Raw genomic sequence first — 57671 nt, forward strand, 5'->3', positions numbered from 1 at the left:
ACGCGATCAGCGGTCCGAGCCACATATCGAGGCGGACGGGATGAAGATACGGGCGCGCCTTATGAGTCAGCGGCTTGCTTGGCCTTGACCCGTTCCGCCGGACGCCGAACGCCTGCCACGATCTTTTCTACCGCCTTGGTGGCTGCGACCATGCCGAAGGTCGCCGTGACCATCATGACCGCGCCGAAACCGCCGGCGCAGTCGAGTTTCACCCCATCACCGACAAAGCTTTTCTGCAGGCAGATGCTGCCATCCGGCTTGGGGTAGCGCAGTTGCTCGGTGGAGAACACGCAAGGCACGCTGTAGTGACGGGTCACGGTGCGTGAGAATCCGTAGTCGCGGCGCAGGGTCGAGCGCACTTTTGAAGCCAAGGGGTCGTTGAAGGTGCGGTTCAGGTCGCAGACCTGGATCAGCGTCGGGTCGATCTGCCCGCCCGCGCCGCCGGTGGTGATGATCTGGATCTTGCGCCGCTTGCACCAGGCAATCAGCGCCGCCTTGGCGTTGACGCTGTCGATGCAGTCCAGCACGCAGTCGATCGTCGGCGTGATGTACTCGGCCATGGTTTCGCGGGTCACGAAATCGGCCACGGCATGCACCACGCAGTCAGGATTGATCTCCCGCAAACGTTCGGCCATGACCTCGACTTTCGCGCGGCCGACGGTGCTGGTCAGGGCATGCAGCTGGCGGTTGCTGTTGCTGACGCAGACATCGTCCAGGTCGAACAGGGAAATTTCTCCCACCCCGCAACGCGCCATGGCTTCGGCCGCCCATGAGCCCACGCCACCGATGCCGACCACCGCCACATGGGCCGCACGCAGGCGTTCCAGGCCCTCGATGCCATACAGACGGGCGACGCCGGCAAACCGTGGATCTTCTGTGCTCATGACCAATACCCCAAAAAACCGGCGCGCATTATAGGCCGTGCTTGAGATTGGGACAGCTGTCTGTTGCGGGTGTTTGGTCCGAAAAACCACTTCAGCATGGGTACTCGGCGAGCGCCGCACATTGGTCTCGGGGTCTGCATGCCTTATCGACAGCAATAGTTTTCAGCAACGCCACCGCCGACACGTTGGCTGACACGGATCCTGAAACTGGATCGCAAACCTACAAGTATCCGCGAGACGGACTACATTTTTTTCAGAACAGAACTTCAACCTTTGGCAGATGCCAAAGCTCGTGCAGGCTGATGTCCATCAGTTCCCCCTGTTCCCGCCTAGGAACCTGAAGTCGCTATGCCATCGCGTAAATTTGGTCTTAATCTGGTTGTCGTCGTGGCGATTGCCGCGCTGTTCACGGGGTTCTGGGCGTTGATCAACCGCCCGGTGGCCTCCCCCAATTGGCCCGAACACATCTCTGGATTCTCCTACTCTCCCTTCCGCCTAGGCCAAAACCCGCAGAAAGGCGTGTATCCGTCTGACGATGAAATACGTCAGGACCTGGAATTAATGAGCAAGTCCACTGACAACATCCGCATCTATTCGGTGGATGGCAGCCAGCAGGACATTCCGAAACTGGCCGAGGAATTCGGCCTGCGCGTCACCCTTGGTATCTGGATTAGCCCCGACCAAGCGCGTAACGAGCGGGAGATCAATACGGCTATCGAACTGGCCAATACAACGCGCAGCGTGGTGCGTGTGGTGGTGGGCAACGAAGCGCTCTATCGGGAAGAAGTCACGCCCAAGGAACTGATGGCCATCCTCGACCGCGTGCGTGCGGCGGTAAAGGTGCCGGTGACCACCTCCGAGCAATGGCACATCTGGGAGAAATACCCGGAGCTGGCCAAGCATGTGGACCTGATCGCGGCGCACATTCTGCCGTACTGGGAATACATCCCTGTGGACAAAGCCGGGCAGTACGTTTTCGACCGTGCCCGGGAACTTAAGCACCTGTTCCCGAAAAAACCTTTGCTGCTGTCTGAAGTCGGTTGGCCGAGCAATGGCCACATGCGTGGCGGCGCCGATGCGACCCAGGCCGATCAGGCCATTTACCTGCGCACTCTGGTCAACAAGCTCAACCGTCAGGGCTTTAACTACTTTGTGATCGAGGCATTCGACCAGCCCTGGAAAGCCAGTGACGAAGGCTCGGTCGGCGCGTATTGGGGTGTCTACAACGCCGCGCGCCAGCAGAAATTCAACTTCGACGGCCCCGTTGTTGCCATCCCGCAGTGGCGCGTATTGGCCATCGGCTCGGCCGTCCTGGCGATGCTTTCCCTGGCACTGCTGTTGATCGACGGCTCGGCCCTGCGTCAGCGTGGTCGGACCTTCCTGACCTTCATCGCATTCCTGTGTGGTTCGGTACTGGTGTGGATCGGCTACGACTACAGCCAGCAATACAGCACCTGGTTCAGCCTGCTTGTAGGATTTTTGCTGGCGCTCGGCGCACTCGGGGTATTTATCGTATTGCTGACCGAAGCGCATGAGCTGGCCGAGGCGGTCTGGACGCACAAACGTCGCCGCGAATTCCTGCCTGTGGATACGGATACCGCCTACAGACCGAAGGTCTCGGTGCATGTGCCCTGCTACAACGAACCGCCTGAGATGGTGAAGCAAACCCTCAATGCGCTGGCGGCGCTGGACTACCCGGACTTCGAAGTGTTGCTGATCGACAACAACACCAAGGACCCGGCCGTGTGGGAACCTGTCAAAGCCCACTGCGAGATGCTCGGCGAGCGCTTCAAGTTCTTCCACGTGGCTCCGCTGGCGGGTTTCAAGGGTGGCGCGCTGAACTACCTGATTCCGCATACGGCAAAGGATGCCGAAGTCATCGCGGTAATCGATTCGGATTACTGCGTCGATCGCAACTGGCTCAAGCACATGGTTCCGCATTTCGCTGACCCGAAAATTGCCGTGGTGCAGTCGCCGCAGGATTATCGCGACCAGCACGAAAGCGCGTTCAAGAAGCTCTGCTACTCGGAATACAAAGGCTTCTTCTACATCGGCATGGTCACCCGCAACGACCGTGACGCGATCATTCAGCACGGCACCATGACCATGACCCGCCGCTCGGTGCTCGAAGAACTGGGCTGGGCCGACTGGTGTATCTGTGAGGATGCGGAGCTGGGCCTGCGAGTCTTCGAGAAAGGCTATTCGGCCGCCTACGCCCACAACAGCTACGGCAAGGGCCTGATGCCGGACACCTTCATCGACTTCAAAAAACAACGCTTCCGCTGGGCGTATGGCGCAATCCAGATCATCAAGCGACACACCGCGAGCCTGCTGCGTGGTAAAGACACGGAGCTGACGCGCGGCCAGCGCTATCACTTCCTGGCGGGCTGGCTGCCGTGGGTCGCCGATGGCATGAACATTTTCTTCACCGTCGGCGCTCTATTGTGGTCGGCGGCGATGATCATCGTGCCCAACCGGGTCGATCCGCCGTTGCTGATCTTCGCAATTCCGCCTCTGGCGCTGTTCTTCTTTAAGGTGGGCAAGATCATTTTCCTCTACCGCCGCGCAGTGGGCGTGAACCTCAAGGACGCCTTTTACGCGGCGCTGGCCGGGCTGGCGCTCTCGCACACCATCGCCAAAGCCGTGCTGTATGGTTTCTTCACTACCAGCATTCCGTTCTTCCGTACGCCGAAAAATGCCGACAGCCACGGGCTGCTGGTCGCCATTTCCGAAGCACGCGAGGAGCTGTTCATCATGCTGCTGCTGTGGGGCGCGGCGCTGGGGATCTGCTTGGTGCAAGGCCTGCCGAGCAACGATATGCGCCTTTGGGTCGCCATGCTGCTGGTGCAGTCGCTGCCGTATCTGGCGGCGCTGATCATGGCGTTTCTCTCCTCGCTGCCCAAGCCCAAGGCACAGACCGAACCGGCCACGGCTTGAAACAATGATGCGCTGTACCAAACGGCGGCCTTCGGGTCGCCGTTTTGCTTTAAGATGTCTGCCGTTTTCCGGCCCTACACTCAACTGCGCGGACCTTTCATGACAGCCCCAGCCGACCTCTCGCCTACTCTGCAACTCGCGTGCGACCTGATCCGTCGTCCATCGGTCACGCCGCTCGACGCCGACTGTCAGGCGCTGATGATGAAACGCCTGGGCGATGCCGGGTTCGCGCTGGAACCCCTGCGTATCGAAGACGTCGACAACTTCTGGGCCACCCACGGCACCGAGGATGGTCCGGTGCTGTGCTTTGCCGGGCACACCGATGTGGTGCCGACCGGTCCCGTACAGGCTTGGCAGAATGATCCGTTCGACGCCCTGATCGATGAAGACGGCATGCTCTGTGGCCGTGGTGCAGCGGACATGAAAGGCAGTCTGGCGTCGATGATCATCGCCACCGAGCGTTTCGTCGCTGATTACCCGAACCACAAGGGCAAGGTCGCGTACCTGATCACCAGCGACGAAGAAGGCCCGGCGCACCACGGCACCAAAGCGGTGGTCGAGCGTCTGGCGGCGCGCAAGGAGCGTCTGGACTGGTGCATCGTTGGCGAACCCTCGAGCACTGCGCTGGTGGGCGATGTGGTCAAGAATGGTCGTCGCGGCTCCCTCGGCGCTACCCTGACGGTCAAGGGAAAACAGGGCCACGTCGCGTATCCGCATCTGGCGAAGAACCCGATCCATCTGGCGGCGCCCGCGCTGGCCGAACTCGCCGCCGAGCATTGGGACGCAGGCAATGCTTTTTTCCCACCGACCAGTTTCCAGATCTCTAACCTGAACTCCGGGACCGGCGCGACCAACGTGATTCCCGGCGACCTGACGGCAGTCTTCAACTTCCGCTTTTCCACCGAATCCACCGTCGAAGGCCTGCAGAAACGCGTCGCCGATATTCTCGACAAGCACGGTCTGGACTGGCACGTGGAATGGGCCCTGTCGGGCCTGCCGTTCCTGACCGAACCGGGTGCGTTGCTCGATGCGGTGTCGGCCAGCATCAAAAGCGTTACCGGGCGCGAAACCAAGGCGTCCACCAGCGGCGGCACATCGGACGGCCGCTTCATTGCCACCCTCGGCACACAGGTGGTCGAGCTGGGGCCGGTCAACGCGACGATTCATCAGGTCAACGAGCGCATTCTGGCCAGCGATCTCGATGTGCTGGCCGAGATCTACTATCAGACTCTGGTCAGGTTGCTCGCCTGATGCTGACCTGCCCCATTTGCTCAGCCGCGCTTGATTCAGCCGACAACGGCGTGGTGTGCCCGGCGGGCCATCGCTTCGACCGCGCCCGTCAGGGTTACCTGAACCTGCTGCCTGTGCAGCACAAGAACAGCCGAGACCCTGGCGATAATCAGGCGATGGTCGAGGCGCGGCGAGACTTTCTTAACGCCGGGCATTACGCACCGGTGGCCAAACGTCTGGCTGAGTTGGCCGCCGAACGCGCGCCCGCCCACTGGCTGGACATCGGTTGTGGCGAAGGCTACTACACCACGCAGATCGCCGATGCGCTGCCGGGTGCCGATGGCTACGCGCTGGATATCTCCCGCGAAGCGGTCAAGCGCGCGTGTAAACGCAATACTCAACTAACCTGGTTGATCGCCAGCATGGCCCGCGTGCCGCTGCCGGGCGCCAGCATTCAGTTCATCGCCAGCGTGTTCAGTCCGCTGGATTGGGACGAAGCCAAGCGGTTGCTGTCGCCCGGTGGTGGCCTGATGCGTGTAGGACCCACCAACGAGCATCTGATGGAACTGCGCCAGCGCCTTTACGACGAGGTCCGCGACTACGCCGATGACAAGCATCTGGCTCTGGTCCCCGAAGGCATGAGCCTGCAACACAGCGAAACCCTGCGATTCAAGCTGACACTGGTGGAGGGCCAGGCCCGCGCCAACCTGCTGGCCATGACACCCCACGGCTGGCGCGCCAGTGCCGAGCGGCGGGCCAGCGTTATCGAACAGGCGGAGCCTTTCGAGGTGACCGTGTCCATGCGCTACGATTATTTCGTTTTGCAGTGAATGCTCGACTACCTAGAACGAATGAATCCGCGAATGGATTTTCCAGAACACACCCAGAGGCATCCATGCGCCAACCCGATATCGAGATTTACCTGAAAGACGCTGACGTTGATCACAAGGCCATCACCGCTTGGCTCACCGTGGACGTCGGCCCGTGCAGCGAATGGGTGCAGAAGGGCCAGACCTGGAAGTGCAAAGCCGGCGACATCCCGGTGACCTGGATTCCCAAGGCCGTCGGCAAATGGAACAGCCTGTGCCTGGACAGCGACAAGACGCCGTGGGACGACGATATCGCCTGCGCCCGTGCTGCCTTTGCCGCGCTCAACGTGGAAGTGCGCTGCGCACCGGGAACGTGGGTCGAGGAAGAGAGCGACGAAGACGCTGATCGCTGGATTCGTATCAGTGCCGACGGTGAGCAAGAGATTACCTGGCGTACGTCGTGAGCCCCAGGCCCCCCGGATGACATACGTTTGGGGGGCGTCCCACGCACAGCGCTTCTGCCCGCGGGGCGTAGGAGCGTGGCTTGCCCGCGATCTGGCGCGAAGCAGCAGCAAAACCATCCGGCTTCGTTCGGTCAGGTGTACCGAGAGTGCAGTATCTACTGCCGGTTCCCGGCAGATCGCGGGCAAGCCTCGCTCCTATAGCCTCCGGCCAGAATCAAAAGCGATCCCCGCGTACATCTTGGCCAGAACCAAACAGCGCTTCTGCCCGCAGGGCGTAGGAGCGTGGCTTGCCCGCGATCTGGCGCGAAGCGGCAGCAAACCATCCGGCTTCGTTCAGTCAGGTGTACCGAGAGTGCAGGACCTACTGCCGGTTCCCGGCAGATCGCGGGCAAGCCTCGCTCCTACGGCCTCCGGCCAGAATCAATAGCGATCCCCCGTGCATCTCCGGTCCAAGTCAAAAGCAATCCCGTGTGCATCTTTGGCGAGAATCAAAAGCAATCCCGTATACATCTGTGGCCAGAATCAAAACGATCCCCGCACGCATCTCGGGCCAGGATCAAAAGCCCCCCCCTCCACGTCCGCCGCCTTATCATCGCCCGGTAATCCCCGCCACTTTGCCCATCCCCGCCATATCCGGCAAACTGGCCGCCTCGTGGGCATTGCCCCTTTGCGCAGAATTCGTATGACCCGTTCCCCGTTTCGCCGTCTCGTCTTTGGCACCGTGCGTCGCCTGCTGTATTTATGGGTGCGCTCAGAGACGATCAATCAGTCGTCCTTCACCCTTAATCTCGACCGCAGCCGCCCGGTGTTTTATGCGCTACAAAGCCCGTCGCTGAGCGATCTGGCGGTGCTTGATACCGAGTGTCGCAAAGCCGGTCTGCCGCGACCTGTGCTGTCCGTGGCAGTGGGCAACCTGACAGAGCCTGCCGCATTCTTTTACCTGACGCCGGAACCCGACTGGCTGGGCCGCCAGGACAAACGCGGTGCGCCGCCTACCCTGGAAAGGCTGGTGGGCGCGGTGACGCAGAACGCCGCCGAGGATGCGCAGATCATCCCGGTCAGCGTCTTCTGGGGGCAGTCGCCGGACAAGGAGGACAGCCCGTGGAAACTGCTGTTCGCCGACAGTTGGGCCGTTACCGGGCGTTTGCGGCGCTTGATCACGATTCTGATTCTCGGGCGCAAGACCCGCGTGCAATTCTCTGCGCCAATCCATCTGCGTGAGCTGGTGGACCAGAACAAAGGTTACGAACGTACGGTGCGCATGGCGCAACGCCTGCTGCGCGTGCATTTCCGCAATCTGAAAACCGCCACGATAGGCCCGGACCTGTCGCACCGACGTAACCTGGTCAAAGGCCTGCTCGCCGATCCCCTGGTCAAACAGGCGATCCTCGACGAAGCCGCGCGGGAGAAAATTCCAGAGTCCAAGGCGCGGGAAAAGGCGCTGCATTACGGTAACGAAATCGCCTCGGACTACACCTACACCGCCATCCGCTTTTTGGAAGTGGTGTTGAGCTGGTTCTGGAACAAGATCTACGACGGCATTAAGGTCAGTCACCTGGAGGGCGTGCAGAACGTCGCCCAGGGCAACGAGATCATTTACGTACCGTGCCATCGCAGCCACATCGATTACCTATTGCTGTCGTACCTGCTTTTCCGCAATGGCCTGACGCCGCCGCACATCGCTGCCGGCATCAACCTCAATATGCCGGTGATCGGCAGCCTGCTGCGCCGTGGTGGCGCATTTTTCATGCGCCGCACGTTCAAGGGTAACCCGCTGTACACCGCTGTTTTCAACGAATACCTGCATACCCTGTTCACCAAGGGCTTCCCGGTGGAGTACTTCGTCGAGGGCGGACGTTCACGTACCGGGCGCATGTTGCAGCCCAAGACTGGCATGCTCGCCATTACGATGCGCAGCTATCTGCGCAACTCGCGCACGCCGATCGTTTTCGTCCCGGTGTACATCGGTTACGAGCGTGTGCTGGAAGGCCGCACTTACCTGGGTGAATTGCGCGGAGCGACGAAAAAGAAAGAATCGATTTTCGACATCTTCAAGGTCATCGGCGCGCTCAAGCAGCGTTTCGGTCAGGTCTCGGTCAACTTTGGCGAGCCGATCAAGCTCGCCGAATTTCTTGACCACGAGCAGCCGGACTGGCGCACCCAGACGCTTGGCCCGGTGTTCAAGCCTGACTGGCTTAACGAGACCACTCACCGGCTGGGCGAGCGTGTGGCTCGTCATCTGAACGAAGCCGCCGCGGTCAATCCGGTGAATCTGGTGGCGCTGGCGCTGTTGTCGACCAACAAGCATGCACTGGATGATCAAGCCCTGGCCCGTGTGCTGGACCTCTACCTGAGCTTGCTGCGCAGCGTGCCCTATTCGCCGCATACCACGCTGCCGGACGGTGATGGCCGGGCGCTGATCGAGCATGTCAAAGGCATGGATCTGCTCTCCGAGCTCAAAGACACGCTGGGCAAGATCCTCTATCTGGACGAGCCGAACGCTGTCCTGATGACCTATTACCGCAACAACGTGCTGCACATCTTTGCGTTGCCGTCGCTGTTAGCGAGTTTCTTCCAGAGTTCGTCACGCATGAGCCGCGAGCAGGTGCTGCGTTATGTCCGCGCGCTGTACCCGTACCTGCAGTCGGAGCTGTTCATTCGATGGTCGCTGGAGGAGCTCGACACGGTAGTCGATCAATGGCTGGCAGCGTTCGTCGAACAAGGGCTGTTGCGCCAGGAGAATGACGTCTACCTGCGCCCCGTTCCAAGCTCGCGGCACTTCGTGCTGCTGACGCTGTTGTCGCGGGCCATCGCGCAGACGCTGCAACGCTTCTACATGGCGATTTCGCTGCTGCTCAACAGCGGCCAGCACACACTGACCGCCGAAGAGCTGGAGGATCTGAGCACGATCATGGCTCAGCGCTTGTCCATACTGCACGGCTTGAATGCTCCGGAATTCTTCGACAAGAGCCTGTTCCGCCACTTCATCCAAACGCTGCTGGAGCAGGACGTGTTGCGCAAGGATGACAGCGGCAAACTGGGCTATCACGCGTTGCTGGGCGAGCTGGCCGAAGGCGCGGCCAAACGGGTATTGCCCGCCGAGATTCGCTTGTCGATTCGCCAGGTCGCGCTGCATCGCAACGAAGAAGTGCTGGATGCAGGCCCGAGTGTCTGATTAACACGCCTCAATGCATCAAGGAGATTCGCACAATGAAGCACCTGTTACTGACCCTGATGACCACCGTTCTGGCGGCCTGTGCCCACACCCCGGACAATCTGCCCGGCACGCTCGACGGTGAGGTCTTTTATCTGCAGCGTATGGCGCTGCCGCCTACCGCGACGTTGAAGGTCACGCTGCAGGATGTGTCGCTGGCCGACGCCCCGGCCCAGACCCTGGCCAGCGAGAGCGGGCCGATCAAGGGCCAGGTCCCGCTGCCGTTCCATCTGACCTATGACCAGAAACAGGTCAAGCAAGGCCACACCTACACCGTCAGTGCGCGCATCGAAGTCGACGGCAAGCTGCTGCTGATCAGCACCGAACGCTACACCGTGGACCTGACGCTGGAGGAAACGCCGCCCGTCAAGATTCGTCTGAACCCGGCCAGTTAAAGCACCTGCACCCGATCTTCTTTAGCTTTGAAAAGGACGTAACCCATGCTGCTTCGCTCCCTCTCGCTCACCGGCTTCTGTGCCGGCCTGCTGCTCTCGGCCAGCGCCTTCGCCTTGTCTCTGGGTGACCTGTCGCAATCGGACGCCACCGGTGGCCTCAAGGATGCGCTGACCCAGGGCGCGCAGATCGCCGTCAAGCAACTGGGCGTGCCTGGCGGTTTCAGCAATAACAAGGACGTGCGCATCGAGCTGCCAGGCAAGCTCGGTAAAGTCGCGAGCAAGATGAAGCAGTTCGGCATGGGCGCGCAGGTGGATCAGCTGGAGGCCAGCATGAACCAGGCCGCAGAAGCGGCGGTGCCTCAGGCTCAGGCCCTGCTGGTGGATGCCGTGAAGAAGATGAGCGTGTCTGATGCCAAGGGCATTCTCAGCGGCGGCAAGGATTCGGCGACCCAGTATCTGGACAAGACCAGCCGCGAGCAGATCCGCGCCAAATTCCTGCCAGTCGTCAAACAGGCCACCGACAAGGTCGGCCTGGCGCAGAAGTACAACGCCTTCGCCGGACAGGCTGCAAGCCTGGGTGTGGTCGATGCCAAAGACGCGAACGTCGAAGGTTATGTGACCGAAAAAGCCCTCGACGGCTTGTTCGAAATGATCGCCAAACAGGAAGAAGGCATCCGCGCGAACCCGGCAGCGGCGGCCACCAGCCTGGCGAAAAAGGTGTTTGGCGCGCTGTAAACCAAGCGCTCGACCCGAAACGAAAAAAGCCCCGGCGCCCAACAACGCCGGGGCTTTTCGTTGCAGGCGATCAAAGATTGAACCATGCCATCACGCCTAGCAAAACACTGACCCCGCCCGCGCCGATGGACACCTTTTGCAGCCATTCCTTTCGGGTAAGCAAGGTGATCGCGGCCAGGGAAATCGCCATCTGAATGGCCATCATCGCTTGCGCCCAGCGGTGATGGGAATGCAGCACCTGCTCGGACTTTTCATCCCACGCCTGCGCCTGAACCTCAAGCGCCTCAGCCTTGGCCCGGGCGGCTTCCTTGTCCACGTTGTAACGCTGCACCTGAGCGGCGTAATGCGCCGCGTCCAGACCGGGAATGTGGCTGGCCAGGTCCGCAAGGTTCTCGCGACTTGACTTGGCCTGATAGTAATTCCATTGATTGGACGCTTCGGTCTTCTTGATCGCTGCGTTGTTCTTGTCCATCGCCGCCTCACTCTCGGTGGACCCGGCCTGATAGCTGAGCAAGGCACCGACAGTGGCCATGATGGCCGTCATGACCGCGATCCTTCCGGCAAATCGGTCGCCGGGGGTGTGCGCGTGTTCGACATGGTGTTCGTGAGGGCTGGGAACTTCGAAAGATTCGGACATGGGCTTATATCGCCTGAAACGACCTTGACACGGATAGTGCTTGAGCAGCGGGAGCTGGCGGGCGGGACTATAGGAGAAATCCTCGAGGCAGAGAAGCCAGACCGTGAATCCGTTCAGTGAGTAGAAAGGCGGCGCCGCTCGATCGGTCTATAGCCAGATGAACGAGCATCGCTCCCTGCAGCTGCGCGGCTTGCCAGCGCCGAGGTTATTGGAATTGCCAACGCAGGCAAGCGCTGCTGCTGGAGGATTGCCTGCGACCTGCGAATCTAGGTTTTCAAGGCCTTCTTCGGATAGATGTCATAGCGGCTGGACTTGCCATCCAGCGCATACCCCGGCTTCACGCCTTCGATGCTCGGCGCCTTGCGCGGGCGTTTGACCACCACGCGGTGGGTGGCAAGCGCCAACGCCGCTTCGAGCAGCGCAGGGGCGTCCATGTCATCGCCCACCAAGGGCCGAAACAGGCGCATTTCCTTCTTGACCAGCGCGGTTTTCTCGCGGTGGGGAAACATCGGGTCGAGATAGATCACCTGCGGCGGCTCGCCTTCCCACGTGCGCAGCAGTTCGATTGAATTGCCGGTCAGCAGGCGCATCTGGCTAATGATCGCGCCCACGTCCAAATCCTGCGCGCCGCGCGCCAGGCCATCTTCAAGCAGGGCGGCGATGATGGGCTGACGTTCGATCAGGCTCATCTCGCAACCCAGGCTCGCCAGCACGAACGCGTCCTTGCCCAGGCCCGCCGTCGCATCCAGTACCCGCGGACGAACCCCGGGCTGAACGCCGACCGCCTTGGCGATCATCTGCCCGCTGCCGCCGCCGAACAGCCGCCGATGGGCCGCCTTGCCTTCAACGAAATCCACCCGCACCGGGCCGGGCACATCATCGCCCAGTTGCTGCAATTGCAGACCGCCGTCGCTCACTTGCAAGGCAAAATCAGCCTCGGCATCCTCCAGCGGCAGGCCCAGACGCTCGGCCCAGCGCGCGGCTGCGTGCTGGCCTTCAGGGCTCAGGGTTTCGACCCGAATGCGGCTGGCCGCTTGCTGCTCACTCATTGTGTCCACGCTTTTAAATTCTTTAATGATTGGCAACATCTGCCGATAACGAAAGTATCCGGCATTTTGCCAGACCCACGGCTTGTACTGAGCGCTTATGTCAGACATTCAGCAAACATCCTCGATAGGCTATTTGACGTACGCAGGTGATTACAGCGTACGCAATACCCAAACCCTGAGCGGCGTCACGCAGCTCTGGCAGGATGCGTTTGCCCGTGCCATGGCTCTGCAGACAGACGATAACGCTGGCACCGCTGCTAAATACAGCGCCGCTATCACGACAGACAGCGTGACCGGTGAGCCTGTCGCCGGTGCCAATACCCTGGGCAAGATCGTCGAACAGCGCGAATGCCCGGTCGCCGATAAGGAAATCGCGCCGCCAGAGCCACTGTTTTTGCCAATCGCCGAGTTCGAATGGGATCTGGCCGATAAACCTGCGGTGCCCTTCAGCGCCAGCGAACTGATCGCCCAGCAACGCAATCTGGAATTCGACAGCAGCTGGGTCCGCCCGACGGTGCTCAACCCTTACGACGACAGCATCGATCCTGGCCCCGGCCCACAGCCGCGGCCGTTGTTCCTGCCAATCGCCGAGTTCGAATGGGACCTGGCCGACAAACCCGCCACGCCTTACAGCGCTGATGAAATGACCGAACAGCAGCGCAATCTGGAATTCGACAATGGCTGGGCGCGGCCAATCGTGTTGCAGAACCTGCGTATCGCCGCCTGATACATGCTGGGCATTAGGCACATCGCATCTGCGGCAAGCGCGCCTGCAGAGTGCGTTACTGCCCCTACCTACACACCCGCCAACGGCCCATGTCCACATGGAAATGATTGCGATGCGCCGCGTTGTAATCAGGGCCGAGCACGGTATGAAATTGCTGACAGGCGCCCTCCCTGACCAGCCTCAGAAATTTCCCGTTATCCCCTCCATCTTTCCAATCCTTGATTACGGAAATCCTGCGTCCGTCTGCCAGGCGAAACCCTGCGATATCCAGCGCGTTGGCCGTCGCATGCTGACTCAGGCGTCCCTCGCTGCGGTTGTAAACATTGCGGCAGGCAAAGCTGCCCAGGTGGTCGATCTGCGTGACGTTCTGCCCGAACACCGCTTGGGCCGCCGGTTGCAGCCCGTGAATATCGAACAGCGCGTAGGCCACCGCTAACGGGCAGGTGGACAGAAAGCTGCTGCTGAGCGCGACATCGCCGCCCTGGATGCGTACCGTGTCAGCCAAGGGACATTTGGCTTGCCCGATGCTATCGGCCTGATGGGCATAGCGCAGCGTTGAGGTTTGCAATGCCCGGTCGCACAGTACGGGATCATCCTGCAGGCGCCAGAGCTTGAACGGGGTCAGCAGGTTTGGCTGTTCACGGACATCCAACGGTGCCCACGGATTCCAGCGACCGGGCACTGGCAGCCAGCCCTGCCGTACCGAGACGGCAAGGCCGGCGCAAACCGAAAGGGACAGCAGCAAGCAGGTCGAACCGCGCATAGGGGCTGGGTTTCCGTACTGAGGAGACAGGCTTGCAGCTAATCAACCTCACAGCAGCCCGAGTTGCTCAACCTCTGGCCCACGTTCAGGGGTTGGCAACTCAGGCAGGCCTGGCAGCAGAGTCATCAACTGGCGGTGGAAACGTCGTGCAAGTTCAGGGGCCAGCACGTTATCCGGCGTGTGCAGAAAAACGTAAGGGGTACGCCCTTCCTCGATCCAGACGGCGACTTTCTGCGCCCATTGCTCGATGAAGCCGTCGTTGGCCTCCAGCTCCGGGCGCCCGATGAACCGCACTTGAGGGAATTGCGTGAGCGCTGCAGGGCGAACCGGGACTTTTGGTTTTTTCGATTGCGCGAGCAGCACCGCAGGGTCGCTGGACACGCAACTGAACAGCGGCCTCGAATCCAGGCAGATACGCTCGACACCCCGATCCAGCAGCAGGCGATTAAGCATCCGCTCGCCCTCGCCTTTATCGAAGAAGCCCATGTTGCGCACTTCCACCGCCAGGACGCGTCCTTCCAGTGCCTGCCCCTCCAGCGCGTCGATAAAGCAGGCCAACTCGCCAATCCGGCGCGGGGTAAAGCTTGCAGGCAATTGCAGCCACAGCGGCTGCAGGCGGGCGCCCAAAGGGGCAAGCAGTTGCACGAAGTCCTGGGCTGCGCTCAGATGCTCGCGCAGATCGCCTGCGTGACTGATGTCGCCAGGAAACTTGGCAGTGAAACGAAAATGCTCGGGCATGACCTGCGCCCAGCGCAGGACGGTGGTGTCCTTGGGGCGAGCATAGAACGTGGTATTGCCCTCAACGGCGTTGAACACCTGGGCATACAGTTCAAGCATATCGCTGGGACGGGCATCCTGCGGGTACAGCGAATCACGCCAGGCGTTTTCACTCCAGGATGGGCAACCGATGTAGTAAGGGGGATTGGTGATATTCAAACGTGCAGGTCAAGACCCGAGACTTCGAGATCCCAATCGACAAAGGTGGACGTCGTCAGATAGCTGCTCAGGGCATGCGCAACACGAGTGCTCATGGCACGGGGGAAAATGATGTCTTGCTGGCGGGCCGGCACATTAGCGGTGCTGCCGGTGGGACGACGAGCCGTTTGCGCGACGACTTCGACCACGTCGTCGATCACCTCTTCGGAGGCGTTGTCTATCGTCGCGGGGCCTTTGCGTGGCTTGCGCTTGATCGGGTACGAACGTTGTGAAGGACCGTTGATCCGCATCGATACTTACTCGGCGTCTTATAATGGCAATCTAGTTTCACCCTTGCACTAAAGCAATATAGCGAACGATAACTAGACCACACTTATTGCCAATTGTTTAAAGCCCTCGGCATAAAAATGCATATTTGTCGCCGAACGGTAGCGAACGCTGTGACCCGGGTCGCAAATTGCGGGTCCAGAAGGGCTGGATTTTACCGCCCTGCAGCACGGTGTGCCGGCGCCGGCTCACTGCTGGCAAGCCATATATCGCGCACCGATCAACGCGCTTTCGGGGTGGCCACCTTGTCTCGCAGATAAACGGGCTGGGCATCGTCCGCGACAATCGCCTCGCCTCGGTGCCAGGCGAAGGCGCCGAGGGTCAGCAGATCCTGGGCGTGGGGCAACATGGCGGCATCCTGACCGGACGGCTTTACCGCGATGCGATCCGCATAACCCCAACCCGTACCGGCGCCAAACCACTGCCCCGATGCGTCAACCGGCAATGCAGCATTCTGCGGGGGCAATACCACCTCTGCGCCCACCAGTCGCATTTCCCCGGCGCTCTCGCGATAGCAGCCCCAGTACACCTCATCCATGCGCGCATCGATGGCAGCAGCCACCTGACTGACACCGTTCTCGCGCAGGGCGCGTTGCGCCAAGACCGCCAGGTTCGACACCGGCAGCACCGGCCGGTCAAGACCGAACGCCAGGCCCTGCACCACCCCGATGGCAATGCGCACGCCGGTAAACGCACCCGGGCCGCGACCAAAGGCGATGGCGTCCAGGGCCGACAAGCCGATACCCGCCTCGGCCAGCAAATCCTTGATCATAGGCAACAGTTTCTGCGCATGCAGACGCGGGATCACCTCATAGTGAGTCAGCACCTTGCCGTCGTGCAGCAGGGCGACTGAGCAGGCTTCGGTGGCAGTATCCAGGGCCAGCAAGGTTGTCATCGGGGTTTCCACGGTTGAGCGAAGAGGAATGGCTGAGTGAGGCTGCGTTAAAAGGCCGCGCATTATAAACAACAACGACCCGCAAGCGGGCCGTTGTTCACTGCGCCGCGAGGATCAGGCCAGTGCTGCGTTAACCTTGGCTGTGATGTCCTCGACGGAGCCGACACCTTCGATGCTTCGGAACTTCGGCGTGCCGTCTTTGCTTTGCAGCTGCTGGTAGAACGTGACCAGCGGCTTGGTCTGCGCGTGATAGACCGACAGGCGATGGCGCACGGTTTCTTCGACGTCATCCTTGCGCTGAACCAGCGGTTCCCCTGTCACATCGTCCACACCTTCGACTTTCGGCGGGTTGAAGACAGTGTGATAAACGCGCCCCGAACCTTCATGCACGCGACGGCCGGAAATACGCTTGACGATCTCTTCGTCGTCGACCTTGATCTCGATCACGTAATCGATCGCTAGGCCCGCATTTTTCAAGGCTTCAGCCTGAGGGATGGTGCGTGGAAAACCGTCGAACAGGCAACCATTGGCGCAGTCAGGTTGCGACAGGCGATCCTTGATCAGACCGATAATCAGGTCATCGGAAACCAGACCGCCACTGTCCATGACGCTCTTGGCTTTCAAGCCCAGCTCGGTGCCGGCCTTGACCGCTGCGCGCAGCATGTCGCCGGTGGAGATTTGCGGAATGTCGAACTTCTTGGTGATGAACGTAGCCTGAGTACCTTTACCGGCCCCGGGAGCTCCCAGCAGAATCACGCGCATTGTTGTGCTCCTCAATTTTTATAGAGATTTCGTCGGATTCGCCTGAATGGGGCCAATCGCGTAAAAAATGAACTGACCCAACGGCCAAAGGCTGATCAAGATACACAGCCGATTCATGCCGCACAAGACGCCAAAAGTCGCAGCAACCCGCTAAAAACCAGTCGCTTGCTATCGATCAATACTTCCGTCGAACGCGGCGCAACACCGGGCAGCGATGGCGCCGCCGACGAGCCCCGCGTTGCGAGGCAAAGACCATGGTCCTTACCCGCATCGCAAAACCCGCATCAACCCGTGTTACGCAAACCCGCGGCAATGCCTGCGACAGACACCAGCAGTGCCTGTACCAAAGGACTGTCCAGACTCGTCTCCTGCCTGCGTGAACGTGCCAGCAACTCGGCCTGCAATAGATGAAGAGGATCAAGGTAGGTATTGCGCAGGCTAATGAACTCCAGCGTCTCGGGGCTATGGGCCAGCAACTGCGATTGGCCGGTCAGGCCGAGCACCACGTTGCAAGCCTGCGACAATAGGTCGCGCAAATGTGCACCCAAATGCAGCAGCCCAGGCTCGACCAGACGCTCGTCGTAGAGCTGCGCGATGTCGCTGTCCGCCTTGGCCAGCACCATTTCGAGCATGTCGATGCGCGTGCGGAAGAATGGCCACTGCTCGCGCATCTGCCCGAGCAGCTCACCCTGGCCTCGCTCCAGCGCCTTGTTCAGAGCACGTTCCCAGCCTAGCCAGGCGGGTAGCATCAAGCGTGTCTGAGTCCAGGCGAAGATCCACGGAATCGCCCGCAGACTCTCGACACCGCCCTCACGGCGCTTGGCAGGACGACTGCCCAGCGGCAACCGCCCCAGCTCCTGTTCCGGCGTAGCCTGGCGGAAGTAGTCGACGAATTCGGGATTGTCCCGGACCACGGCCCGATAAGCCTTCACGCCATCTGCCGCCAATTCATCCATCATCTTGCGCCATGCTGGCTCAGGAAGGGGTGGCGGTTGCAACGTCGCTTCCAGCACGGCGGCCAGGTAGAGGTTGAGATTTTGTTCGGCGATGTCCGGTAAACCGAACTTGAAGCGGATCATCTCGCCTTGCTCGGTGGTGCGAAAGCGCCCGGCGACCGATCCCGGTGGCTGCGACAGGATCGCAGCGTGAGCCGGTCCACCGCCACGCCCTACAGTGCCGCCACGCCCATGAAACAACAGCAGCTCGACTTGCTGTGCGCGGCAGATATCCACCAGTTTTTCCTGGGCCCGATACTGCGCCCAGGCGGCGGCCGTGGTGCCCGCGTCCTTGGCCGAATCGGAATAACCGATCATCACTTCCTGCGGGCCGTGAAGGCGCAGGCGATAACCGGGCAGACTAAGCAGATGTTCGATCACAGGCCCGGCGTTATCCAGGTCGGCAAGGGTTTCGAACAGCGGCACCACGCGCATGGGCCGCTGCAGACCGGCTTCCTTGAGCAGCAGTTGCACGGCCAGCACATCGGAGGCCGCACCGGCCATGGAGATCACGTAGGAGCCTAGCGAAGCCGCTGGAGCAGCGGCCACTTCACGACACGTCGCCAGCACTTCGGCGGTGTCGCCAGCCGGCTGGAAATGCGCAGGCAACAGCGGCCGCTTGTTACTCAGCTCACGCAACAGAAACTCGATGCGCGCTTGCTCGTCCCACTCGTTATAGCGGCCAAGCCCCAGATAGTCGGTAATCTCGGTCATCGCCGCGCTGTGGCGGGTGGAATCCTGACGCACATCGAGCTTGACCAGAAATAACCCGAAGGTAACGGCACGACGCAGACAGTCGAGCAGCGGGCCGTCGGCAATCACGCCCATGCCGCACTCGTGCAATGACTGGAAACACAATTGCAGAGGCTCAAGCAATTCACGGTTACTGTTAAGCACACCTTCCGGCGCAGGTTGAGTGACGCTCAGCGAGGCATGGGCCCAGTTGCGCGTCGCGCGCAGGCGCTCGCGCAGCTGTTTCAAAACGCTGCGATAAGGCTCGGCGCTCTCTCCGGCCACCGCCAGCAGCGCGGGGTTGGCCTGTTGCATCGACAGCTCGGCGGCCAATTGGTCGACATCGCGCAAATACAAGTCGGCGGCCATCCAGCGCGCCAGCAACAGCACCTCGCGGGTGACGGCGGCCGTGACGTTCGGGTTGCCGTCGCGGTCCCCGCCCATCCATGAAGCGAAACGGATGGGTGCCGCTTCCAGCGGTAAATGCAGGCCAGTGGCGGCATGCAGCGCATGGTCGGCCTTGCGCAGGTAATTGGGGATGGCCTGCCACAGCGAGTTCTCGATCACCGCGAAGCCCCACTTCGCCTCGTCCACCGGGGTGGGACGAACGCGACGGATTTCTTCGGTGTGCCATGCTTCGGCGATCAGACGCTGCAGGCGCTCGATAATCTGTTCACGCTCGTGTCGGTTCAGGTCGCGATGATCCAGAGCAGTCAACTGGGCGGCAATGGCATCGTATTTCTGGATTAGCGTGCGTCGCGCCACTTCGGTGGGATGCGCAGTCAGCACCAGCTCGATCTCCAGCTTGCCCAATTGCCGGGCCAAGCTTTCAGGTGACTGCCCGGACTGCTTCAAACGCTCGAGCAGCTCAGGCAGCACCCGCGATTCAAAAGGCTGTGGTTTGCTGTCGTCGCGTCGGTGAATCAGTTGGTATTGCTCAGCGATGTTGGCCAGGTTGAGGAACTGGTTGAACGCCCGCGCCACCGGCAGCAGTTCGTCTTCACTCAGGCTCTCCAGGTTAGAACTCAACTGCTCGGTGTTTTGCGTCGAACCCTTGCGTCCAGCTTTAGCGCTCTTGCGGATACGCTCGATCTTTTCAAGAAAATCAGCCCCGTGCTGATCGCGAATAGTGTTGCCCAGCAGCTCACCCAACAGGTGAACGTCCTCGCGCAATCGTGCGTCGATGTCAGCCATCCAGCGTTCTCCTTCAGCGTTTTATTGTTGTGTCCTGAGTCAGTTCGGCGACCCGAAACTGAACGCCCTCGTAAGTTGTGCCTCTATCTAGGTGTATAGAGCGACAAATGCATGCCCGCACGCAAGCCTTTGCGGTCTACCTGCCGCGAGCAGAGCAATCTCACCGACGAGTCCTGCGAGGGCTCGAAAACTCGCCCAAGCCCGCTGCCGTGCGGGTCGTTGAAGAGGTCGTTATGAAAATCCGTGAGCTGGCAACACACTGGGAAGACTCCGCCAAAGGTCGCCTGACCAAGACTGGTTACGCGGTTCACCTGGATGTCGAAGCTGCGGCGCGCCTGGCCGCGGTTGCCGAAATGTACCCCAAGCGCTCCGCCGAAGAATTGCTCGGAGAACTGATCGGCGCTGCCCTTGAAGAACTGGAAGCCAGCTTTCCGTATATCCAGGGCCAGCACGTGGTCGCAACGGATGAGGAAGGCAACCCCTTGTACGAAGACGTCGGTCCGACGCCTCGCTTTCTCGCCCTGTCGCGCCGTTATTTGCAGGATTTGGCAGAGCAGCAGGACGGCTCCCAACACTGAAAGCGACGTCGTTTTCAGACCATTAAAACTCCGGCGCCCTGCGTGAGAAGCGGGTCTGACCCGTCATTTTTTGCGCCAATATCCAAGCGCCACATTTACATCGCGCAACAAAAGTTAGGCAATTAAGAGCGAAAAGGTCTGAACTATTCAAAAATTGCGCAGGTCCGAGCAGTTAGCCATTACAGAAAAAAGCCGACAGGTGGCAGCAGAAGTTGATTCGCTGAAGTCCCCGCCAAGGCCCGCACTGAAATGGAAAAATCTAGCCTCAGGAGTTTCAAAATGGAGTTGACCACCATGAACATCCGTACTGCCAACACCACGTCCAAAAGTCTTCGCGGGCTGAAAATGGCCGCGCTGGCCGTGGGCACTAGCCTGTTGCTCGCCGGTTGCGCGGGCAAGCCGCCGAGCGAGCAATACGCCGTGACGCAATCGGCGGTCAACGCTGCCGTCAGCGCAGGTGGTACCGAGTACGCAGCGGTCGAGATGAAGTCGGCGCAAGACAAGTTCAAGCAAGCAGAACTTGCCATGCAGGAAAAGAAATACGACGAAGCCCGCACTCTCGCAGAGCAAGCCGAATGGGACGCTCGTGTAGCCGAGCGTAAATCGCAAGCAGCCAAGGCCCAAAAAGCGGTGCAGGATGCTCGTCAGGGCGTCAATGAGCTGCGTGAAGAAGGTCTGCGCCAGGTTCAACCGGTCAGCCAATAACACTTCGCACTCTCTGCACTGCCATCGATTTAAAGGACGAACTATTATGCGTAAACAAGTACTGATTCCTGCCCTGCTGGCCCTGAGCGTTGGTCTGGCTGCCTGCTCCTCGCAACCAAACGTGAACCTGGAACAGGCACGTACCAACTTCTCGGCGCTGCAAAGCAACCCAAAATCCAATGATCTGGCGGCACTGGAAACCAAGGACGCCAGCGATTGGCTGAATAAGGCAGACGCTGCTTATCGCGACAAGGAAAACGAGAAGAAGGTCGATCAACTGGCTTACCTGACTAACCAGCGCGTTGAGCTGGCCAAGCAGACCATCAATCTGAAGACTGCTGAAAACGATCTGAAAAACGCCTCTGCCCAACGCGCACAAGCTCGTCTGGACGCCCGTGACGCGCAGATCAAGGCCCTGCAGAACAGCCTGAATGCCAAGCAAACCGAACGCGGTACGCTGGTCACATTCGGTGACGTACTGTTCGACCTGAACAAGGCTGAGCTGAAGTCTGCCGGTCTGGTCAACGTGAACAAACTGGCCCAGTTCCTTCAGGAAAACCCTGATCGCAAGGTCATCGTTGAGGGCTACACCGACAGCACCGGTTCGGCAACTTACAACCAATCGCTGTCCGAGCGCCGCGCAAGCTCGGTGCGTCTGGCACTGGTGAAAATGGGCGTTAGTCCCGATCGCGTAGTGTCGCAGGGCTACGGCAAGGAATATCCGGTCGCTGACAACACCAGCGCGTCGGGTCGTGCCATGAATCGTCGTGTGGAAGTGACCATTTCCAACGACAACCAGCCGGTCGCGCCGCGTTCGTCGATGCACTAATCCGGTCGTAGCAGCACACTGAAAAGCCCCGCCTGCTGACGAGCAGGTGGGGCTTTTTTGTGGGTGCGATCTGGGCTCAGCGTGCCGGCTGTGCTCAGGTTGCACTCAAGCGCATGCGGCGGCGTCTAAACCAGTGCGTAAAGAGCAACGGCAGGTACAGGAGATTTGAGGGTCAATCCCATTCGCGCAGGAGTCCGGCTTGGCGGCGCGACGTGCGCACGGTTTACCGCCAACAAGCCAGGCAGCAACAGGCAAGCAGCATGTACGCTCTACCCTGCGCGTCAAAGATAGCGAATGCTGCTGTGTTCCGACTTCACTGCAGCTGCCGCGGCGTCTGCTGTCCCATGCAACGCACGGCCTGTTGTCGCGCGTTGACCAGCACCCCACTCAGGCCCTTCTGTTCGGTATCGAACAGCACCATCACGCCCTCTACGCAACGAGCGACCTGCGGCGCAGGCTCCAGCGCCACTTTGTAATCCTCACCCGGAACCGTCTTGAGCATCGTGAACTGGCTTAGCTCAAGCGCATCCTGCGGTTTGGCAAAGTGCAGATAGCCGTAGTACCACAGCACACCTACCGTCCCGAAAATGCAGGCGATGCCGGTGAGAATCTGGGGGATGAGGTTACGCTCTTCAGTCATTGCGGGGCCTGGGCAGATTCGGTTTTCGATGGCGCGGGTGGCTTTTTGTTCGCCTCGGCGTCGGGATAGTTGGGAATCTCGGCCAGCCGTCGCAGGCCGTTGAAGTGCAATGGATCATCCAGATAACGCACCATCACTTCCCGCCAGGTAGGGTCGGCAAAGGTCTGCACATGCGGTCCACGCGTCAGTTGCAACACGCGAGGCGGCGGCGCGGCCTGATACAGGCTGATGCCGTTGTGCAGCGGGACCTGCGCGTCGTCCAGACTCTGGAACAGCAGCATCGGCGTACCCTTGAGCTGCGCGATACCGTTAATGGCGCTGTCGCTGTCCGGAATCACCCACGACAGCGGGCGCTTAAACGGCCAGGTCAGCCAGGAGGTGCCGAGGGTATAACGCGCCACCTCGCGATAACTGGCAGGCACGCCGTCGAGCACCAGCGCCTTGACCCGCGAGCGCTGCTGCGCGTGCTCGGCCAGGTAGTGCACGCCCAAGGCGCCACCGATGCTCTGCCCCAACACCACCAGTGGCCTGCCTTGGACTTCAGGGGCTGTGCCGAGCCACTCGAACGCGGCGTCGAGGTCCTGGTAAATGGCCGGCAAGCTTGGCTCACCTTCGGATCGACCGTAGCCGCGATAGTCGAGCAACAGCACTTGATAGCCTTGCTCGGGCAACCACCAACTGCCACCCAGATGCCAGGCCATATTGCCGCCATTGCCATGCAGGTGCAGTACCGTGCCCTTGACCGGCACGCCCTCTTTGGCGGGTAGCCACCAACCGTTGAGCTTGGTGCCGTCGGCCGCCGTGAGGGTGATTTCGCGATAGGCCAGGTGGGCTTTGTCCGGGGTCAACGGCACGTCGCGCTCAGGGTAAAACAGCAATTGGCTGCAGCCAGTCAGGCAAATCAGGAGAGCCAGTGAGGTGAGCAGCTTCAAACGCGAAATCCTATGTGATTCGAACAAGAAAAGATCGTTTTTTCTGTAGCAGCGCGCCACGCCGGTTGTGGTGCTCTCATGGACGTCACCGTCGGCAAGCTGCGTGACGACCAGACGTCCCTCAAAAACCCCGTGATGCCTACAGGATATTCGCGTAATCCGCCTCGATCCGGTCCAGGCTCAGGTGATTGAGGAAGTTGGAAAAGCACATCCAGGCCGACAAGGCGTTCATGTCGCGGAATTGGTCCGGCAGGTATTTGGGTGGCACCACCAGCCCTTCATCCACCAATTGGCGCAAGGTGCGCATGTCCTCCAGTGTGGTCTTACCGCAGAACAGCAACGGCACTTGTTCCAGCTTGCCCTTTCTCACGGCCAACTGGATGTAGTTGTAAACCATGATAAAGCCCTTGAGGTAGGACAAGTCCTTGGTGAACGGCAGGCCATTGGGCACCGAGCCACGGAAAACGCGGCTGGCATTACCGTAGCTTTCCGACATGCCAAAACCTTGTTCGCGATAAAAGTCGAACACCTGCAGGAAATCCGCGCCCTCTTCAGCCATATGGATGGCGCGGGTGCGGTTCGTGAGTTTGCGCAGGCGGCTGGGATAGGAGGCGAAACCAATCACTTCCATCAAAATCGCCAAGCCTTCCTGGGTGACCGTGGACGAGGGCGGGCCCTTGGCAAGGAAGGTACAGATTGGCTGGTTCAAGCCGTTGAGCGTCGTGCCCACATGCACCAGCCCCTCATGGACCTCCAGCGCGCGCACGTCTCGTTCGTTGAACATCGCATCGCTGCGAATCTTGATGTAGTCGGCGCCTGCCGCCGCGTCGGCGACAATACCATCGGACTCGAACACGCGGATGGTTTCCTGGGCCTCGCCGAAGGTGCGGTTCAGACGGCTTTGCAGCATTGCTACCGCATCCTTGGCGTTCAGGGTCTTGGGCTCGTCCTTGAGGTCACCGCGCCCGTCGATGTTGTTCAGGTAATCGGAGAGCATCCGCCCAAGATCGGCGAGCGTGGGATCACCGGCGTGAAACGCATCGGACGCCGCGCCGTACAGTTCCTGCGAGATCAGGCCGAAATCCGGTGTGCCGCGCGCTTCGAGCATGCGCACCACCATGCGGTACTCCCTGCACATACGGCGCATGATCTGCCCCACCGGATTGAACTGTCCCAACTGCCGGGTGATGTCGCGCTCTATGTTCTGGAATTCGAGCTTGAGCGCGCTCGAATCGAACCCCAGCGGGCGATTCTCGTAGTAGGCACGATCGACTTCGGGCAGCTGCTTACCCTTGGTGGCGAGGAACGTCTTGCGGATGCTGTCGTCCCACTTCACTGCGTCGAGTACGCGAATCGGTGTCTGCGCCAGCACGATGCGGTCGGACAGCGTGCGAATGGTCTGCTGGTATTCGTCCACCCAGTACCCCTTTGATTGAACCGTTGCGCTATTTGGTCATGCGCTGGTATTGGGCCGCCTTGAGGAAGACGTCCGAATTGGCCGTGTCATCCAGATAGGCGAACACCTTGTCCATGGAAGTGGTGATCAGCACGCCTTCGCCCTTCTCAGTCTCGATCGGCTGCCCCTCGAACGTCTTCTGCTCTACCAACTGCTGCATGCGCTCAAGATCCAGGTCGTAGACCACCAGCTCATCGGCAGCGTCGTCGTTGTCGATCAGGTCGAAACCGGCGATCACGTAATTGGCGCCATACTTGTGCGGCAGTGCGGCCGAGACATACCAGCGGCTGCCATGCCGGGAGACGGTAAAGCTGTATTCGTCCCGGTTCTTGCGATCACCCTTGCGATAGCTCACAGCCTTGTACTGGTTGGCGCCGGCGCGGCTGACTTCCAGCTCCAGCGGCTCGCCCCAGGCGTTCTTGCTGGTCCAGGTGCCGAGCAGTTTCGGCGGCGCGGCATCGGTGGTCGGAATCGGGTCCTTGAAAGTCACCAGACATCCGCTCAACAGCGCGAACGATAAGGCGAGCAAGACGCTCCAGACTTTCATCGCTTCTCCTGAAAGTGATTCCTGAAATCAAACGTTCCCGGCAGCCATTGGCCGGGCCGTGCCCAGCACCAGATGCATCTGACGAGTAAGAATAGCGAGCATTTCCTTATCTGCGTCCGGACTTAGCGCTCCGAGCAGCCCCTGATATTCCATCCGCCCGATTACCCCCGTCAACACTTGCGCATCCACTTGCGCCTGGGTCGAGCCCATGACCTCGAGAAACTGGGCACTTCCCTGCAAAAGAATTTCCTGATGCGCAGCGACCAAAGGCGCCAATCGCGGGTTGATCAACGCTTCCAGGCGGAACGCATGCTCGGCGATCAACTGGTCGCGGCGGGTCAGCAACTGGTGACGCACATACTCCATGGTCATGCGCGCAATGTCGTCTGCCAGCCGCGCACGGGCCTGCGCACTACCGTCGTTGCGCGCAACCATCTCGCGCAGCCGGTCTTCGGTATTGCTCCACAGTTTGGCCATGTAGGCAGCACTGCGCTCGACGTACTGGGCGAAGGCATCGGTGAGCAAGTCGTCGATGTCCTTGAAGTAATAGGTGGTGGCTGACAACGGTACTTGAGCTTCGGCCGCGACGGCGCGATGACGCACCGCCCGAACACCGTCGCGAACGAGGATGCGCATGGCCGCGTCGAGGATTTGCTGTCGACGCTGCTCGCTACCCTGCCGACTGGCCTTGCGGCCCTGGTACTGAACACTCTGCGCGACGGCTGTGGCGAGGCCGGCGGCTCCCTTTTGAGCGATCATGCGATTCACGACAAGGTTTCCTTTTTTCAGGCAGTGCGTGGTCGTATCGAGTGTGAGACATGCCGTCTGAACGAGCGCTGAACTCTTCCGGCAGCCCGGCTTGTCGGCGGTGACGATTCGAAAACCGTCGCCAGCAGGCCGGACGGCTATAGCGCTTCGGTTTCGGCGCCTGGATGACCGACGGACAAAAAAAAGCCGCCCTGCTCAGGCGGCTTTTGGGGTAACGCTTAGGCTTGCGGTCGCATGTGCGGGAACAGGATCACGTCGCGGATCGACGGCGAGTTGGTCAGCAGCATGACCAAGCGGTCGATACCGATGCCCTCTCCCGCTGTCGGCGGCATGCCGTACTCCAGGGCGCGAACGAAGTCGGCATCGTAATGCATCGCTTCATCGTCGCCGGCGTCCTTGTCGGCCACCTGAGCCATGAAGCGTTCGGCCTGATCTTCGGCATCGTTCAGCTCGGAGTAGGCATTGGCGATTTCACGGCCACCGATGAACAGCTCGAAACGGTCGGTGACGTTCGGGTTTTCATCGTTGCGACGCGCCAGCGGCGACACTTCGAACGGGTACTGGGTGATGAAGTGCGGCTGCTCCAGCTTGTGCTCGACCAGTTCTTCGAAAATCATCACCTGCAGTTTGCCCAGACCTTCGAAGCCCAGCACCTTGGCGCCGGCTTTCTTGGCAATGGCACGCGCCTTGTCGATGTCGTTCAGGTCGTCCGCCGTCAACTCGGGGTTGTACTTGAGGATCGAGTCGAACACCGACAGACGTACGAATGGCTCGCCGAAGTGGAACACCTTGTCGCCGTAAGGCACGTCGGTGCGGCCAAGAACCAGTTGGGCCAGCTCGCGGAACAGCTCTTCGGTCAGGTCCATGTTGTCTTCGTAGTCGGCGTAAGCCTGGTAGAACTCCAACATGGTGAATTCAGGGTTGTGACGCGTCGAGACGCCTTCGTTACGGAAGTTGCGGTTGATCTCGAACACTTTCTCGAAACCACCGACCACCAGGCGCTTGAGGTACAACTCAGGCGCGATACGCAGGAACATCGGCAGGTCGAGTGCGTTGTGGTGAGTCTCGAACGGCTTGGCCGCCGCACCGCCGGGAATGGTCTGCAGCATCGGCGTCTCGACTTCAAGGAAGTCGCGCTTCATCAGGAAGCTGCGGATGTGGGCGATCACCTGCGAGCGCACGCGGAATGTGTCGCGTACGTCTTCGTTGACGATCAGGTCGACGTAGCGCTGACGGTAGCGCTGTTCGGTGTCGGTCAGCCCGTGGTGTTTGTCAGGCAACGGGCGCAGCGACTTGGTCAGCAGACGCACGCTGGTCATCTCGACGTACAGGTCGCCCTTGCCGGAACGGGCCAGGGTGCCTTCGGCGGCGATGATGTCGCCCATGTCCCAGGTCTTCACCGAGGCCAGGGTTTCTTCCGGGAGCGTCTTTCGATTGACGTAGACCTGGATGCGACCGGTCATGTCCTGAATCACCATGAACGAGCCACGGTTGAGCATGATGCGACCTGCAACCTTGACCGGAATCGCCGCTTCAGCCAGCTCTTCCTTGGTCTTGTCCGCGTACTGCTTCTGCAGGTCGTTGCAGTAGTTTTCGCGGCGGAAGTCGTTCGGGAAGGCGTTGCCTCTGGCACGCTCGGCAGCAAGCTTTTCCTTGCGCAGGGCGATCAGGGTGTTTTCTTCCTGTTGCTGGGCTTGCGGGTCGAGTTGTTGGTCGCTCATGTCTTTGGATTTTCCATCACGGTTTCGTTGCCCCCTCGCCAGCCCCGGTGGGTGCGGCGAGGGATCGCGGGCGCGTGCGTCATGTGACGGACGCCGCCCGCAACGGTGGTGTTGCGATTACAGCCCTTGCTTGAGGCTCGCGATCAGGTATTCGTCGAGGTCGCCGTCGAGCACCTTGTCGCAGTCGCTGCGTTCGACGCTGGTACGCAGGTCCTTGATGCGCGAAGCATCGAGCACGTACGAACGGATCTGGTGGCCCCAGCCGATGTCGGACTTGGTGTCTTCCAGCGCCTGAGAGGCTGCGTTGCGCTTCTGCACTTCCTGCTCGTACAACCTGGCCCGCAGCATTTTCATGGCGGTGTCCTTGTTGGCGTGCTGCGAACGTTCGTTCTGGCAGCTGACCACGGTGTTGGTCGGTACGTGAGTGATACGCACCGCTGAGTCGGTGGTGTTAACGTGCTGACCACCGGCACCGGATGAACGGTAGGTGTCGATCCGCAGGTCTGCCGGGTTGATGTCGATTTCGATGTTGTCATCAATCTCAGGCGATACGAACACCGCCGAGAACGAGGTATGACGGCGGTTGCCGGAGTCGAACGGGCTCTTGCGCACCAGACGGTGTACGCCGATCTCGGTACGCAACCAGCCAAAGGCGTACTCGCCCTTGATGTGCACGGTCGCGCCCTTGATACCGGCGACTTCACCGGCGGACAGTTCCATGATGGTCGCGTCGAAACCGCGCTTGTCTGCCCAGCGCAGGTACATGCGCAGCAGGATGTTGGCCCAGTCCTGAGCCTCGGTGCCGCCGGAGCCGGCCTGAATATCGAGGTAGGCGTTGTTCGCATCCATCTCGCCGCTGAACATGCGGCGGAATTCGAGTTTTTCCAGAGACTCGCGCAGGCGGTCGACTTCGGTGCCGATATCGGCGACAGCGCCTTCGTCCTGTTCTTCGACAGCCATGTCCAGCAGGTCTCTGGCATCGGCCAGACCGGAACTCATTTCGTCGAGGGTGTCGACGATCTGCGCCAGCAACGACCGTTCGCGCCCCAGTTCCTGCGCATACGACGGATTGTTCCAGACGGCCGGGTCTTCGAGCTCGCGGTTGACTTCGGTCAGACGATCACTTTTGTGATCGTAGTCAAAGATACCCCCGAATGGCTTCGGAGCGCTCGGACAGGTCCTTGATGCTGTTTAGGATCGGGTTGATTTCCATGGTGGGCAGCACTCGCAGGCGAAATTTACAAAGCCGGCGAGTATACCTGAGCCGCTGCGGGGATGGCAGTCCGTTGGGCGAGCGTGTCAGGGTTGTGGCAGCCGTCGGCCGGATGCAGGCCGGTGAGCACTCATTCATCCGGGCGGCATTCCGACAAAATGGCACTCAAGCCACAGCTGGAGCGGAGCCGACAGGGCCACCCTCGCTCCAGTGAGCTCACTCACGTAGCGCGGGTTAACCTGAAGACAGTCGTGTTCTACCCCACCACCACCTGATTGCGCCCATTGTTCTTGGCCGCGTACAAGCCCTGATCGGCCATCAGAATCAACTGGCGACTGTGACTGCCCACCTGCGGCACCACGGTCGCCAAGCCGATGCTGACGGTCAGGCTCGCGCCTTCGCTGGGGACGATGTGCGGGATGTTCATGCCGGCGATGGTCTGGCGCAGCTTTTCGGCCAGCAGGCGAGCGCCGCCCGGTGAGGTATTGGGCAGCACCAGGGAGAACTCTTCACCGCCATAGCGCGCCGGCAGGTCGGAGGGACGACTGCAACTGGCGCGAATGGCCTTGGCCACCTGACGCAGCGCTTCGTCGCCTTCAAGGTGCCCAAAGTTATCGTTAAATGCCTTGAAGTAGTCGACATCGATCATCATCAGCGACATCTGCGTCTGCTCGCGGGTCGCCCGTCGCCATTCAAGCTCCAGGTACTCGTCGAAGTGCCGCCGGTTCGACAAGCCGGTCAGGCCATCGGAGTTCATCAGGCGCTGCAGCACCAGGTTGGTATCAAGCAGTTGCTGCTGGCTGACGCGTAAAGCTCTATAGGCTTCATCGCGCTGCAGCAAGGTCATGTAGGAGCGCGAGTGATAGCGGATACGCGCCACCAGCTCGATGTTATCCGGCAGCTTGACCAGGTAATCGTTGGCACCGGCAGCAAACGCGGCGCTTTTGATCAGCGGGTCTTCCTTGGTCGACAGAACGATGATCGGAATATCCCGAGTCATCGGGTTATGACGGTATTCGCGCACCAGGGTCAGACCGTCCAGACCGGGCATGACCAAATCCTGCAGGATCACCGTTGGCTTGATCTGCATCGCCTGGGCAATGGCCTGTTGGGGGTCGGCACAAAAATGGAAGTCGATGTTTTCCTGATTCGCCAGCCCGCGCCGGACTGCCTCGGCGATCATCGCCTGATCGTCGACCAGTAACACCATGGCCGCGTTTTCGTCCGTGGTGTGTAGTGGGTCCAGTTGCAACTCTTGCATTCAGGTCTCCTGGTCACAGACGGGCTGTGAATTCACCTGGGAAGGTCAATGTGTAAAGGCCTCGTTCAACCGAGGCGCAATCGTATCCAGCGGGCGAATCTCCGTGGCCGCGTCGATGGCGGCGGCCGCTTTGGGCATGCCATACACCGCGCAGCTTTGCTCGTCCTGAGCGATGGTGAGGAAACCGCGCTGACGCATCAGCTTGAGTCCCTGTGCCCCGTCCCGGCCCATGCCTGTCAACAGAACACCCACCGCATCACCGCCCCAGTAGCTGGCCACGCTCTCGAAAAACACATCGATAGAGGGCCGATATATCTCGTTCACTGGCTCGGCGGTATAAGCCAGCGTGCCGTTTTTCAACAGCCGCAGATGGTGATTGGTGCCCGCCAGCAACACTGCGCCGCACTCCGGCGACTCCCCGTCGCGAGCCAGTCGCACCTGCAGCCCGGAAGAACCGTTGAGCCATTGCGCCATACCGGCCGCAAACACTTGATCCACATGCTGCACCAGCACGATGGCCGCCGGAAAATCCTTGGGCAGCCCCTTGAGCAGCACTTCCAGCGCAGCCGGTCCTCCGGCGGACGATCCTATGGCAACCAGTCCCTTGCGTTGGGTGGCCGTAGCCTGCGGTGCGGGGGTTGGCCGCACGCGACTGTCCAGCTGGCCAACGAGCCAGCCTATATTAAGAATCTTGCGTAACAACGGCGCGGCAGCCTCTTTGGGATTGCCTGCGCCGACAGCAGGGGTATCGACGACGTCCAAGGCACCATGGCCCATTGCCTCGAACACACGGTGGACGTTCTGTTCGCGATCGACGGTCACAATCACGATGGCGCATGGGGTGGCCGCCATGATACGTCGAGTCGCCTCTACGCCGTCCATTACCGGCATGATCAGGTCCATCAGGATCAGGTCCGGCGTAAGTTCGGCGCAGCGCTGTACCGCCTCGGCGCCATTACTCGCCACCCATACCACCTGATGCGCCGGTTCGAAAGCCAGTGCACGGCGCAACGCCTCTACCGCCATAGGCATGTCATTGACGATGGCAATCTTCATCCTTGCGCATCTCCTATCAGCTCGACCACTGCATCGAGTAACGCATCATCATGGAAGCTGGCTTTGGCCAGATAATAGTCCGCGCCAGCATCGAGACCGCGACGGCGATCTTCTTCGCGATCCTTGTATGACACCACCATGACGGGTAATGACTGCAACCGGCTGTCACGTCGCACCCATGTCAGTAACTCGATGCCGTCCATGCGCGGCATGTCGATGTCGGTGATCAACAGATCGAAGTCCTCGCCACGCAAGGCGTTCCAGCCATCCATGCCATCCACCGCGACCACGACCTCATAGCCACGACCGAGGAGCAATTTGCGCTCCAGCTCGCGCACGGTTAATGAATCGTCCACCACCAGCACGCGCTTGCGAGCTTGAGAGCGGGCCGATTGATCACGGCGGTCGATCCGCTCCAGACGACCGGTGTTGAGCAGTTTTTCCACCGAGCGCAGCAGGTCTTCGACATCAATGATCAGCACTGCCGAGCCGTCGTCCAGCAACGCACCGGCGGAAATATCCTGGACCTTGCCCAAACGCGGGTCCAACGGCAGCACGACCAGCGTACGTTCGCCGACGAAACGCTCCACCGCCACCCCATACAGCGCATCGAGCTCGCGAATGACCACCACCTTGAGTACGTCGGTCGAGCCCTGGCTGGCGGGGCGATTGAGCAATTGGCTGGCGGCGACCAGCCCAACATGCCGCTCCTCGTACCAGAAATGCTGACGTCCCTCGAGCTGCAGTATCTGGTCGACCTGCACATCAACCATGCGCTCGATGTGCGCCAGCGCAAAGGCGTAGGCCTCGCCGCCCACTTCCACCACCAGGCTGCGTACCACCGACAGCGTCAGCGGCACTTGCAGGTGAAAACGGCTGCCCTGCCCGGCTTGCTGATCAAGCTCGACACCCCCGTGCAGCTGCCTGACCATGTGCTGCACGGCATCCAGGCCAACGCCGCGACCGGAGACTTCGGTGACCGTGTCGCGCAGGCTGAAGCCGGGCAGGAACAGGAAGCTGAGCAGCTCGTCCTCGCTCAATTGCCCGGCGGTCTGTTCAGGCGACAGCTTGCGCTCGATGATGCTTCGGCGCAGACGCTCCAGGTCCACGCCAGCGCCATCGTCGCTCAGCTCCACCACCAGCAGCCCCGCCTGATGCGAGGCCTTGAGCCGGATCAGACCCTCAGCCGGTTTGCCGCAGGCCAAGCGTTGCTCGGGCGTTTCGATACCGTGATCCACCGCGTTGCGCAGCAAGTGGGTCAGCGGCGCTTCGAGTTTTTCCAGTACGTCGCGATCAACCTGGGTTTTCTCACCTTCTATTTCCAGGCGCACCTGCTTGCCCAAGGCGCGCCCCAGGTCGCGCACCATCCGCGCCTGCCCGGCCAGCACGTCGGCGAAGGGGCGCATGCGACAGGCCAGCGCGGTGTCGTACAACAGTTGCGCACGTTGACCCGCCTGCCAACCGAATTCATCCAGATCAGCGGTCTGCTGGATCAACAGTTGCTGCGCTTCGCCGAGCAAGCGGCGAGCTTCCTGCAGCGCCTTTTGTGCGTCCGGATCGACAGCGGCACCGAGCAAGACTTCAAGGTTGTCCAGCGCCCGGCCGGCCCCGCCCTGGGATCGCTTGACCCGTTGCATGGCCGCCAGATAAGGCTTCAACCGTTGAGTCTCGACCAACGACTTGCTCGACAGGTCCAGCAGGTTGTTCAGGCGTTCGGCGGTGACGCGCAGCACCCGCTCGCCGCCTTCGGCCACGCGGCGCTCGACGCGACGTCCGGCGATGGCTGCAGGGTCGTCCTGCGGCTGGGCTGCAACGGGGAGCGGTTGCTCCCGCAAAACCGACGAAACACCCGGTGGCTGCTCGGCACCGGGCACATCATCAGCTGGCAGCGGCGCGTGGGCGGACTGCACGGACTCCACCAACGCCTGCGCATTGGCCAGCAGCAGGTCATCCATCGACGGTGCATGGGCAGGCGTTGCGGCGGCAGTGCGAGCGCCGGAATTGAGCAGATCATTCATCAGCGCGACGAAACGTTCCACGTCGCCCTCGGCCACGCCGCCCGGGCCCGGCGTGGCGATGCGCATGAGCAGGTCGGTGCCCATCAGCAATGCGTCGATGTGTTCAGGCTTGAGGTGCAGACGACCTTCCTGCGCCTCGACCAGGCAGTCCTCCATCACGTGGGCAACACTGACCCCCGCGTTCACCCCAACGATCCGCGCCGCGCCCTTGAGCGAGTGGGCGGCGCGCATGCAGGCTTCCAGTTGATCGGCCTGTGTCGGGTTGCGCTCAAGCGCCAGCAAACCTGCGCTCAATACCTGGGTCTGCGCTTCGGCCTCCAGGGTGAACAGCTCGAACAAGGAGGCATCGCGCATCTGATCGGGCGTCATGTCAGGCTCCGGTTCACTGCGCTCAGCAACTGCTCTTCATCAAGCAGGCGCAAGCTACGGTTTCTCCACTGCACCACGCCTCTGGTAAAGCGCGCGTTGGTGTTGTGCGCCGGGGCCGAAGCGCCGTCCAGCAGGCGCACTTCGATGCCGTAAATGCCATCCACCTCATCGACCGGCACCACCACCGGGCCGCCATCGGCACAGATGACCAGCATGCGCGGCATGGCCCGCGCGGCAGGGGCACTCGAAGCTGAGCTGTCCAGGCCCAGCAGTTCGACGAAGGACAGGCAGGCAACCAAAGCGCCTCGCACGTTGGCGACCCCCAGCAATGCGCGGGAACGCTGATGAGGCAGCGAATGAATGGCTTGCATCGGCGAAACCTCGGCCAGGCACCGGGTCAGCAGCCCCAGCCACTCTTCGCCGAGGCGAAAGACCACGATGGAGCGGGTCTTGACCTCGCTGGCAAGCGTCTCGCTGTGCATCGACACGCGCTGTTCCTGCGCCAGCGCATAGCGGTCAAGCAAGCGGGTGGCCGCTGCCGAGTACACCGAACAATTGCGGCAATGGATATGCTCGACCAGCAACGGGCAGGACCGGTCGCCATGAATGCCGATGCGGTTCCAGCAATCGTCGATGGCCTGGGCGTCACTGCTGACCAGTTCGCTGTGTACACCGGTCATCGATTGCGTCCCTCTTTATTTAGGCTGCGGGACGCATTCTGGCTGCGGGCCGCCCGCTCCTGCAGCCGACGGGCGCCGGCATTGTCACCCTGCGCGGCCAACAACGCGGCCAACTGAGCCAGCGCTTCGGGATGCTGCGGCTGCAAATACAGCGCCTTGCGGTAAAACCCTTGGGCCGCTGCGCCTTGTCCGTCCACCTCGCTCAACAGGCCCAGCCAGTAAAACACCGGGGCCACGGGCTCGTAACGCGTGAGGTACTGCTCGCAGGCGCTTTTGGCCTCCGCGCTTTTACCTTCGTTGGCCAGCCTTGCGATGCTGTCGAGCAGGGTGGGCGCCTCGCCCGTCGTGGTGGCCCCCGCCACCGGGCTGCTGCGCGTGAGCGGCTGCGCCGGGACAAACGGACGCGCACTGTTTTTAGCAGGCTCCGGCACCGGTGGCCGCGACGCAAAGGCAGGTGTGACGATCACCGACGTCGGCTCGGCGGGCAATGGCGGCGGCACGGCAGAAGCCGTACGCATCACCCACGCCTCGGTCTGCACCGGGGCTTGATGACGAAAGGCGAACGACTGTGCAATGCCGATGGACGCCATGCCCATGCGCCCCAACAGGCTGCCCTCGGCAGGACCGATAAACAGCACGCCGTCATCGCGGGTCATGCGCTTGAGCGCCTCGAAACCGCGCCGCTGGGTATCGACGTCGAAGTAGATCAACAGGTTGCGACAAAACACGAAGTCATAGGCTGACTGCGCCACCGGCAACGTAGGATCGAGCAGGTTGCCCACTTGAAATGCCACTTGCTCGCGAACCCGTTCCTCCACGCGATAGCCGTCTTCGACCTGGCCGAAATAGCGTTCGCGAAAGCCAAGCTGGCCGCCGCGAAACGAGTTTTTGCCATACAACCCACGGCGCGCACGCTGCAGCGACAGCGGGCTGATGTCCAGCGCCTCGATCTTGAACTGCTGCGCAGGCACGCCGGCGTCGAACAAGGCCATGGCCATCGAATAAGGCTCCTCGCCGGTGGAGCACGGCAGACTGAGGATGCGCAGCGGGCGTGCGCCCTTGAGTTGCGCCAAACGCTCCGTCGCCAGCTTGCCCAGGGTGACAAAGGATTCCGGGTAACGGAAAAACCAGGTCTCGGGCACGATGACCGCTTCGATCAGCGCCTGCTGTTCTTCAGCCGAGCGCTGCAACAACTGCCAGTAACCGTCCTGATCCGCCGCCTTGGACGCCATGCAGCGCTGGCGCACCGCCCGCTCGATAATGGCCTCGCCCACCGACGCGACATCCAGGCCGATGCGGTGTTTGAGAAAAGCGAAGAAACGCGCGTCCTCGCTCATGGCGCCGGCTCGAACGGTTCAAGGCTCATGGGTTGCGCCGGGAACAGCAGCTCGCGCACCGATTCGTCGAGCAGGTCCTGCACCCGAATCCACTGCAGCAAACCCAGCTCATCCTCGCGCACCGGGCCCAGGTACGGCGCCTGGCGGTTGTCCAGGCCGTACGTCTTGAACTCGTGCGCAGCACATCGCAGGGTGTCGGTAGCCTGCTCCAGAATCAACCCCAGCCATTGCGCAGCCCGCTCGGCGTCGGCCCGGTAATGCACCAGCACCAGCCGTGTGCTGGTGCGCGGCGGTGCAGGCTGGCCGAAAGTCAGCGCGCTCAGGTCGATGACCGGCACCACCACACCGCGATGGGCGAACACGCCGGCCACCCAGTGCGGGGTATGGGCGATGGGTTTGAGTACCAGCCGAGGCAACACTTCGGCGACCTCGGTCGCTTGCAGGGCATAGCGTTGCGCCCCGATGCGAAACAGCAGGAACAACGGGTGCTTGGGCACCGTCACGGCGCTGCGTCTGGCGGAGTGCTCGATCATGGGGCTGGCTCAGACTTTAAAGCGCGAAACGCCGCTGCGCAGACCCACCGCCACCTGACTCAACTCGTCGATGGCAAAGCTGGCCTGACGCAGGGATTCGACAGTCTGGCTGCTGGCATCGCCCAACTGCACCAGCGCCTGATTGATCTGTTCGGCCCCCGTGGCCTGGGCCTGCATGCCTTCGTTGACCATCAGCACCCGTGGCGCGAGCGCCTGGACCTGATGAATGATTTGCGAAAGCTGCTCGCCGACCTGCGTCACCTCAAACATGCCGCGACGTACTTCCTCGGAGAACTTGTCCATGCCCATCACACCTGCCGACACCGCAGACTGGATCTCACGCACCATCTGCTCGATGTCGTAGGTGGCCACGGCGGTCTGGTCCGCAAGGCGCCGCACTTCGGTGGCCACCACGGCAAAACCGCGGCCGTATTCACCGGCCTTTTCAGCTTCGATGGCGGCGTTCAGGGACAACAGATTGGTTTGGTCGGCGACCTTGACGATGGTCACCACCACTTGATTGATGTTGCCGGCCTTCTCGTTGAGGATCGCCAGCTTGGAGTTGACCAGGTCCGCCGCGCCCATCACCGAATGCATGGTGTCTTCCATGCGTGCCAGGCCCTGCTGGCCGGAGCCGGCCAGAATCGAAGCCTGATCGGCGGCCGTCGTCACTTCGGTCATGGTGCGCACCAGATCGCGTGAAGTCGCAGCGATTTCCCGCGAGGTCGCACCGATTTCCGTGGTGGTGGCCGCTGTTTCAGTGGCTGTGGCCTGTTGCTGTTTGGACGTGGCAGCGATTTCGGTCACTGAGGTCGTGACCTGCACCGAGGAGCGCTGTGCCTGGGACACCAGCGCGGCAAGCTCGGTGACCATGTCATTGAAGCCGGTCTGCACCGAGCCGAACTCGTCGTTGCGATCCAGCATCAGGCGGCTGCTTAAATCACCGGTGCGCAGGGTGTCGAGAATCTGCACGATGCGATTCATCGGCGCCAGAATCGTGCGCATCAGCAACAGTCCGCAGGCCGCGGCGGCCAGCACGGCGATGATCAGCGACAGGCACAAGGTGATCTTGGCGCTGGTAACGGCGGACAGGATGTCATCGGCGGCCTGGTCTGCAGCCACCTTGTTCGTGGTGGCCAGGCCGTTGAGCAGCTTCCGGCCTTCATACCACAAGGGCGTCAATTGCTCTGCGAAAACATGCTGGGCCAAGGCGTGGTTATCGCCCTGATACGCACTCAAAATGTTGTTGAGGAGCAAACCGAAACGTTCACGCAGTTGCAGAAACTGGGCGAAATCCTTGCGATCGGATTCATCGAAAATACTTTGCTGATAAGCGGCGATTTCCGCCTGCAGCCGATCTTCGAATTCCTTGTACTGATCTTCCTCGGCGTTGGTCAGGCTACGCCCGGCGCCCTCGGCGAGCAATTGCTGGGTGCGCACATAACTTTCAACCCAGGCACCACGCACCGTGCTGCTGTAATAGACGCCTGGCAGCGCGTCAAGGCGGACTTTATCGCCGCTCTTTTCGATGACCAGCAATCGATTGAAGGCCACGCCAACCATCAGCAGCATGATGGCGATGATCACCGCAAAGCTCGCCAAGATACGTTGACGCAACATCCAGTTCTTCACAGTCAGCCCTCAAGAGTTCAACACCGGCGAAACCGGGTTCAAGGAAGCGGACCGGGAGGCGGCCCAACGCGAGCGGAGTATAGCTTAGCGCCTTACCAATCAAACGGACTGTTTCTGACGCAGATAACGTGAAAACGCATGGATATATCGGAAATATCCGACAGACTTCTCCCGCTTCGCGCCAGATCGCCTGCAAGCAAGGCTCCTACGCCCTCCGGGCAGAAACGATATGGCGGCAGGCCCTCGATCTTAGGCGGATGCGCGATTGCAGAGGCATTCCATGTTCGAGGGCCGCAGGCCGTGTGACTGATCAGGCTTTTGTTTCTGACCGAAGGCCGTAGGGCTAATCAGGCTTTTGTTTCTGAACGCAGGCCGTGTGGCTGATCGGCTTTTGATTCTGGCCGTAGGCCGTAGGAGCTTGGCTTGCCAGCGATCTGGCGCGAAGCGGCAGCAGATTCGGAAAAACGCGGTGTACCTGACACGACCAGGCCGTCCGCTCTTGCTGCCGCTTCGCGCCAGATCGCCTGCAAGCAAGGCTCCTACGCCCTTCGGGCAGAAACGATATGGCGGCAGACCTTCGATCTCAGGCGGATGCGCGATTGCAGAGGCATTCCATGTTCGAGGGCCGCAGGGCGTGGGGCTGATCAGGCTTTTGTTTCTGACCGAAGGCCGTAGGAGCTTGGCTTGCCAGCGATCTGGCGCGAAGCGGCAGCAGATTCGGAAAAACGCGGTGTACCTGACACGACCAAGCCGTCCGCTCTTGCTGCCGCTTCGCGCCAGATCGCCTGCAAGCAAGGCTCCTACGCCCTGCGGGCAGAAACGATATGGCGGCAGACCCTCAATCTTAGGCGGATGCGCGATTGCAGAGGCATTCCATGTTCTAGGGCCGCAAGCCGTGTGGCTGATCGGCTTTAGATTCTGGCCGTAGGCCGTAGGAGCTTGGCTTGCCAGCGATCTGGCGCGAAGCGGCAGCAGATTCGGAAAAACGCGGTGTATCTGACACGACCAAGCCGTCCGCTCTTGCTGCCGCTTCGCGCCAGATCGCCTGCAAGCACGGCTCCTACGCCCTCCGGGCAGAAACGATATGGCGGCAGACCCTCGATCTTAGGCGGATGCGCGATTGCAGAGGCATTCCATGTTCGAGGGCCGCAGGCCGTGTGACTGATCAGGCTTTTGTTTCTGACCGAAGGCCGTAGGGCTAATCAGGCTTTTGTTTCTGAACGCAGGCCGTGTGGCTGATCGGCTTTTGATTCTGGCCGTAGGCCGTAGGAGCTTGGCTTGCCAGCGATCTGGCGCGAAGCGGCAGCAGATTCGGAAAAACGCGGTGTCCCTGACACGACCAGGCCGTCCGCTCTTGCTGCCGCTTCGCGCCAGATCGCCTGCAAGCAAGGCTCCTACGCCCTTCGGGCAGAAACGATATGGCGGCAGACCCTCGATCTCAGGCGGATGCGATTGCAGAGGCGTTCCATGTTCGAGGGCCGCCGCGCTGCGTTTCAGCGCTGACGTCAATAAGATCGCAACAGCCGGCAAGGCGGACGGCTACAGCGGGCCTGCGCATTTGCAAAAGCTCTGGACTGCCGATAACCTTCGCGCCGTCGCTGGCCATTCAGCGACTGGGTTTGGCGACCCAATATAGGCCCACAGCTGTACCTCGAATGCGGGTAGTTACCTGCTCGCATATTCGTTATGGCAGCTGTGTATGGGAGACCTTCGGGTCTGCCGGGTGCCTATAACCGGTTCGCCAACCTATGCACAGCTGCCACCCTGCTCGTTTGGCGACGTTCTACGGTGGCTCCTCACGTTATAGGATCCGCAGTTATGACAGAGCAATTCACCCCCACTCTATACACCCGTCATCAGCGCCCGCTTCGCGCGGTCTTGCTGGAATCCCAAGTCTGGTTTCATGCGCAGGACCTCGGTCGCCTGATGGGTCGCCAGCTCGATCAAAGAAAGGCACGAAAGCTGGACTCCGACCAGTTCCGCCAAGTGCAGATGCGCTGCGAGAATGGCACCCAGGACACGCTGATCATCAGCGAATCTGGCGCTTACGCACTGTTGGTCTATCACTACGCCCCGGAAAACCGTGCGCTGCGTCGGTGGTTGAGCCAGGAAGTCATCCCCACCATGCATGCGCGACCTCAAGCCCCCATCATCCAGTCCTCAGTCTGCTGAGATGGCCGGACCTGACGCTGCGCATGCTGATCTGGCAGGACGAACCGTGGATCAGATGGCGAGACACACCCGATCTGATGCGCGTGGGCGTACCTGTTCCCCGCCAGTCGCTGCTGCAACGCATCAAAAGTGCCCTGAATCGCAGCCACTGGAAAGGCTTGATACCCTGCGGATGCGATTCACGCCGGCCGACCGACTGGAATCGGGTATGGGGTCAAGGGCTTGTTGCAGGAGTGATTGGGCAGGGCCAGCGCCTTAAGTCTCGCGGCATGCCCTGGCCAATCTGGGGAACTACCGCGAGCCTTCTTTGATTCTGGCTGCAGGCGCTTGCGATCTGTCGGGGGCCGGCAGTACAACCCGACAACAAGGTACATCGGGTGCACTGCGCCCGGGGTTTAGCGACCGACGCCCGACGGATCATTGGCAAGGCGCAGGGCCACCGAGTCGGCGCCCATGCCCTGCACGAACAGACAGATACGTCGACCCGTTAATCCCGCAAATCGGACTCATGAATCGGCTGGTCCCGGTGGGTCGCCCGCTGGTATTGCGCAGGCCACACCGCCTGCCGCCCGCCCAGGTCATCATCGGCGTGCAGCGGCCAGTAAGGGTCGCGCAGCAGTTCCCGCGCCAGCAGGATCAGGTCGGCTTGCCCGGTGCGCAGAATGTGTTCGGCCTGCGCCGGTTCGGTGATCATGCCCACCGTGCCAGCGGCAATGTCCGCCTCTTTCTTGACCCGCTCAGCGAAGCGGGTCTGATACCCCGGTCCTACCGGGATCTCGGCGCTGGCCGCCGTGCCGCCGGAAGACACATCAACCAGATCCACACCCAGGGTTTTCAGGCGACGGGCCAGCTCCACAGTCTCGTCGGGATTCCAGCCGTCTTCCACCCAATCGGTGGCCGACACCCGCACAAACAGTGGCAGTTCCTGCGGCCAGACCTCGCGCACGGCTTTGGTCACTTCCAGTGTCAGGCGAATGCGGTTCTCGAACGAGCCACCGTATTGATCCTGCCGCTGGTTGCTTAACGGCGAGAGGAACTGATGCAGCAGATAACCATGAGCGGCATGGATTTCGACGACCTTGAAGCCCGCCGTCAAGGCGCGCCGGGCCGCTGCGACGAAGGCCTGGATCACGTCATGAATCTGGCTTTCTTCAAGTGCCGTCGGTGGCGTGTGTTGGGGGTCGAAGGCAATGTTCGAAGGCCCCCACGGCGTCCAGCCGCCCTGCTCCGCCGGGATGCTGCCTTGCTTGCCCAGCCAAGGCCGCCAGGTGCTGGCCTTGCGGCCGGCATGCGCCAGCTGGATGCCGGCCACGGCACCCTGAGCGGTAATGAAACGGGTAATGCGTTGCAGCGGTTCGATCTGGTCGTCGTTCCAGATGCCGAGGTCTTCCGGCGTGATGCGGCCGTCCTGAGTCACAGCGGCAGCTTCGGTGAAGATCAGCCCCGCGCCACCCACCGCTCGGCTGCCCAGATGGACCAGATGCCAGTCATTGGCCAGGCCGTCGGCGCAGCAGTACTGACACATGGGCGATACCACAATGCGATTGCGCAAGGTCAGTTTGCGTAGAGTGTAGGGTTCAAGCAGCAGGCTCATGGGCACCTCTCGTGGCGAAGTAAAAGGTTGCGTTGCAATTTCGAACCTTGAACCTAGTCGACAACCCGGCAAAGCCGGCAGTTCCGGCTTTTGTGCATCGCAAGCTCAACGCGGCGAGATATGCGCCACCATCAGTTGCACCGTTTCATTACCGCGAAACTCGTTCAGGTCCAGCTTGTACGCCAGCTCGACCCAGCGAACGGCCGGATTGGGCCAGACCTCGCGATCGACACCAAACGCGATGCCGTCGAGCTTCACCGTGCCGCATTCGGTCTTGAGGACCATCTTCAGATGGCGCTCGCCGACCACGCGCTGCTCTATGAGTTGGAACACGCCATGAAACAATGGCTCCGGGAAATGCTGTCCCCAGGGCCCGGCATTGCGCAGCGCTCGCGCCAGCTCCAGGTGAAACTCCTCGACCGCCAGGGTGCCGTCCGAAAACAGACGTCCTGTCAGGTCTTCTTCGTTGAGCTGACGCCGTACCTCGGTATCGAAGGCGTGCGCGAACGCCTGGAAATTCTCGGCTGGCAACGAAAGCCCGGCGGCCATGGCGTGGCCGCCGAACTTGCTGATCAGTTCAGGATGCCTGGCGGCGACCGCATCAAGCGCGTCACGAATGTGAAAGCCGGGCACCGAGCGCGCCGAGCCTTTCAAGACGCCTTCGCCCGCGCTGGCAAAGGCGATGGTGGGACGGTGATAACGTTCTTTCAGACGCGAGGCGAGAATGCCGATCACGCCTTGGTGCCATTCGGCTTCGTACAGGCACAGTCCGAACGGCATCGACTCCACAGGCAGGTCCTTGAGCTGGGCCAGCGCCTCGCGCTGCATGCCCTGCTCGATGGATTTGCGATCCTGGTTCAGCTCGTCCAGTTGCACGGCCATTTCCCGCGCCAGCGTCTCGTCGTCGCACAACAGGCATTCGATGCCCAGGCTCATGTCGTCCAATCGCCCTGCAGCGTTCAGGCGCGGCCCAAGGATAAAACCCAGGTCGGTGGAGGTGATGCGCGAGGGTTCGCGACGCGCGACCTCCAGAATGGCGCGCAGGCCAGGGCGGGCACGGCCGGCACGGATACGCATCAGGCCCTGATGCACCAGAATACGATTGTTGGCATCCAGCGGCACGACGTCGGCGACACTGCCCAGCGCCACCAGGTCCAGCAGCTCGCCGAGATTAGGCTGCGCGCGGCCACTGGCCTCGAACCAGCCGATCTCGCGCAACCGCGCACGCAGGGCCATCAACACGTAGAAAATCACCCCCACTCCCGCCAGCGCCTTGCTCGGGAAGGTACAGCCAGGCTGGTTGGGATTAACGATGGCGTCGGCGGCAGGCAATTCATGGCCCGGCAAGTGGTGATCGGTGACCAGCACCTGCAACCCCGCCGCCTTGGCCGCCGCGACGCCTTCAACGCTGGAGATGCCGTTGTCCACGGTCATCAGCAGATCAGGCTGGCGTTCAAGCGCGACGTTGACGATTTCCGGAGTCAGGCCGTAGCCGTACTCGAAGCGGTTCGGCACGAGATAATCGACATGCGCGGCACCGAGCAGACGCAGCCCCAGCACCCCGACCGTGCTGGCGGTGGCGCCATCGGCATCGAAGTCACCGACGATCAGAATGCGCTGACGCTGTTGCAGGGCCGTCACCAGGAGATCGACCGCCGCCTCGATGCCTTTAAGCTGCTGATACGGAATCAGCCGCGCCAGCCCCTTGTCCAGTTCATCCTGGGACAGCACACCGCGAGCGGCGTACAGCCGGGTCAACAGGGGCGGCAGGTCGCCGAGAAACGGCAGGGTGTCGGGCAACTGGCGTGATTCGATGCGCATTCGGGTTCCGCTGATGGGTTCGGGTGGAGCTGATTCGGTAATCCTGGGGTCGCCGGCGATCAGCCGCGCTCCCCTGCCAGCCACTGCAGTTGCACTTCGTGCTGGCCACGATCATCCGTCACGAAAATCGTCCCTTCGCTGATCATTACGTCCCATTTGATGACGCGGGGCATGTCCTTGGCCAGCGTCTCCAGGACTTCCTGGGGCACCGCGGCAATGTTGACGTTTTTGAGGTTTTTCACCGCAGGTACAACCTTGCCTTCCCAGACTCGCAGGCTGCCATAGGCCAGCAGGCTGGTGCGCTCGGTACGACGCGAGCACCATGTCAGACGATCGGCGTCCGGCTGGCCGACCTCGATCCAGTGCAGGACACGGTCGTCCAGGCTTTTTTCCCACAGCGCCGGTTCGTCGACGTCCGACAGACCGCGACCAAATGACAGCTGCTCGTTGTACCAGAATGCGTAAGCCAGCAGGCGCACGGTCATGCGCTCTTCGGTCTCGGACGGGTGGCGGGCGATGGTCTGCTTGACGTTTTCGTAGACCCCGCGATCGAGATCGGTGAGGTTCAGTTCGAATTTGTAGGTCGTGGACGGCTGGGCCATGAACGGGCTTCTAAGGACAGGAAAGGGGCCAAGTCTAACCGATGCGCGAGCGGTTGAACGAGCCGGGACGATGATTGATCGGCCCGCCGCTGCAATTTGCGCGTGAGCGTTCCGACCGTTTTGCTTAACTTGTGCGAAGGTGACGGGTGTTAAACAAATGATTCACAACGCCGATACCTTATTGCGAGACCCTCTAGTATGAAGTCACAGAGTGGCGCGCCGCGAATCAGGCACCTGCGGTCGTGGTACGACCACAGTCATTTTTCTCGGGATTTACTTCGACGGATGGTCAATCGTTATACGCTCGCTCATAAGTCCGGACTGTTGGTCCTTTTCCTCGCCTCGGCCTTGACCACAACGCCGGGGACCGCGCATGCCAGGGAAACCATTACCTGGCTGCTGCGCGACTTCCCCCCGTTGACGATTTTCGCCGGTCCCCAGGCCGGTCAGGGCGCCGTCGACAAAATGATGCCGGAGCTGATCGCGCGCATGCCTGAATACGATCATCAGATCATGCACGTGAACCGCGCCCGCGGTACGCAAATGCTGCAGGATCCAGACGTCTTCGCTTGCGACCCGACCTTGCTATGGAGCCCGGAGCGTGAGAAGACCATCCTGTTTTCGATCCCCACCTATGCCACGCCCCCCAACGGCATCATCATCGAGCGCAGTAACCATGAGCTGTTCGCCCCCTTTCTCAGTGAGGATGGGCACCTGGACCTCGCTGCGCTGCTGGCCAGCAACCTGGTCAAGACCGGCATCGTCGCCGAGCGCAGCTATGGGCCGGTGATCGACAAGATCCTGCGCAACACCACCCGCCCCGACAACCTGATCCTGCATTACGGCAATGCGGCGGTTGGCAGCATGCTGCAGATGGAACGTATGGGCCGCTTCGAGGCGATCATCAGCTACTGGCCAGAAGCTCGCTATCACGCCCAGCAGCTGGGCATCCCGCCGCAGGAGCTGGAGTTTTTCCCGGTCAAGGATGCGCCCAAGTATCAGTTCGCCCACATCGGCTGCTCGAAAACCGATAAAGGCCGCGCCGCCATCGACATCATCAACCGCGAGATGCGCGAATTAAGGACATCGAAACTCATCTCGCTCTATGCCGAATGGATGGTCAACAAACAGGAATATTTGCAGGACGCGCGGATGTTCTTCGATGAGCGACAGAAATAAAACGGCGGACAAAAAGAAACCCCGAGCAGCGGGGAGACTACTCGGGGTCAACCGTGGCCCATTTAGGACCCGTACGGCAGGCAGCATAAACACCGGAGCACAATGCCTGCGCCTGCCGTAATGGATAGGAGCCTACTTAAAGAATAAGGTTCCCCGGCACTCACACAAAACTGCGCACGGCAGCGAAAGCATTGGTTTGCGCCGCATGGCGCATGGCGGCGATGACGCAAGGCTCGATTCGTCCTTCTGCGACCATCAGATCACGATGAAGCCCATCGACCACATCGGTCAGTTGGCGCTTGTCACACAGCTGGGCAGCCAAATACACACGTTCGATCACGATCGCACCGGCTGCATTTCTCAGCGTCACCTGACGCTCGCCGTTCACCCCGGCAGCTCCCAGGCTTGCCTGATAAGGTGCCAGTGCTTCGCTTAGCAGTAAGCTGATATTTTCCATCTGGATCACCACTCAACAGTTTGAATGCAAAGGTGCTTATCACTGACCATAGGCGGACGCGGAAAGTTCTTTTCGTCGTAAGCTTGGTGTGGCCGGAACATGGCCATGGGAGCGCGACTGCTGCACCGGCCTGTGAAGCGTGCAGATGGATATGACAGATAGAAGTCAGCGGCGTACAGCGTGAAGCCAATCGTCGACCGGGGCTTTTTGCCTCATTCGAAGACCTCGATGATGGCTTCTCGCTCATCGTCGCTGTAGACAGGACGATGGCGACCGACGCCTGCCGGATCGTATAGCCGCAAGGCGTGATCCGTGCCACACAAACGGTACTCGAAACTTTAGAACCCGAACGTTCTGTCCGACACGCTTTCTGTTCCTAGAAGGTTTGGGCGGTTATTTCCGGTTTTACGGCAATAGGCTGTGGGTCTGGGCCGATACCGTTGCCAACCCTTAGGACGCGTCCGAATTTATCCAGAGGAGCCGCCGGCATGGCAGCTGAGGGAAAAGCGTTGCGCGTGATCCTGGCCGATGACCACCCGATCTTTCTGATTGGCTTGAAAGTCGTGATCGAGCAGCACGCGCGCGCCACGGTCGTTGCCCAGGCCAGCACGCCGGACGATTTGCTGCAGACCCTCAACAATCAACCGTGTGACCTGCTGGTTACCGATTTCATGATGCCCGTTGAGGATCAGAACGACGGTTTGCGCCTGCTCGAACGAATTCGCCGCGAACATCCGGCGCTGCCGATCATCGTGGTGACCATGCTTCACAATGCCGGACTGTTTCGCTCGATGCTGGCGCTGAGCGTCGACGGGCTGCTGAGCAAGGCCAGCCTTGCGGACGAACTGCCTGCTGCCATCGATCACGTGAGCAACGGCAAGGGCTTCATCGCCGATTCAGTGCAGCGCGTGTTACTGGAAGCGACAGCTCACGGCACAGACACGCTGGTCGCGCTGCAAGACCTGTCCCCCCGCGAGCTGGAGGTGATTCGCCTGCTCGCAGCTGGCCATTCGGTGGGCGCCATCGCAGCGCGTGTGCGTCGCAGCAAACAGACGGTCAGCGCGCAGAAGGTCAGTGCCATGCGCAAGCTGGGGCTGGCAAACGATGCGGCCCTGTTCATTTATCTGCAGGAGCACGGCCTGGCCTGATCGAGCGCAACGCCAGCACCTGGTCCGGGTGACGCTCAAGGTCGTCCAGCCAGCGCATGAAATCGGCTTCGCTCATGGGTCGGGCGATAAAGTAGCCTTGAACCGCCGGACTCCCCAGCATTGACACCGCTTCATAGTCTTCGAGGGTCTCGACGCCTTCGACCACCACATTCAGCGCCATTTTCTGCGCCATGAGCAGCGCACCGCCGACCACAGCTGATTTGCGTTGGTCTTCGGCCATGCCACGCACGAATTGCGCAGGAATCTTCAGCTCACTGAATGGCAGTTCCAGCAGTCGCTGGATGTTCGATGCGCCGGTCCCGAAATCGTCGATGGACAGCCGGCACCCGGCCATGCGCAGCCTCAACAGATTCTCGAACTGCACCACCGCCATCTGCCGCGCCGACTGCTCCACTACCTCCAGCGTCAGCATCTGCGGCCTGACCGGGTAGCGCTCCAGCAACAACAGCAAACGAGGTACGAAATCCTGCAGATCGAGCATTTGAGGAGCAATATTCACCGCCACCGGCAACGCCTGGCCACGGGACAGCAGCGACCGATGAGAAAGGCTCAATGCCAATTCAAGCATGTGCCAGGTCAACTCAGGCAGCAGCCCCGCCTGTTCCAGCTGCGCAAGAAAATGGCCCGGCGACAGCAATCCCAAATTGGGGTGCTGCCAACGGGCCAGCAATTCGACACCGCTGAGCTTGCCATCGGCGCCGACCTTGGGCTGGAAGTGGGCAATCCATTGAGCGCGGTAGTCCCGGGTCCGATCCAGCCGTGGCAACGCGGGCAAGGCCGAGATCATGGCTTGGTTTGCAGTGGCAGGCGTACGACCGGGCGTCGCCCATGCGCCAAGCAGTTCGCCAATGACAGTGACCGAGGCCGGTTTGTGCAGCACGCCCAGGACGTCGATCCCCTGTTGCCGAGCCAGTTGCGCTGCACTGTGGAGCACCGAGGTTTCGGCGCTGCTGAGAATCATCACCGCCTGCGCCAGCCCCGTGGCTGCCAGGTGCCCGATCAGCGACAGACCGTCCTCACCGTCCATCTGCAGGTCGCAAATGGCGATGTCGACCGGACCCTCGTGTTCCAGCGCCTCCAGCGCGGTCTCGACGCTGCCCGCTGTCAGGACATCGAACACCTGGTTGGCATTGAGCATCTGATGCAGCGCCATCAGCTGGAACGGATTGTCTTCGAGTATCAAAACCTTGAGCGAACGCACACGTGCCCCCTCTGCCATCGCAGCCCGAGCGGGCTGCGGACGTTGCACTCTAAAGGCCCTGCCACTTGCTGCCCATAGGACATGTCCTAAAGTGCAGGCACCTCATGCAGAAGGGCTTCCAGCGCCTGGCGCAGCGTGCTGATCGAGGTGTCCAGCGCCTGCCATGCGCTGGCCAGCGTGCCGGCAGGCTGTGCGCGTATCTCGCTGTCCAGTTGCGCGCAGGCCCTGGCCAGCGGAACGGCATCGATCAGGCAGGCCACGCCCTTGAGCCGATGAAGACTGGCGCTTACGGTTTTGCAGTCATGCTTAGCGATGGCCGATTCGAGCAGTTGCCGCTCCTGGTGCAGGTTTTTCCACAGCTCGGCGAGCATGTTTTGAATCTGCGCCTCGTTGGCCTGAGTCATGCGATACAGAGCCTGAATATCGAACGGTGGCGCTGCAGGCGATGCCGCCGACACGACCTCTTCGAGCGTTTGCGCCAATTGCGTCAGTGACACCGGCTTGACGAGCAAGGCGTTCATGCCCGCCTCTTCGCAGCGCGTGCGTTCCTGATGCCAGGCATTGGCCGTGCAGCCGATGATCGGCTGCTCGTCGCTTCCTTCCTGGCCTTCGATGGCTCGTAACGTTCGCGTCAGTTCGCAACCGTCCGTGTCCGGCATGTTGCAGTCGGTGATCAGCGCATCGAAATGGCCATTGCGCCATGCCTCCAGTGCTGCCGCGCCGCTGTCGACGACGGTGACTCGATGCCCCAGCAACTGCAGTTGCCCGGCCAGCACCAGGCGGTTGGCCGACAGATCGTCGGCTACCAGGATGTGCAACGGCGTTTCGGCAGGCCGAGGTCGATCCGGCTGTTGTGGCACGCTCGGCGAAAGGTGCGCAGCCGTCACGGGTAACTCGATCGCGACACACGTGCCCTCGCCCACCGCGCTGTCGAGGGTGATCTGCCCCCCCATCAACGTCACCAGTTGCTTGCAGATGCTCAGCCCCAGCCCGGTGCCGCCGAACTGCCCGGCGGTCTGCTTATCGGCCTGGACAAATGGCTGAAACAAACGCGCCTGTTGTTCGGCGCTCATACCGACTCCGCTGTCGACCACCTTGATAGCCAACCCCGGCGACGTATGCCCGCCGGTCCCGCTGCTCACATGAATGGAGACCGCGCCCTCGGTGGTGAACTTCAGCGCATTGCCGATCAGGTTGTGCAGGATCTGCCGCAGGCGTAGCGGGTCGATCCAGTACGCCTCTGCAACCTGCGCATCCGTCTGCAGCGTAAACTTCAGGCCGCGCTCCCGGGCCTGCGCCTCGAACAGCTGATAAACCCCATCCAGCAGCGGGCGCAAGGACGTGACTTGTGGCGAAAGCTGCAGTTGCCCGGACTCGATCTTGGCCAGGTCAAGGCTTTCGCCGATCAGCCCCACCAATTCACTTGCCGAACGATGCGCAACCTCCAGCCTCTCGGAGGGCGCCTGACCGCGCAGTCGGGCGTGTTCACGTTCTAGTTCCAGCAAGCCGACTATGGCGGCCATGGGCGTGCGGATGTCGTGACTCATGTTGGCCAGGAACGCACTCTTGGCGCGATTCGCCTGGTCGGCCTGCTGTTGGGCCAGGGTCAGCTCACGCTCTAGCCGTTTGCGCTCGGTGATGTCGATCCAGCCACCGAGCAGCCCTTGCAGCTCCCCGTCAGCGCTGTGGAACGGCACGGTCCATTGCCAGGCTTCGATAGGACGACCGCAAAGCACCATGCTGCGGTCGGCAAAGACCGGCTCCTGGGTCTGTATCAGGGACATGTAGTCGCCGTGCATGCGCTCGGCGATTTCACGTGGAATAAGGTCGACATCGATAAGCCGTCGGCCGTTCATCTGTTCATAACTGATGCCGAAGCTTTCCTCATAGCTGCGGTTGCACGAGACCAGCCGCCCTTGCAGATCGCGAACGTAAATCGGATTGGGAATGCCATCGAGCAATGCCCGCTTGAACGCCAACTGATCGCTGAGCTGAGCCTCGGCGCGCAGGCGGTGATTGATCTGCAACTTGAGTCGACTGCTCCAGAGGAGCGATACCAACCCCACCAGCAGCGCCAGCGCCATCAACCAATACACCCAGGCCGGAATGCGCTGCAGGAACGTCGGCTGCGCCGTGATCCCGCCCAGCCACTTCATGCGGATGGCTCGCATCTCTGCCACCGGAAACTCATCCAGCGCCTTATTCAAGATGCTCAGCAATTCAGGCTCGGTCTTGATCACCGCAAACCGATCTGGCGACCATTTACCCTCCACGCTGCGCCCGACCTTCAAGTCGCCCTGCGCAGCAATCCAGGCTCCTGCTTCGTTCTGGATGGTCGCCTCGGCCTGCCCTGCTTCCACCAGTCGCCGGGCGTCAGCGTAGGTGGGCACAAGTCGCAATTGCACCTCGGGGTAACGTGTGCGGATGAACTCCAGCAACGCGTGTCGCGCCGGCATGGCCAGCACTTTGCCGGACATCTCGGCCAGACTCACTGGTGAACGGTTGTCCGCACGGATCACGTAGACCCAGCTGTTGCCGCCGTAGGCGTAGCTGAAATCCAGAATCGATCTGCGCTCGGGCGTTTCGGCGAGGGTGGTGTTCATGTCGGCCGCCCCTGCGGCCAACGTGTCCAGCGCCGCCTGCGTGGAAGGCATGACCTGATGCACGAACTTGAGGCCGGTCATGCGCGAAATGCGGTTGAGAATATCGATGTTAAGCCCACGCCAGTGGCCGCTGGCGTCCTGATAGATGTAGGGAGGATGCAGAGTGGATGCGACCATGACCTGGGAGTGCCTGCTCACCCACTGTCGCTCGGTCGCACTGAGCCGGATCCGCTGTCCCTCGACATCGGCACCCAGGCCAACTGTCCAGCGGCCCTGGATTTCCCGGCTGACCGAATCGTCCAGATCACCCAATGCCCGGTTGAGCAGCGCCAACAGCCTCGTGTCATCCTTGCGCGTGGCAAAAGCAAAGCCCCCGGAGGGTAATAGGCTTTCGAAGCGGATCTGCAAACCCAAATAGGGCCGCAATGCGTTGTAGGAGCGCGCAATTACTTCGTTGCCGACGAAGGCATCGACATCCCCTTGCGCCAAAGCTTCCATGGCGCTGAACAGCGTGGGTGCCAATACGATCTCGCTGTCTGGATAGACACGGTGCACGACATCAGCATCGGCATAGCCATCGAGCAGGGCTATGCGCTTGCCCGACAGTGATGTCGATAGACTCTGGTCGTCGCCGCGCCCCACCACCACCGACCTGTCCGACAGGTAATCGCGGGTGAATCCCAGCCCTGATGCCCCGCGTTCATAGCCACTGGCACTGCTCAAAAGGTCGACCTCGCCCGAGAGCAACGCCGCAACCGCCTGCTCGCGCTTGGCGAAGCCGGAGACCCGTACCGGAATGTCCAGCTTGGCGCTGATCAGGCTCAGGTAATCAGCACTCAGGCCCTGGTAGCGATTGCGATCGCTGGTGATGTCGATGGGTTCGTAATCAGAAATCGAGATGCCGACCCGAAGCCGCCTGTGCCCATCTAGCCACTGACGATCATCAGCGTCCAGGGGTAATGCTTCCTGGCTGAGAAAAGGCGCACCCAGGACAAACGGCAGATTCTCCGCCCCATGGCCCGTTCGGTTCCAGAGACACGCCAGCAGCACCAGTGTGCACAGCATGTATCGAAGGATTCTGGTCTGGACGGGCACTCCTTGCATGTCCATGTTCATGTGTTCTACCGCCACCTGTTTGTCCGCGAAAATCAGAAATATCGCGCAAGTGTGGCACGCATGAACACAAAGGCCCGCCGGGGGGCGGGCCTAAAGTTGTTACACGGCGATACTGTCAGAGCGGCTTGCCTCGATTACCGTGCTGGCTAACGAAAGCCTGCACCGCTTTCAGGTCATTTGGCAAAACGGTGCAACGCTCGTCTCGCTCGAACAAATCAGACAAATGTGCAGGTAATTCCAGCGCTTTTCCTACACCGGCTTTTAGCACCGCTTCCGGAAACTTGACCGGGTGCGCGGTGCCCAGGATGACCATCGGCGTGTCCAGGCTGCGACGGCAGTCACGGGCTGCCTTGACGCCAATGGCGGTATGCGGGTCAAGCACCTCGCCGGTGCTGGCGAAGACTTGGGCAATAGTTTCGCAGGTCTGTTCATCGCTCACCGCCAGGGAGTCGAACAGCTTGCGGGTTTCGGTCCAGCGGTCTTGCTCGACGCTGAAACCGCCGCCCTGCCTGAAGCTGTCCATCAATCCGGCGATCGCTGCACCGTTGCGACCATGCATGTCGAACAACAGGCGTTCGAAGTTCGACGACACCATGATGTCCATGGACGGCGACAACGTGGCGTGCAGGGTTTCCTTGACATACTGATTGCCGCTCATGAAGCGGTGCAGGATGTCGTTGCGATTGGTTGCGACGATCAGTTGGCTGATCGGCAGGCCCATGTTGCGCGCCAGGTAACCGGCAAAAATGTCGCCGAAGTTGCCGGTCGGCACCGAGAACGCAACCGAACGCGCAGGCCCGCCCAGCTGAAGCGCGGCGTGGAAGTAGTAGACGATCTGGGCCATGATCCGCGCCCAGTTGATCGAGTTCACCGCAACCAGGCGCGTCCCTTTCAGGAAGCTCTGGTCGGCGAAGCTGTTCTTGACCATTTCCTGGCAGTCGTCGAAGTTGCCTTCGATAGCGATGTTATGGATGTTGTCGCCCAAGAGGGTTGTCATCTGGCGGCGCTGAACGTCCGACACGCGATTGTTCGGGTGCAGGATAAAGATGTCGACGTTTTCGCACCGACGGCAGCCCTCAATGGCTGCCGAGCCGGTATCGCCGGACGTCGCGCCAACGATCACCACGCGCTCGCCGCGTTTTTCCAGCACGTAGTCCAGCAGACGACCCAGCAACTGCAAGGCAAAGTCCTTGAACGCCAGGGTCGGGCCGTGGAAAAGCTCCAGCACCCACTCATTGCCGTTCAACTGGCGCAGCGGCGCGACAGCGCTGTGAGCGAACACGCCGTACGTCTCTTCGAGAATCTTCTTGAAGTCAGCATCCGGGATGCTGCCGGCGACGAACGGGCGCATCACCCGGAACGCCAGCTCGTGATAAGGCAGGCCAGCCCAGGAAGCGATCTCTTCCTGAGTGAAACGTGGCAGGTTCTCCGGAACGTACAGCCCGCCATCGGTGGCAAGGCCGGCCAGCAGCACGTCTTCGAAATTCAGGGCCGGGGCCTGGCCGCGAGTACTGATATAGCGCATTTTTCAAACCTTCGATTCGAGCGGCAAGCCTGGAGCTACAAGCGACAAGTCAAAGCGATCCAGCTTTTGCCTGCCGCCGCAGCGTGAAGCTCGCCGCGATGTGGTTTTGCGTTGACTTGCAACGTGCCGCTTGAGGCGGCCTGTGCAGTTAATTCAGGTGTTCGACGCGAATACGAACCACAGGGCCCGCCACATCGTGCAAGGCTTCCAGCGCCTGAATGGCGTCGTTCATGCGTTGCTCGATCACACGATGGGTCAGCAGGATCATCGGCACCAGACCATCCTGCTCCTCGACTTCCTTCTGCATGATCGATTCGATATTGATGCCGCGCTCGGACAGAATGCTCGCCACCTGTGCCAGCACGCCGGGGTGATCCTTGGCCTGGATGCGCAGGTAGTACGCACTTTCGCATTCCTGAATCGGCAGGATTGGGTGCGCCGACAGCGAGTCCGGCTGGAATGCCAGATGCGGAACACGGTTTTCCGGGTCGGTGGTCAGGGCACGGACGACATCGACCAGATCGGCGACAACGGAAGAGGCGGTCGGCTCCATGCCGGCGCCCGCGCCATAAAACAGGGTAGAGCCTGCAGCGTCGCCGTTGACCATGACCGCGTTCATCACGCCATTGACGTTGGCAATCAGGCGGTCGGATGGGATCAGCGTCGGGTGCACGCGCAATTCGATGCCGGCCGATGTGCTGCGCGCAACGCCCAGGTGCTTGATGCGATAACCCAACGCTTCGGCGTAATTGACGTCGGCGGTGGTCAGTTTGGTGATGCCCTCGGTGTAGGCCTTGTCGAACTGTAGCGGTATACCGAAGGCGATCGATGCCAGAATGGTCAGCTTGTGCGCAGCGTCGATGCCTTCGACGTCGAAAGTTGGATCGGCTTCTGCATAACCCAGTGCCTGCGCTTGAGCCAGGACGTCAGGGAAGGTACGGCCCTTCTCGCGCATTTCGGTCAGGATGAAATTACCGGTGCCATTGATGATCCCGGCTACCCAGTTGATACGGTTGGCAGCCAGGCCCTCGCGAATCGCCTTGATCACCGGGATACCACCGGCCACCGCGGCTTCGAAGGCCACGATGACGCCCTTTTCGCGGGCCTTGGCGAAGATTTCATTGCCATGAACGGCGATCAGCGCCTTGTTGGCAGTGACCACGTGCTTGCCGTTTTCGATGGCCTTGAGCACCAGTTCGCGAGCGACGGTGTAGCCGCCGATCAGCTCGATAACGATGTCGATTTCAGGGTTGCTGGCCACCTCGAAAACATCGGTGGTGGTTGGGGTACCGGTAATCTGGCAGTGGGGGTTTGGTCTACGCACGGCAATTTGCGCCACTTCGATTCCACGCCCGGCACGGCGGGCAATTTCCTCGGCGTTACGCTTTAGCACATTGAAGGTACCGCCACCGACAGTACCCAGCCCACAGATGCCTACTTTGACCGGTTTCACTATGAACTCCCCATAAAACGGCCGACGCGAGGCCGGCCGTGAAAACAACCGCAGTGGATGCGGCTCGCTATTGATGAAGCACCGACAGCCGTGGCGCCTCAACGCTCGTCGCAGGCAAGGCCGCGATGAGCAAAATTACTTGGCGCCGAGTGCCAGTTTGGCAACTTGCGGTGCCGGCTGGTAGCCCGGAATCACCTGACCGTCCGCCAGAACGATGGCAGGCGTGCCGTTCACACCGATCGCCTGGCCGATCTGGAACTGTTTGGTGACCGGGTTCTCGCACTTGGGCGCCTTGATATTCTTGCCGTCGACCATCCGATCCATCGCGTCGCGACGATCCTTGGAGCACCATACAGCCTGCAGTTGCTCATCGCCCGGCGAGCCCAGGCCCTGGCGCGGGAAGGCGACGTAACGCACTTCGATGCCGCGCTTGTTCAGCTCAGGCACTTCGCCGTGCAGCTTGTGGCAATACGGGCAGGTGGTGTCGGTGAAAACGGTGATGTGCGACTTGGTTTCGCCAATTGCCGGGTAGACCACCATGTCTGCGGTCGGAATACCGTTGATGGTCTTGGAGATCGCCTGACGCTCGACTTTTTCGGTCAGGTTGACCGGCTTGCCGCCCTGGATCTGATAGAGGTTGCCCTGCATGACGAACTGGCCGTCAGCGCTGGCGTACAGCACACGACCGCCCTTGAGATTGACTTCGTACACACCATTGAGAGGACTGCTGGAGATGCTCTCGACGGGGATTTCAAGGTTCAGCGATTCCAGGGTCTTGCGAATGGCCTTGTCAGACGCCTCGTCGGCGTGGGCGAACAGGGTAAATGTGCTGGCCAGCGCTACGACGGCAGCACCGATAAAACGAGTCACGCGCATGAAAACTCCTCGAGCGGTGGGCAGGTGGGCGTGATTGAAAACGGGGGGGACGCGTGCGTACCGGGAGGTTTTCGACGCTCCAATCTGCGAAACCGGCAAAGCCTATCACATAAGGCCGGCAAGGCCGACGCCGACTGATGGAAGACTCGTCGTAAATTACGACTGCCGGCTTAGCCGCGCGGGTGATGTTTTGCGTGCAGATCCTGCAGGCGGGCCCGGGCGATGTGGGTATAAATCTGCGTTGTGGACAGATCACTGTGGCCCAGCAGCATCTGCACCACCCGAAGATCGGCACCATGGTTGAGCAGGTGCGTGGCGAATGCATGGCGCAATGTGTGCGGCGACAGGGACTTGCCGATGCCGGCAACCTTGGCCTGGAGCTTGATCCGGTGCCAGAACGTCTGGCGGGTCATCTGCTCACCCCGCAAGCTGGGGAAGAGCACATCGCTGGGACGGCCATTGAGCAATTCCTGACGAGCGTCGCGCATGTAGCGTTCGACCCAGACGATGGCTTCTTCACCCATGGGCACCAGCCGCTCCTTGCTGCCCTTGCCCATCACCCGCAGTACGCCTTGCCGCAGGTTAACCTGCTCAAGCGTCAGACTGATCAGCTCCGTCACCCGCAGGCCGCAGGCGTACAGCACTTCGAGCATGGCCCGGTCCCGTTGGCCGATGGCTTCACTTAAATCCGGCGCCGCCAGGAGCGCGTCGACATCGGCCTCTGACAGCGATTTGGGCAGCGGCTTGCCCAGTTGCGGCATGTCGACCTGCAGCGTGGGGTCGACGGCGATCAGCTTTTCCCGAAGCAAGTAACGATAAAAGCCGCGCACCCCGGACAGGAACCTGGCTGATGAGCGAGCCTTGTAGCCGTTGTCCACGCGCCAGGCCAGATGATCGAAAATCACCTCGCGCCCGACATCCATCAGCTCGATTCCCCGCTCCTGCAGCCAGCCATTGAACAACGCCAGGTCGCTGCGATATGAATCGCGAGTGTTATCCGACAACCCCTTTTCCAGCCATAAGGCGTCAAGGAAACGGTCGATCATGGGGTGATCAAGGGCGGCCATATGAACGTTTGTTCCTTGGGTAGAGGATTGCGTCATGCATCTTACAGGCGATACCGCTGCCATGTAGCCAACTGGCCAGCCAGCGGTGGCGCTTTGAAGACTGCCGTGGTTTTTCGTCAGGCGTGCCGCCATGAAAGACCGAGGCATTGGCTGAATCGCAGGTATAAAAAAAGCAGCCCGTAGGCTGCTTCTTTCTGCATGGGAGACTGGATTAAACCAGTTTTTCCTTGATGCGAGCTGCTTTACCGGACAGGTCACGCAGGTAGTACAGTTTGGCCTTGCGAACGTCGCCGCGACGTTTCACAGCCATGCTGTCGATTTGCGGGCTGTATGTCTGGAAAGTACGCTCAACGCCAACACCGTTGGAGATTTTACGAACAGTGAAAGCACTGTTCACACCACGGTTACGCTTGGCAATTACCACGCCTTCGAACGCTTGCAGACGCGAACGGTCGCCTTCCTTCACTTTCACCTGAACGACAATGGTGTCGCCCGGGGCAAAGGGAGGGATCTCTTTGGTCATCTGCTCTGCTTCGAGTGCAAGAATGATTTTGTTAGTCATGCTGTGCTCCTAAGGTAAATCAGTCGGATTTACCATCGATACGTTAACTATCGTCCCGCTCGCGGAGGTATTCCGCCAGCAGCTTCTTCTCTTCTCCAGAAAGCGAGCGGCTTTCCAGAAGATCGGCGCGTCGTTCATAGGTCCGCCCAAGGGACTGCTGTAAACGCCAACGCCGGATGTGTGCGTGATTGCCACTTAGCAACACGTCGGGAACACGCTGATCCGCATACACCTCAGGTCGGGTGTAATGCGGGCAATCCAGCAGACCATCCGTGAAGGAATCTTCCTCCGCGGAATCTACATGCCCTAAAGCT

The 57671-nt window shown here is 60.9% G+C and carries 49 protein-coding genes (1 of these 49 running past the window's edge); 14 read left to right on the forward strand and 35 right to left on the reverse strand.

The window, feature by feature from the left end; genetic code table 11:
- Positions 1 to 59: 59 nt before the first annotated feature.
- Positions 60 to 884: a tRNA cyclic N6-threonylcarbamoyladenosine(37) synthase TcdA gene (gene tcdA, locus B3I26_RS10190; protein ID WP_296257558.1), complete on the reverse strand. Its 825-nt coding sequence runs from the start codon at positions 882 to 884 to the stop codon at positions 60 to 62.
- Positions 885 to 1232: 348 nt separating this feature from the next.
- Here tcdA and B3I26_RS10195 point away from each other — a divergent pair, with 348 nt between their 5' ends.
- The 7 genes from B3I26_RS10195 (at position 1233) to B3I26_RS10225 (ending at position 10668) form a co-directional block, all read left to right on the forward strand.
- Entirely contained in the window at positions 1233 to 3821 is a 2589-nt protein-coding gene (locus B3I26_RS10195) for a glycosyltransferase family 2 protein (RefSeq protein WP_296257559.1), read from the forward strand.
- 99 nt (positions 3822 to 3920) lie between these two features.
- Positions 3921 to 5072: a succinyl-diaminopimelate desuccinylase gene (dapE, locus tag B3I26_RS10200; protein ID WP_296257560.1), complete on the forward strand. Its 1152-nt coding sequence runs from the start codon at positions 3921 to 3923 to the stop codon at positions 5070 to 5072.
- Complete coding sequence (locus tag B3I26_RS10205; protein ID WP_296257561.1) at positions 5072 to 5881, forward strand: putative RNA methyltransferase; 810 nt, start codon at positions 5072 to 5074, stop codon at positions 5879 to 5881. The genes dapE and B3I26_RS10205 overlap by 1 nt, the downstream gene beginning before the upstream one ends.
- A 65-nt stretch (positions 5882 to 5946) precedes the next feature.
- The gene (locus B3I26_RS10210) at positions 5947 to 6324 is read left to right on the forward strand and encodes a hypothetical protein (RefSeq protein WP_296257562.1); all 378 of its coding nucleotides are present in this window, start codon (positions 5947 to 5949) and stop codon (positions 6322 to 6324) included.
- A 682-nt stretch (positions 6325 to 7006) separates the two neighbouring features.
- Entirely contained in the window at positions 7007 to 9499 is a 2493-nt protein-coding gene (gene plsB / locus B3I26_RS10215) for a glycerol-3-phosphate 1-O-acyltransferase PlsB (protein WP_296257563.1), read from the forward strand.
- Between the two features lie 35 nt (positions 9500 to 9534).
- On the forward strand, positions 9535 to 9933 hold the full coding sequence (locus B3I26_RS10220) for a YbaY family lipoprotein (RefSeq protein ID WP_296257564.1): 399 nt from the start codon (positions 9535 to 9537) through the stop codon (positions 9931 to 9933).
- A 45-nt stretch (positions 9934 to 9978) separates the two neighbouring features.
- A complete protein-coding gene (locus B3I26_RS10225; RefSeq protein ID WP_296257565.1) occupies positions 9979 to 10668 on the forward strand; it encodes a DUF4197 domain-containing protein in 690 nt (229 codons plus the stop codon).
- A gap of 70 nt (positions 10669 to 10738) precedes the next feature.
- Here B3I26_RS10225 and B3I26_RS10230 read toward each other — a convergent pair whose 3' ends face one another.
- A complete protein-coding gene (locus B3I26_RS10230; RefSeq protein WP_296257566.1) occupies positions 10739 to 11305 on the reverse strand; it encodes a DUF4337 domain-containing protein in 567 nt (188 codons plus the stop codon).
- A 266-nt stretch (positions 11306 to 11571) separates the two neighbouring features.
- The gene (locus B3I26_RS10235) at positions 11572 to 12354 is read right to left on the reverse strand and encodes a class I SAM-dependent methyltransferase (RefSeq protein WP_296257611.1); all 783 of its coding nucleotides are present in this window, start codon (positions 12352 to 12354) and stop codon (positions 11572 to 11574) included.
- Between the two features lie 97 nt (positions 12355 to 12451).
- Between B3I26_RS10235 and B3I26_RS10240 the strand changes: the two genes are divergently transcribed.
- Positions 12452 to 13081, forward strand: a complete 630-nt coding sequence (locus B3I26_RS10240; RefSeq protein WP_296257567.1) for an energy transducer TonB — start codon at positions 12452 to 12454, stop codon at positions 13079 to 13081.
- A 64-nt stretch (positions 13082 to 13145) separates the two neighbouring features.
- Here B3I26_RS10240 and B3I26_RS10245 read toward each other — a convergent pair whose 3' ends face one another.
- From B3I26_RS10245 to ppc, 6 genes are all read right to left on the reverse strand, one after another.
- Positions 13146 to 13844 carry an extensin family protein gene (locus B3I26_RS10245; RefSeq protein WP_296257568.1) on the reverse strand — a complete coding sequence of 233 codons (699 nt, stop codon included), beginning with the start codon at positions 13842 to 13844 and terminating at the stop codon, positions 13146 to 13148.
- A 48-nt stretch (positions 13845 to 13892) separates the two neighbouring features.
- Entirely contained in the window at positions 13893 to 14774 is an 882-nt protein-coding gene (locus B3I26_RS10250) for a DUF72 domain-containing protein (protein WP_296257612.1), read from the reverse strand.
- A gap of 2 nt (positions 14775 to 14776) precedes the next feature.
- Positions 14777 to 15070 carry a hypothetical protein gene (locus B3I26_RS10255; protein WP_296257569.1) on the reverse strand — a complete coding sequence of 98 codons (294 nt, stop codon included), beginning with the start codon at positions 15068 to 15070 and terminating at the stop codon, positions 14777 to 14779.
- Between the two features lie 257 nt (positions 15071 to 15327).
- A complete protein-coding gene (tsaB, locus tag B3I26_RS10260) occupies positions 15328 to 16002 on the reverse strand; it encodes a tRNA (adenosine(37)-N6)-threonylcarbamoyltransferase complex dimerization subunit type 1 TsaB (RefSeq protein ID WP_296257570.1) in 675 nt (224 codons plus the stop codon).
- A 114-nt stretch (positions 16003 to 16116) separates the two neighbouring features.
- Complete coding sequence (gene adk, locus B3I26_RS10265) at positions 16117 to 16764, reverse strand: adenylate kinase (RefSeq protein WP_296257571.1); 648 nt, start codon at positions 16762 to 16764, stop codon at positions 16117 to 16119.
- A gap of 284 nt (positions 16765 to 17048) precedes the next feature.
- On the reverse strand, positions 17049 to 19685 hold the full coding sequence (gene ppc / locus B3I26_RS10270; protein WP_296257572.1) for a phosphoenolpyruvate carboxylase: 2637 nt from the start codon (positions 19683 to 19685) through the stop codon (positions 17049 to 17051).
- 233 nt (positions 19686 to 19918) lie between these two features.
- On the opposite strand from ppc, the gene B3I26_RS10275 reads away from it, so the two are divergent.
- From B3I26_RS10275 to B3I26_RS10285, 3 genes are all read left to right on the forward strand, one after another.
- On the forward strand, positions 19919 to 20263 hold the full coding sequence (locus tag B3I26_RS10275) for a pilin assembly protein (RefSeq protein WP_296257613.1): 345 nt from the start codon (positions 19919 to 19921) through the stop codon (positions 20261 to 20263).
- A 279-nt stretch (positions 20264 to 20542) separates the two neighbouring features.
- Positions 20543 to 20968: a DUF4398 domain-containing protein gene (locus B3I26_RS10280; RefSeq protein ID WP_296257573.1), complete on the forward strand. Its 426-nt coding sequence runs from the start codon at positions 20543 to 20545 to the stop codon at positions 20966 to 20968.
- Between the two features lie 46 nt (positions 20969 to 21014).
- Positions 21015 to 21797: an OmpA family protein gene (locus tag B3I26_RS10285; protein WP_296257574.1), complete on the forward strand. Its 783-nt coding sequence runs from the start codon at positions 21015 to 21017 to the stop codon at positions 21795 to 21797.
- Positions 21798 to 22110: 313 nt separating this feature from the next.
- Here the strand turns inward: B3I26_RS10285 and B3I26_RS10290 are convergent, their stop codons facing one another.
- The 14 genes from B3I26_RS10290 to B3I26_RS10355 all read right to left on the reverse strand — a co-directional run bounded on the left by B3I26_RS10290 (position 22111) and on the right by B3I26_RS10355 (position 37948).
- Positions 22111 to 22437 (reverse strand): hypothetical protein, encoded by a 327-nt coding sequence (locus B3I26_RS10290; RefSeq protein ID WP_296257575.1) that lies wholly within the window; start codon positions 22435 to 22437, stop codon positions 22111 to 22113.
- Complete coding sequence (locus B3I26_RS10295; protein WP_296257576.1) at positions 22434 to 23369, reverse strand: alpha/beta hydrolase; 936 nt, start codon at positions 23367 to 23369, stop codon at positions 22434 to 22436. Before B3I26_RS10295 ends, B3I26_RS10290 begins: the two co-directional genes overlap by 4 nt.
- Before the next feature lie 139 nt (positions 23370 to 23508).
- Positions 23509 to 24786, reverse strand: a complete 1278-nt coding sequence (locus B3I26_RS10300; RefSeq protein ID WP_296257577.1) for a flavohemoglobin expression-modulating QEGLA motif protein — start codon at positions 24784 to 24786, stop codon at positions 23509 to 23511.
- A gap of 28 nt (positions 24787 to 24814) precedes the next feature.
- The gene (locus B3I26_RS10305) at positions 24815 to 25372 is read right to left on the reverse strand and encodes a hypothetical protein (protein WP_296257578.1); all 558 of its coding nucleotides are present in this window, start codon (positions 25370 to 25372) and stop codon (positions 24815 to 24817) included.
- 27 nt (positions 25373 to 25399) lie between these two features.
- Positions 25400 to 26131, reverse strand: coding sequence for a TetR/AcrR family transcriptional regulator (locus B3I26_RS10310; protein WP_296257614.1), 732 nt, complete (start codon positions 26129 to 26131; stop codon positions 25400 to 25402).
- A gap of 227 nt (positions 26132 to 26358) precedes the next feature.
- A complete protein-coding gene (gene lysS, locus B3I26_RS10315) occupies positions 26359 to 27861 on the reverse strand; it encodes a lysine--tRNA ligase (RefSeq protein WP_296257579.1) in 1503 nt (500 codons plus the stop codon).
- Positions 27862 to 27978: 117 nt separating this feature from the next.
- Positions 27979 to 29074 (reverse strand): peptide chain release factor 2 gene (prfB, locus tag B3I26_RS10320; RefSeq protein ID WP_296257580.1). Its coding sequence is split into 2 segments (ribosomal slippage): positions 27979 to 29001 and positions 29003 to 29074, totalling 1095 coding nucleotides; the frame shifts between segments, so codons are not numbered across the junction.
- Between the two features lie 256 nt (positions 29075 to 29330).
- Complete coding sequence (locus B3I26_RS10325; RefSeq protein WP_296257581.1) at positions 29331 to 30335, reverse strand: response regulator; 1005 nt, start codon at positions 30333 to 30335, stop codon at positions 29331 to 29333.
- 45 nt (positions 30336 to 30380) lie between these two features.
- Complete coding sequence (locus B3I26_RS10330; RefSeq protein ID WP_296257582.1) at positions 30381 to 31391, reverse strand: chemotaxis response regulator protein-glutamate methylesterase; 1011 nt, start codon at positions 31389 to 31391, stop codon at positions 30381 to 30383.
- A complete protein-coding gene (locus tag B3I26_RS10335) occupies positions 31388 to 33778 on the reverse strand; it encodes a hybrid sensor histidine kinase/response regulator (protein WP_296257583.1) in 2391 nt (796 codons plus the stop codon). The genes B3I26_RS10330 and B3I26_RS10335 overlap by 4 nt, the downstream gene beginning before the upstream one ends.
- A complete protein-coding gene (locus B3I26_RS10340; protein ID WP_296257584.1) occupies positions 33775 to 34458 on the reverse strand; it encodes a chemotaxis protein CheW in 684 nt (227 codons plus the stop codon). Before B3I26_RS10340 ends, B3I26_RS10335 begins: the two co-directional genes overlap by 4 nt.
- A complete protein-coding gene (locus tag B3I26_RS10345) occupies positions 34455 to 35795 on the reverse strand; it encodes a CheR family methyltransferase (protein ID WP_296257585.1) in 1341 nt (446 codons plus the stop codon). The genes B3I26_RS10340 and B3I26_RS10345 overlap by 4 nt, the downstream gene beginning before the upstream one ends.
- Positions 35792 to 36328, reverse strand: coding sequence for a chemotaxis protein CheW (locus tag B3I26_RS10350; RefSeq protein WP_296257586.1), 537 nt, complete (start codon positions 36326 to 36328; stop codon positions 35792 to 35794). The genes B3I26_RS10345 and B3I26_RS10350 overlap by 4 nt, the downstream gene beginning before the upstream one ends.
- A gap of 9 nt (positions 36329 to 36337) precedes the next feature.
- Positions 36338 to 37948 carry a methyl-accepting chemotaxis protein gene (locus tag B3I26_RS10355; protein WP_409522067.1) on the reverse strand — a complete coding sequence of 537 codons (1611 nt, stop codon included), beginning with the start codon at positions 37946 to 37948 and terminating at the stop codon, positions 36338 to 36340.
- A gap of 1830 nt (positions 37949 to 39778) precedes the next feature.
- Between B3I26_RS10355 and B3I26_RS10360 the strand changes: the two genes are divergently transcribed.
- Complete coding sequence (locus B3I26_RS10360) at positions 39779 to 40132, forward strand: BRO-N domain-containing protein (RefSeq protein WP_296257588.1); 354 nt, start codon at positions 39779 to 39781, stop codon at positions 40130 to 40132.
- 487 nt (positions 40133 to 40619) lie between these two features.
- Here B3I26_RS10360 and B3I26_RS10365 read toward each other — a convergent pair whose 3' ends face one another.
- The 3 genes from B3I26_RS10365 to B3I26_RS10375 all read right to left on the reverse strand — a co-directional run bounded on the left by B3I26_RS10365 (position 40620) and on the right by B3I26_RS10375 (position 44149).
- The gene (locus B3I26_RS10365; RefSeq protein ID WP_296257589.1) at positions 40620 to 41726 is read right to left on the reverse strand and encodes an NADH:flavin oxidoreductase/NADH oxidase; all 1107 of its coding nucleotides are present in this window, start codon (positions 41724 to 41726) and stop codon (positions 40620 to 40622) included.
- A 105-nt stretch (positions 41727 to 41831) separates the two neighbouring features.
- Positions 41832 to 43547 (reverse strand): single-stranded-DNA-specific exonuclease RecJ, encoded by a 1716-nt coding sequence (recJ, locus tag B3I26_RS10370; protein ID WP_296257590.1) that lies wholly within the window; start codon positions 43545 to 43547, stop codon positions 41832 to 41834.
- A gap of 59 nt (positions 43548 to 43606) precedes the next feature.
- Complete coding sequence (locus tag B3I26_RS10375) at positions 43607 to 44149, reverse strand: YaeQ family protein (protein WP_296257591.1); 543 nt, start codon at positions 44147 to 44149, stop codon at positions 43607 to 43609.
- 285 nt (positions 44150 to 44434) lie between these two features.
- Here B3I26_RS10375 and B3I26_RS10380 point away from each other — a divergent pair, with 285 nt between their 5' ends.
- Positions 44435 to 45328 carry a TIGR02285 family protein gene (locus B3I26_RS10380; protein WP_296257592.1) on the forward strand — a complete coding sequence of 298 codons (894 nt, stop codon included), beginning with the start codon at positions 44435 to 44437 and terminating at the stop codon, positions 45326 to 45328.
- Between the two features lie 160 nt (positions 45329 to 45488).
- Here the strand turns inward: B3I26_RS10380 and B3I26_RS10385 are convergent, their stop codons facing one another.
- A complete protein-coding gene (locus tag B3I26_RS10385; RefSeq protein WP_296257593.1) occupies positions 45489 to 45785 on the reverse strand; it encodes a DUF3509 domain-containing protein in 297 nt (98 codons plus the stop codon).
- A 488-nt stretch (positions 45786 to 46273) separates the two neighbouring features.
- Between B3I26_RS10385 and B3I26_RS10390 the strand changes: the two genes are divergently transcribed.
- Positions 46274 to 46933: a response regulator transcription factor gene (locus tag B3I26_RS10390; RefSeq protein WP_296257594.1), complete on the forward strand. Its 660-nt coding sequence runs from the start codon at positions 46274 to 46276 to the stop codon at positions 46931 to 46933.
- Here the strand turns inward: B3I26_RS10390 and B3I26_RS10395 are convergent.
- The 8 genes from B3I26_RS10395 to trmD all read right to left on the reverse strand — a co-directional run.
- On the reverse strand, positions 46902 to 48155 hold the full coding sequence (locus B3I26_RS10395) for an EAL domain-containing response regulator (protein ID WP_296257595.1): 1254 nt from the start codon (positions 48153 to 48155) through the stop codon (positions 46902 to 46904). The genes B3I26_RS10390 and B3I26_RS10395 overlap by 32 nt on opposite strands.
- Positions 48156 to 48241: 86 nt before the next feature.
- Complete coding sequence (locus B3I26_RS10400; protein WP_296257615.1) at positions 48242 to 51868, reverse strand: transporter substrate-binding domain-containing protein; 3627 nt, start codon at positions 51866 to 51868, stop codon at positions 48242 to 48244.
- Positions 51869 to 51989: 121 nt separating this feature from the next.
- Entirely contained in the window at positions 51990 to 53399 is a 1410-nt protein-coding gene (gene thrC / locus B3I26_RS10405; protein ID WP_296257596.1) for a threonine synthase, read from the reverse strand.
- Between the two features lie 148 nt (positions 53400 to 53547).
- The gene (locus tag B3I26_RS10410) at positions 53548 to 54852 is read right to left on the reverse strand and encodes a homoserine dehydrogenase (RefSeq protein ID WP_296257597.1); all 1305 of its coding nucleotides are present in this window, start codon (positions 54850 to 54852) and stop codon (positions 53548 to 53550) included.
- A gap of 135 nt (positions 54853 to 54987) precedes the next feature.
- The gene (dsbC, locus tag B3I26_RS10415) at positions 54988 to 55728 is read right to left on the reverse strand and encodes a bifunctional protein-disulfide isomerase/oxidoreductase DsbC (protein WP_296257598.1); all 741 of its coding nucleotides are present in this window, start codon (positions 55726 to 55728) and stop codon (positions 54988 to 54990) included.
- A gap of 170 nt (positions 55729 to 55898) precedes the next feature.
- Entirely contained in the window at positions 55899 to 56795 is an 897-nt protein-coding gene (xerD, locus tag B3I26_RS10420; RefSeq protein ID WP_296257599.1) for a site-specific tyrosine recombinase XerD, read from the reverse strand.
- A gap of 211 nt (positions 56796 to 57006) precedes the next feature.
- Positions 57007 to 57357, reverse strand: a complete 351-nt coding sequence (gene rplS, locus B3I26_RS10425) for a 50S ribosomal protein L19 (protein WP_008018567.1) — start codon at positions 57355 to 57357, stop codon at positions 57007 to 57009.
- 43 nt (positions 57358 to 57400) lie between these two features.
- Positions 57401 to 57671, reverse strand: the final stretch of a protein-coding gene (trmD, locus tag B3I26_RS10430; protein ID WP_296257600.1) for a tRNA (guanosine(37)-N1)-methyltransferase TrmD. It continues 482 nt past the right edge of the window; only the last 271 of its 753 coding nucleotides appear in the window; its start codon lies beyond the right edge, outside the window — the gene reads right to left on this strand; its stop codon occupies positions 57401 to 57403.

Origin of the sequence: Pseudomonas sp. UBA5706 (assembly GCF_002419965.1) — a bacterium.
GTDB lineage: Bacteria > Pseudomonadota > Gammaproteobacteria > Pseudomonadales > Pseudomonadaceae > Aquipseudomonas.

Coding starts and splice junctions, on each gene's coding strand:
- tcdA (WP_296257558.1), bottom strand. CDS start 884: ATGAGCACAGAAGATCCACGGTTTGCCGGCGTCGCCCGTCTGTATGGC.
- B3I26_RS10195 (WP_296257559.1), top strand. CDS start 1,233: ATGCCATCGCGTAAATTTGGTCTTAATCTGGTTGTCGTCGTGGCGATT.
- dapE (WP_296257560.1), top strand. CDS start 3,921: ATGACAGCCCCAGCCGACCTCTCGCCTACTCTGCAACTCGCGTGCGAC.
- B3I26_RS10205 (WP_296257561.1), top strand. CDS start 5,072: ATGCTGACCTGCCCCATTTGCTCAGCCGCGCTTGATTCAGCCGACAAC.
- B3I26_RS10210 (WP_296257562.1), top strand. CDS start 5,947: ATGCGCCAACCCGATATCGAGATTTACCTGAAAGACGCTGACGTTGAT.
- plsB (WP_296257563.1), top strand. CDS start 7,007: ATGACCCGTTCCCCGTTTCGCCGTCTCGTCTTTGGCACCGTGCGTCGC.
- B3I26_RS10220 (WP_296257564.1), top strand. CDS start 9,535: ATGAAGCACCTGTTACTGACCCTGATGACCACCGTTCTGGCGGCCTGT.
- B3I26_RS10225 (WP_296257565.1), top strand. CDS start 9,979: ATGCTGCTTCGCTCCCTCTCGCTCACCGGCTTCTGTGCCGGCCTGCTG.
- B3I26_RS10230 (WP_296257566.1), bottom strand. CDS start 11,305: ATGTCCGAATCTTTCGAAGTTCCCAGCCCTCACGAACACCATGTCGAA.
- B3I26_RS10235 (WP_296257611.1), bottom strand. CDS start 12,354: ATGAGTGAGCAGCAAGCGGCCAGCCGCATTCGGGTCGAAACCCTGAGC.
- B3I26_RS10240 (WP_296257567.1), top strand. CDS start 12,452: ATGTCAGACATTCAGCAAACATCCTCGATAGGCTATTTGACGTACGCA.
- B3I26_RS10245 (WP_296257568.1), bottom strand. CDS start 13,844: ATGCGCGGTTCGACCTGCTTGCTGCTGTCCCTTTCGGTTTGCGCCGGC.
- B3I26_RS10255 (WP_296257569.1), bottom strand. CDS start 15,070: ATGCGGATCAACGGTCCTTCACAACGTTCGTACCCGATCAAGCGCAAG.
- tsaB (WP_296257570.1), bottom strand. CDS start 16,002: ATGACAACCTTGCTGGCCCTGGATACTGCCACCGAAGCCTGCTCAGTC.
- adk (WP_296257571.1), bottom strand. CDS start 16,764: ATGCGCGTGATTCTGCTGGGAGCTCCCGGGGCCGGTAAAGGTACTCAG.
- ppc (WP_296257572.1), bottom strand. CDS start 19,685: ATGGCTGACATCGACGCACGATTGCGCGAGGACGTTCACCTGTTGGGT.
- B3I26_RS10275 (WP_296257613.1), top strand. CDS start 19,919: ATGAAAATCCGTGAGCTGGCAACACACTGGGAAGACTCCGCCAAAGGT.
- B3I26_RS10280 (WP_296257573.1), top strand. CDS start 20,543: ATGGAGTTGACCACCATGAACATCCGTACTGCCAACACCACGTCCAAA.
- B3I26_RS10285 (WP_296257574.1), top strand. CDS start 21,015: ATGCGTAAACAAGTACTGATTCCTGCCCTGCTGGCCCTGAGCGTTGGT.
- B3I26_RS10290 (WP_296257575.1), bottom strand. CDS start 22,437: ATGACTGAAGAGCGTAACCTCATCCCCCAGATTCTCACCGGCATCGCC.
- B3I26_RS10305 (WP_296257578.1), bottom strand. CDS start 25,372: ATGAAAGTCTGGAGCGTCTTGCTCGCCTTATCGTTCGCGCTGTTGAGC.
- B3I26_RS10310 (WP_296257614.1), bottom strand. CDS start 26,131: ATGATCGCTCAAAAGGGAGCCGCCGGCCTCGCCACAGCCGTCGCGCAG.
- lysS (WP_296257579.1), bottom strand. CDS start 27,861: ATGAGCGACCAACAACTCGACCCGCAAGCCCAGCAACAGGAAGAAAAC.
- B3I26_RS10325 (WP_296257581.1), bottom strand. CDS start 30,335: ATGCAAGAGTTGCAACTGGACCCACTACACACCACGGACGAAAACGCG.
- B3I26_RS10330 (WP_296257582.1), bottom strand. CDS start 31,391: ATGAAGATTGCCATCGTCAATGACATGCCTATGGCGGTAGAGGCGTTG.
- B3I26_RS10335 (WP_296257583.1), bottom strand. CDS start 33,778: ATGACGCCCGATCAGATGCGCGATGCCTCCTTGTTCGAGCTGTTCACC.
- B3I26_RS10340 (WP_296257584.1), bottom strand. CDS start 34,458: ATGACCGGTGTACACAGCGAACTGGTCAGCAGTGACGCCCAGGCCATC.
- B3I26_RS10345 (WP_296257585.1), bottom strand. CDS start 35,795: ATGAGCGAGGACGCGCGTTTCTTCGCTTTTCTCAAACACCGCATCGGC.
- B3I26_RS10350 (WP_296257586.1), bottom strand. CDS start 36,328: ATGATCGAGCACTCCGCCAGACGCAGCGCCGTGACGGTGCCCAAGCAC.
- B3I26_RS10355 (WP_409522067.1), bottom strand. CDS start 37,948: ATGTTGCGTCAACGTATCTTGGCGAGCTTTGCGGTGATCATCGCCATC.
- B3I26_RS10360 (WP_296257588.1), top strand. CDS start 39,779: ATGACAGAGCAATTCACCCCCACTCTATACACCCGTCATCAGCGCCCG.
- B3I26_RS10365 (WP_296257589.1), bottom strand. CDS start 41,726: ATGAGCCTGCTGCTTGAACCCTACACTCTACGCAAACTGACCTTGCGC.
- recJ (WP_296257590.1), bottom strand. CDS start 43,547: ATGCGCATCGAATCACGCCAGTTGCCCGACACCCTGCCGTTTCTCGGC.
- B3I26_RS10375 (WP_296257591.1), bottom strand. CDS start 44,149: ATGGCCCAGCCGTCCACGACCTACAAATTCGAACTGAACCTCACCGAT.
- B3I26_RS10380 (WP_296257592.1), top strand. CDS start 44,435: ATGGTCAATCGTTATACGCTCGCTCATAAGTCCGGACTGTTGGTCCTT.
- B3I26_RS10385 (WP_296257593.1), bottom strand. CDS start 45,785: ATGGAAAATATCAGCTTACTGCTAAGCGAAGCACTGGCACCTTATCAG.
- B3I26_RS10390 (WP_296257594.1), top strand. CDS start 46,274: ATGGCAGCTGAGGGAAAAGCGTTGCGCGTGATCCTGGCCGATGACCAC.
- B3I26_RS10400 (WP_296257615.1), bottom strand. CDS start 51,868: ATGGACATGCAAGGAGTGCCCGTCCAGACCAGAATCCTTCGATACATG.
- thrC (WP_296257596.1), bottom strand. CDS start 53,399: ATGCGCTATATCAGTACTCGCGGCCAGGCCCCGGCCCTGAATTTCGAA.
- dsbC (WP_296257598.1), bottom strand. CDS start 55,728: ATGCGCGTGACTCGTTTTATCGGTGCTGCCGTCGTAGCGCTGGCCAGC.
- xerD (WP_296257599.1), bottom strand. CDS start 56,795: ATGGCCGCCCTTGATCACCCCATGATCGACCGTTTCCTTGACGCCTTA.
- rplS (WP_008018567.1), bottom strand. CDS start 57,357: ATGACTAACAAAATCATTCTTGCACTCGAAGCAGAGCAGATGACCAAA.